The 51,174-nt window shown below is 32.6% G+C and carries 43 protein-coding genes and 1 tRNA gene; 24 read left to right on the top strand and 20 right to left on the bottom strand.

Annotated features, from left to right (window positions below; translation table 11 throughout):
* Nucleotides 1-640: LysM peptidoglycan-binding domain-containing protein (locus tag AC9UFV_RS04090; RefSeq protein ID WP_509573059.1), on the bottom strand; the 640-nt coding region annotated here is incomplete at its 3' end.
* 23 nt (nt 641-663) lie between these two features.
* A complete protein-coding gene (guaA, locus tag AC9UFV_RS04095) occupies nt 664-2,193 on the bottom strand; it encodes a glutamine-hydrolyzing GMP synthase (RefSeq protein WP_509573061.1) in 1,530 nt (509 codons plus the stop codon).
* 342 nt (nt 2,194-2,535) lie between these two features.
* Here guaA and AC9UFV_RS04100 point away from each other — a divergent pair, with 342 nt between their 5' ends.
* From AC9UFV_RS04100 to AC9UFV_RS04130, 7 genes are all read left to right on the top strand, one after another.
* Nucleotides 2,536-3,243, top strand: coding sequence for a MotA/TolQ/ExbB proton channel family protein (locus AC9UFV_RS04100; protein WP_509573063.1), 708 nt, complete (start codon nt 2,536-2,538; stop codon nt 3,241-3,243).
* 1 nt (nt 3,244) lies between these two features.
* A complete protein-coding gene (locus tag AC9UFV_RS04105; RefSeq protein WP_509547172.1) occupies nt 3,245-3,637 on the top strand; it encodes an ExbD/TolR family protein in 393 nt (130 codons plus the stop codon).
* 6 nt (nt 3,638-3,643) lie between these two features.
* Entirely contained in the window at nt 3,644-4,015 is a 372-nt protein-coding gene (gene crcB / locus AC9UFV_RS04110) for a fluoride efflux transporter CrcB (protein WP_509573065.1), read from the top strand.
* 60 nt (nt 4,016-4,075) lie between these two features.
* Nucleotides 4,076-5,095, top strand: a complete 1,020-nt coding sequence (locus AC9UFV_RS04115; RefSeq protein ID WP_509573067.1) for a DHH family phosphoesterase — start codon at nt 4,076-4,078, stop codon at nt 5,093-5,095.
* Nucleotides 5,082-5,654: a gliding motility-associated peptidyl-prolyl isomerase GldI gene (gene gldI, locus AC9UFV_RS04120; protein WP_509573070.1), complete on the top strand. Its 573-nt coding sequence runs from the start codon at nt 5,082-5,084 to the stop codon at nt 5,652-5,654. The genes AC9UFV_RS04115 and gldI overlap by 14 nt, the downstream gene beginning before the upstream one ends.
* A 6-nt stretch (nt 5,655-5,660) precedes the next feature.
* Nucleotides 5,661-6,785: a peptidylprolyl isomerase gene (locus AC9UFV_RS04125; RefSeq protein ID WP_509573072.1), complete on the top strand. Its 1,125-nt coding sequence runs from the start codon at nt 5,661-5,663 to the stop codon at nt 6,783-6,785.
* Nucleotides 6,786-6,851: 66 nt separating this feature from the next.
* A complete protein-coding gene (locus tag AC9UFV_RS04130) occupies nt 6,852-8,048 on the top strand; it encodes a peptidylprolyl isomerase (RefSeq protein ID WP_509573074.1) in 1,197 nt (398 codons plus the stop codon).
* A 65-nt stretch (nt 8,049-8,113) separates the two neighbouring features.
* Here AC9UFV_RS04130 and AC9UFV_RS04135 read toward each other — a convergent pair whose 3' ends face one another.
* The 5 genes from AC9UFV_RS04135 to AC9UFV_RS04155 form a co-directional block, all read right to left on the bottom strand.
* Nucleotides 8,114-8,551 carry a hypothetical protein gene (locus tag AC9UFV_RS04135; protein ID WP_509573076.1) on the bottom strand — a complete coding sequence of 146 codons (438 nt, stop codon included), beginning with the start codon at nt 8,549-8,551 and terminating at the stop codon, nt 8,114-8,116.
* 18 nt (nt 8,552-8,569) lie between these two features.
* Nucleotides 8,570-8,923, bottom strand: a complete 354-nt coding sequence (locus tag AC9UFV_RS04140) for a hypothetical protein (RefSeq protein ID WP_509573078.1) — start codon at nt 8,921-8,923, stop codon at nt 8,570-8,572.
* Nucleotides 8,924-8,973: 50 nt separating this feature from the next.
* Nucleotides 8,974-10,152, bottom strand: coding sequence for an AIR synthase related protein (locus AC9UFV_RS04145; RefSeq protein WP_509573080.1), 1,179 nt, complete (start codon nt 10,150-10,152; stop codon nt 8,974-8,976).
* Nucleotides 10,153-10,218: 66 nt separating this feature from the next.
* Nucleotides 10,219-11,013 carry an OmpA family protein gene (locus AC9UFV_RS04150; RefSeq protein ID WP_509573082.1) on the bottom strand — a complete coding sequence of 265 codons (795 nt, stop codon included), beginning with the start codon at nt 11,011-11,013 and terminating at the stop codon, nt 10,219-10,221.
* Nucleotides 11,014-11,129: 116 nt separating this feature from the next.
* Nucleotides 11,130-13,319, bottom strand: a complete 2,190-nt coding sequence (locus tag AC9UFV_RS04155) for a glutamine synthetase III family protein (protein ID WP_509573084.1) — start codon at nt 13,317-13,319, stop codon at nt 11,130-11,132.
* A 257-nt stretch (nt 13,320-13,576) separates the two neighbouring features.
* Between AC9UFV_RS04155 and AC9UFV_RS04160 the strand changes: the two genes are divergently transcribed.
* Both AC9UFV_RS04160 and AC9UFV_RS04165 read left to right on the top strand, forming a co-directional pair.
* On the top strand, nt 13,577-14,590 hold the full coding sequence (locus AC9UFV_RS04160; protein WP_509573086.1) for a glutamine synthetase beta-grasp domain-containing protein: 1,014 nt from the start codon (nt 13,577-13,579) through the stop codon (nt 14,588-14,590).
* 357 nt (nt 14,591-14,947) lie between these two features.
* Nucleotides 14,948-15,289 carry a helix-turn-helix domain-containing protein gene (locus AC9UFV_RS04165; RefSeq protein ID WP_509573088.1) on the top strand — a complete coding sequence of 114 codons (342 nt, stop codon included), beginning with the start codon at nt 14,948-14,950 and terminating at the stop codon, nt 15,287-15,289.
* A 129-nt stretch (nt 15,290-15,418) separates the two neighbouring features.
* Here AC9UFV_RS04165 and glmM read toward each other — a convergent pair whose 3' ends face one another.
* The gene (gene glmM / locus AC9UFV_RS04170; protein ID WP_509573090.1) at nt 15,419-16,804 is read right to left on the bottom strand and encodes a phosphoglucosamine mutase; all 1,386 of its coding nucleotides are present in this window, start codon (nt 16,802-16,804) and stop codon (nt 15,419-15,421) included.
* 80 nt (nt 16,805-16,884) lie between these two features.
* Between glmM and AC9UFV_RS04175 the strand changes: the two genes are divergently transcribed.
* The 6 genes from AC9UFV_RS04175 (at nt 16,885) to AC9UFV_RS04200 (ending at nt 26,437) form a co-directional block, all read left to right on the top strand.
* Nucleotides 16,885-17,469: an acyl carrier protein phosphodiesterase gene (locus AC9UFV_RS04175; RefSeq protein ID WP_509573092.1), complete on the top strand. Its 585-nt coding sequence runs from the start codon at nt 16,885-16,887 to the stop codon at nt 17,467-17,469.
* Between the two features lie 21 nt (nt 17,470-17,490).
* Nucleotides 17,491-18,159 (top strand): DNA alkylation repair protein, encoded by a 669-nt coding sequence (locus AC9UFV_RS04180; RefSeq protein ID WP_509573094.1) that lies wholly within the window; start codon nt 17,491-17,493, stop codon nt 18,157-18,159.
* Nucleotides 18,160-18,213: 54 nt separating this feature from the next.
* The gene (locus tag AC9UFV_RS04185; protein ID WP_509573097.1) at nt 18,214-19,998 is read left to right on the top strand and encodes a chloride channel protein; all 1,785 of its coding nucleotides are present in this window, start codon (nt 18,214-18,216) and stop codon (nt 19,996-19,998) included.
* Nucleotides 19,999-20,085: 87 nt separating this feature from the next.
* The gene (uvrA, locus tag AC9UFV_RS04190; RefSeq protein ID WP_509573099.1) at nt 20,086-22,917 is read left to right on the top strand and encodes an excinuclease ABC subunit UvrA; all 2,832 of its coding nucleotides are present in this window, start codon (nt 20,086-20,088) and stop codon (nt 22,915-22,917) included.
* A gap of 158 nt (nt 22,918-23,075) precedes the next feature.
* Nucleotides 23,076-23,804 carry an LOG family protein gene (locus AC9UFV_RS04195; protein WP_509573146.1) on the top strand — a complete coding sequence of 243 codons (729 nt, stop codon included), beginning with the start codon at nt 23,076-23,078 and terminating at the stop codon, nt 23,802-23,804.
* Between the two features lie 230 nt (nt 23,805-24,034).
* Nucleotides 24,035-26,437 carry an alpha-ketoacid dehydrogenase subunit alpha/beta gene (locus AC9UFV_RS04200; protein ID WP_509573101.1) on the top strand — a complete coding sequence of 801 codons (2,403 nt, stop codon included), beginning with the start codon at nt 24,035-24,037 and terminating at the stop codon, nt 26,435-26,437.
* 37 nt (nt 26,438-26,474) lie between these two features.
* On the opposite strand, the gene AC9UFV_RS04205 is transcribed toward AC9UFV_RS04200, so the two are convergent.
* From AC9UFV_RS04205 to AC9UFV_RS04240, 8 genes are all read right to left on the bottom strand, one after another.
* Nucleotides 26,475-28,010: a YifB family Mg chelatase-like AAA ATPase gene (locus AC9UFV_RS04205; RefSeq protein WP_509573103.1), complete on the bottom strand. Its 1,536-nt coding sequence runs from the start codon at nt 28,008-28,010 to the stop codon at nt 26,475-26,477.
* 86 nt (nt 28,011-28,096) lie between these two features.
* A complete protein-coding gene (locus tag AC9UFV_RS04210; protein ID WP_509573106.1) occupies nt 28,097-30,097 on the bottom strand; it encodes a protein-disulfide reductase DsbD family protein in 2,001 nt (666 codons plus the stop codon).
* Nucleotides 30,097-31,407 (bottom strand): tRNA lysidine(34) synthetase TilS, encoded by a 1,311-nt coding sequence (tilS, locus tag AC9UFV_RS04215; protein WP_509573109.1) that lies wholly within the window; start codon nt 31,405-31,407, stop codon nt 30,097-30,099. The genes AC9UFV_RS04210 and tilS overlap by 1 nt, the downstream gene beginning before the upstream one ends.
* 46 nt (nt 31,408-31,453) lie before the next feature.
* Complete coding sequence (locus AC9UFV_RS04220) at nt 31,454-32,743, bottom strand: anthranilate synthase component I family protein (protein WP_509573111.1); 1,290 nt, start codon at nt 32,741-32,743, stop codon at nt 31,454-31,456.
* A 114-nt stretch (nt 32,744-32,857) separates the two neighbouring features.
* Nucleotides 32,858-32,931, bottom strand: a tRNA-His gene (locus AC9UFV_RS04225).
* A 63-nt stretch (nt 32,932-32,994) separates the two neighbouring features.
* Complete coding sequence (gene bshB1 / locus AC9UFV_RS04230) at nt 32,995-33,711, bottom strand: bacillithiol biosynthesis deacetylase BshB1 (protein WP_509573114.1); 717 nt, start codon at nt 33,709-33,711, stop codon at nt 32,995-32,997.
* Nucleotides 33,708-34,772, bottom strand: coding sequence for an isochorismate synthase (locus tag AC9UFV_RS04235; protein ID WP_509573116.1), 1,065 nt, complete (start codon nt 34,770-34,772; stop codon nt 33,708-33,710). The genes bshB1 and AC9UFV_RS04235 overlap by 4 nt, the downstream gene beginning before the upstream one ends.
* Before the next feature lies 1 nt (nt 34,773).
* A complete protein-coding gene (locus AC9UFV_RS04240; protein WP_509573118.1) occupies nt 34,774-35,211 on the bottom strand; it encodes a PaaI family thioesterase in 438 nt (145 codons plus the stop codon).
* 150 nt (nt 35,212-35,361) lie between these two features.
* Between AC9UFV_RS04240 and AC9UFV_RS04245 the strand changes: the two genes are divergently transcribed.
* On the top strand, nt 35,362-36,915 hold the full coding sequence (locus AC9UFV_RS04245) for a hypothetical protein (protein WP_509573120.1): 1,554 nt from the start codon (nt 35,362-35,364) through the stop codon (nt 36,913-36,915).
* On the opposite strand, the gene AC9UFV_RS04250 is transcribed toward AC9UFV_RS04245, so the two are convergent.
* The gene (locus AC9UFV_RS04250; protein WP_509520546.1) at nt 36,912-37,286 is read right to left on the bottom strand and encodes an RNA-binding S4 domain-containing protein; all 375 of its coding nucleotides are present in this window, start codon (nt 37,284-37,286) and stop codon (nt 36,912-36,914) included. The two genes, AC9UFV_RS04245 and AC9UFV_RS04250, sit on opposite strands and share 4 nt — an antisense overlap.
* Nucleotides 37,287-37,365: 79 nt before the next feature.
* Between AC9UFV_RS04250 and bamM the strand changes: the two genes are divergently transcribed.
* The 5 genes from bamM (at nt 37,366) to AC9UFV_RS04275 (ending at nt 43,202) form a co-directional block, all read left to right on the top strand.
* Nucleotides 37,366-38,433: a BamM family beta-barrel-assembly machinery protein gene (gene bamM / locus AC9UFV_RS04255; RefSeq protein ID WP_509573122.1), complete on the top strand. Its 1,068-nt coding sequence runs from the start codon at nt 37,366-37,368 to the stop codon at nt 38,431-38,433.
* Between the two features lie 223 nt (nt 38,434-38,656).
* Nucleotides 38,657-40,084, top strand: a complete 1,428-nt coding sequence (locus AC9UFV_RS04260; RefSeq protein ID WP_509573124.1) for an L-serine ammonia-lyase — start codon at nt 38,657-38,659, stop codon at nt 40,082-40,084.
* Nucleotides 40,085-40,298: 214 nt separating this feature from the next.
* Complete coding sequence (panB, locus tag AC9UFV_RS04265) at nt 40,299-41,117, top strand: 3-methyl-2-oxobutanoate hydroxymethyltransferase (protein ID WP_509573126.1); 819 nt, start codon at nt 40,299-40,301, stop codon at nt 41,115-41,117.
* 29 nt (nt 41,118-41,146) lie between these two features.
* The gene (locus AC9UFV_RS04270; RefSeq protein WP_509573128.1) at nt 41,147-41,836 is read left to right on the top strand and encodes an RluA family pseudouridine synthase; all 690 of its coding nucleotides are present in this window, start codon (nt 41,147-41,149) and stop codon (nt 41,834-41,836) included.
* A 37-nt stretch (nt 41,837-41,873) separates the two neighbouring features.
* Nucleotides 41,874-43,202, top strand: coding sequence for an aldehyde dehydrogenase (locus tag AC9UFV_RS04275; RefSeq protein WP_509573130.1), 1,329 nt, complete (start codon nt 41,874-41,876; stop codon nt 43,200-43,202).
* 3 nt (nt 43,203-43,205) lie between these two features.
* Here AC9UFV_RS04275 and corA read toward each other — a convergent pair whose 3' ends face one another.
* Complete coding sequence (gene corA / locus AC9UFV_RS04280; protein WP_509573132.1) at nt 43,206-44,276, bottom strand: magnesium/cobalt transporter CorA; 1,071 nt, start codon at nt 44,274-44,276, stop codon at nt 43,206-43,208.
* A 68-nt stretch (nt 44,277-44,344) separates the two neighbouring features.
* Between corA and hutI the strand changes: the two genes are divergently transcribed.
* Nucleotides 44,345-45,583: an imidazolonepropionase gene (gene hutI, locus AC9UFV_RS04285; RefSeq protein ID WP_509573134.1), complete on the top strand. Its 1,239-nt coding sequence runs from the start codon at nt 44,345-44,347 to the stop codon at nt 45,581-45,583.
* 48 nt (nt 45,584-45,631) lie between these two features.
* Here hutI and AC9UFV_RS04290 read toward each other — a convergent pair whose 3' ends face one another.
* Nucleotides 45,632-46,507, bottom strand: coding sequence for a DUF8428 domain-containing protein (locus AC9UFV_RS04290; RefSeq protein ID WP_509573136.1), 876 nt, complete (start codon nt 46,505-46,507; stop codon nt 45,632-45,634).
* A gap of 89 nt (nt 46,508-46,596) precedes the next feature.
* On the opposite strand from AC9UFV_RS04290, the gene AC9UFV_RS04295 reads away from it, so the two are divergent.
* Nucleotides 46,597-47,634, top strand: coding sequence for a formimidoylglutamase (locus AC9UFV_RS04295; RefSeq protein ID WP_509573138.1), 1,038 nt, complete (start codon nt 46,597-46,599; stop codon nt 47,632-47,634).
* Between the two features lie 110 nt (nt 47,635-47,744).
* Nucleotides 47,745-48,998, top strand: coding sequence for a DEAD/DEAH box helicase (locus AC9UFV_RS04300; RefSeq protein ID WP_509573141.1), 1,254 nt, complete (start codon nt 47,745-47,747; stop codon nt 48,996-48,998).
* Here AC9UFV_RS04300 and AC9UFV_RS04305 read toward each other — a convergent pair.
* Nucleotides 48,995-51,174, bottom strand: a 2,180-nt coding sequence (locus AC9UFV_RS04305) for a tetratricopeptide repeat-containing hybrid sensor histidine kinase/response regulator (RefSeq protein ID WP_509573144.1), incomplete at its 5' end; no start/stop codon positions are given. The genes AC9UFV_RS04300 and AC9UFV_RS04305 overlap by 4 nt on opposite strands.

Consider the following 51,174-nt stretch of genomic DNA (forward strand, 5'->3'; position numbering starts at 1 on the left):
TAATATCGATGTTTAAACCAATGGTTTTTGCAGAATCAATAGCCATCAAAACTCCAGAATAAAAATCCAAAGTCATGTTTAGAAATTTATCTTTTTTAAGTTTGGATGGAAGTGTATTTATGGTATCATTCTCAATTTTTGAAATGTTGAAAGGCAATAAAAAAACCAGCTCTTTTTTGCTACTTGCAGTTGACTTAATAAGTGTTGAAAGTGGTTTGTCAAACAGCGGTTTATTTGCAGAAGCAACATTTATATCAGCCAAAGATTTATTAGGAATAACCAAATTTTGTCCGGCTTTCAATCCTTCGCTTATCAGTGTTGGATTGGCATTTTGTAATTCTTCAATTGAAACGGAATATAATTTTGAAATACTATAAAGTGTTTCTTTAGGCGCTACTAAATGGGAATTGTCAGTATTTGCCAGAACTGTTTTAGCATTTGGAATAATTATAATTGAATCAAGTTGAATTCCGTTTTGAGCATCCGGATTCAGACTGAAAATTTCTGATGGAGTACAATTGTATTTCTGAGCAATTTGAGTAATAGTTTCTCCTTGAACAACTTTGTGTTTTCTATAATTTTGTGCATTTAATGCAAATGAAAATAAGGTTACGAAAACTAAAATTGCTTTTTTACACATCGTTTTATTTTAAATAAATTGGATTATTCCCACTCAATTGTTGCAGGTGGTTTTGAGCTAATATCGTAAACTACTCGATTTACACCTGGTACTTTATTAATAATATCGTTGGAAACTTTCATCAAGAAATCATAAGGTAAATGAACCCAGTCAGCAGTCATTCCGTCTGTAGATTCAACGGCACGAAGCGCTACAACTTTTTCATAAGTACGCTCATCTCCCATAACACCCACACTATTTACGGGAAGTAAAATTGCGCCAGCTTGCCAAACTTTATCATACAATCCCCAAGATTTCAAACCGTCAATAAACACAGCATCAACCTCTTGCAAGATACGAACTTTTTCTGAGGTGATGTCTCCTAAAATACGTATTGACAATCCTGGCCCAGGAAAAGGATGACGTCCTAGTAACGCTTGATCAATTCCTAATGTTGCCCCTACTCGTCTTACTTCATCCTTGAAAAGCATTCTCAGTGGTTCTACAATTTTTAATTTCATATAATCGGGTAAACCACCCACATTATGGTGTGATTTTATAGTCGCAGAGGGCCCTTTTACAGAAACGGATTCAATTACATCAGGATAAATTGTTCCTTGAGCCAACCATTTTACGTCTTCAATTTGGTTCGATTCATCATCAAAAACTTCAATAAAAACTCTACCAATGGCTTTTCTTTTAAGTTCAGGATCTTCAATTCCAGCTAATGCATTTAAAAATCGTTTTGAAGCATCTACGCCTTTAACATTTAATCCCATTCCTTTGTATTGATCCAATACATTTTCAAACTCGTTTTTACGTAACAAACCATTATTTACGAAAATACAATATAAGTTTTTTCCAATAGCTTGATGCAATAAAACCGCTGCAACAGTAGAATCTACACCGCCAGAAAGCCCCAAAACTACTTTGTCATTTTGCAACTTCGTTTTCAATTCAGAAACCATTTCACCAACAAATGCGTTTGGAGTAAATGTTTGAGGAACATCGGCAATTTTAACTAAGAAATTCTCCAACATTAATTTCCCATCTGCAGAATGAAAAACCTCTGGATGGTATTGAATTGCATAGGTAGTTTCGCCTTCAATTTTGTAAGCAGCAAATTCAACATCATTGGTACTAGCCAACTTTACTCCGTTTTTTGGAAGAGCTTTGATACTATCGCTATGACTCATCCAAACTTGAGAATTTTCAGAAACGCCATCAAAGAAAAGTTCATTTTCTTTAATAAAAGTTAAATTTGCTCTTCCGTATTCTCTAGTATTTGACGAAGCTACTTCTCCACCACTAAAATGAGCTAAATATTGTGCTCCATAACACACCGCAAGCATCGGTAATTTTCCTCTAATTTGAGATAAATCTGGGTGTGGCGCATCTTCAGAACGAACTGAAAATGGGCTTCCACCAAGAATTACCGCTTTATAACTTGATAAATCGCTAGGAAAATTATTGTATGGAAATATTTCGCAAAAGATATTTAATTCGCGAACTCTTCTTGCAATAAGTTGTGTGTATTGCGATCCGAAATCTAAAATAAGTACGTTGTGTTGCATGTGCAAAAGTAAAGTTGTGTGTTATGTTGTTGTTTAATGAATAGTTATCGAAAAGCAACTATCATTTTAAAGGGCAAATTTAGGAAAATAATATTAGAAAATTAGAATAAACTTATAGCTTAAAATAGAAACTTCTTCGATTATATGAATATCAATATCATTATTTAGTATATCGAATTATTTTAAAATAAAATTAAAGTTATATTGCTTTAGTGATACTATTAATAAAAAAATATCGTTATTAAAATTAAAGAATTATCACTGTAAAAAATTAATTATTTTTATAGCTACTTTAGAAAAAAATATTGAAATTTGTAAACTTACTAAACCTAAACAAAAACTATGTTTTTAAATTTTTTCCTACAATCTACAACTGTCGCTTCAGACACTCTTGCTATCGCTGCTGCAAATGCAAATACGGTTCCTGTTACTACAGATTCAGTATCTTATTTAGATTTTCTTCTTAAAGGTGGAATAATGATTATTCCAATTATCTTATTGCTATTCTTTTGTATTTATGTAATTGTTGAAAGATATTTATCCATTAAAAAAGCTACAAAACAGGACGAAAACATGATTAATGATGTTAGAATCCAACTAAAATCGGGTAAAATCGATAACGCCATAATGATGTGTGGTCGCGGAAATACTGCTTCGGGAAATATTATTAAAAGTGGAATTTCAATTATTGGAAGACCAATTAGCGAAATTGAATCGGTGATGGAAAAAACTGCCAATGTCGAAATTGCAGAAATGGAAAAAGGGTTGGGATATTTAGGATTGATTTCAGGAATTGCTCCAATTTTAGGTTTTATTGGAACCATTTCAGGGGTTATCAAAATATTTCATACCATTTCAAACACTGGAAATTTAAATATACAAACCATTTCGGGTGGTTTATATGAAAAAATGATTAGTAGCGGCGCTGGACTTGTGGTGGGTGTTATCGCCTATTCGGCTTACCACTTATTCAACATGATGATTGATCACTTTTCATTGAAAGTTCAAAAACAAACATTAGAAATTATTAACGTAATTCAACAACCATAATATGGCAATTAAAAGAAATAAGCGATTTCACGCGGAAATTCCTACGTCTTCACTGAGTGATATTATGTTCTTTTTGTTTTTGTTTTTTCTAATTATATCAACATTAGCAAATCCAAACGTTATTAAATTGACGTTGCCAAAAGCAGCATCAAATGAAAGTACGAACAAAGACCATATTAGTTTATCAGTAACAGAGGATAAATTATACTACATTGACAAACAGGAAGTTGCTTTTGAAAATTTAGAACAGATGTTACTTGAAAAAACTTCAATTTCTGGTGATAAAACGGTAGTTCTTAGAGTTCCAGCCGATAACAAAGTGCAAGATTTAGTTGATTTAATGCAAATTGGCGTTAAATTAAAACTGAATTTTGTTATAGCCACCTCAAAGTAATTTTCTATGTTTAGAACTTTATTATTAATTGCAATCGGAGGAGGAATTGGGAGCGTTTTTAGATATTTGACGGCAATTATTGTTCAAAAATATTACGCATCCGTTTTTCCATTAGCAACTTTAATATCCAATGTTCTAGGTTGTTTTTTAATTGGAATTGCTATTGCTTTATTAGAAAAAAACGATTTGGTAAACTCCAATATTAAATGGTTTTTCATAACTGGATTTTGTGGTGGATATACTACTTTCTCCACATTTGGTATAGAAAACATTAACTTACTTCAAAATAACCAAACTGGATTAGCTTTACTTTATATCGGTTTAAGCATTACTACTGGATTATTTGCTGTTTGGTTAGGGCTAAATATTGCAAAATAAATTTGGTAAGAACTTGTTAAATTGTTTCTATTTTGTCAAAAAAATGTAACTTCGCAACCTATGAAAAATTTTGACATCAATAAGATAAAATCGCTTTTATCAAAACCTAAAAAAATAGTAATTGTTCCTCATCGAAATCCAGACGGAGACGCGATGGGATCAACACTAGGTTTGTATCACTTTTTGTTAAAATTAAACCACGAAGTTGTAGTAATTTCTCCTAATGAATTTCCGGATTCTTTAAATTGGCTTCCTGCCTCGGAAAAAGTATTGATTTTTGAAAAACAAAAAGTAGATGCGACTAGAATTATCAATGAAGCCGATATAATTTTTACTTTAGATTTTAATGCGCTTCATCGCGTGGGAGAAATGGAAATTGCTTTACAATCAGCTGATTGTCCTTTTGTAATGATTGATCATCACCAAAAACCCGATGATTATGCCGAATTTACCTATTCAAATACCGATTTTGGTTCAACCTGTGAAATGGTTTATAATTTCATAGAATTTTTAGAACAAACATCACTAATCGATAAAACTATTGGAACTTGCTTGTACACAGGAATATTAACCGACTCCGGTTCGTTCAGATATCCTAAAACTACAGGCAGAACCCATAGAATTGTGGCTGAATTAATCGATTTAGGCGTTGAAAATACAAATATTCCAAATCTGCTTTTCGATAATAATTCTTATAATCGTCTTCAATTACTTGGTAGAGCTTTGCAAAATATGAAAGTGATGGAAAAATACCATACTTCTTATATAACTTTGTCGCAATCAGAATTGGATGAATTCCAACATGTTAAAGGCGACACTGAGGGAATTGTAAATTATGGATTAACAATAAAAGGCATTGTGTTTACCGCAATTTTCATTGAAAATAAAGAAGAAAATATCATTAAAATATCTTTCCGATCTCAAGGTAATTTTGATGTGAATCAGTTTGCGAGAGATCACTTTAGTGGTGGGGGACACATCAATGCTGCTGGTGGAAAATCAGATTTGTCATTACAAGAAACTATCAATAAATTTGAAGAATTAATAACTCAAAATATAAATTTAAATGAAACTAATTAAGAATATAATTCCTTTATTTATTACTGTTTTATTCGTTTTGAGTTGTAGTCAACAAAAAGCGAGAAGACCAATATCTGAATCATCAGGGACTTTTATGAGAGAATCTGCAGATAGAAATAAAAAACTAATTGCTTCGGAGGAATCAAAAATAGATTCTATTATAAAGAGTAACCCTGAAGCTAATTATATCTCTTCAAAAAAAGGATATTGGTATGTTTATGAGAGTAAAAATGACCAAGATACATTACGACCTCGAAAAGGAGATATTGCTTACTATAATTATGAAATTAAAGATTTAAGAGGAAATATTATTTATTCTGAAATGGAATTAAAACCACAAGAATACCATGTGGACAAAGAACAAAAAATAATGATTGGTTTGCGCCATGGAATTAAGTTAATGCACAAAAAAGAGAAAATCACTTTCCTATTCCCATCTCATGTTGCCTTCGGATACCACGGTGATGAAAATAGAATTGGAGCAAATCAACCTATTATTTGTACGGTAACCTTAAACGATTTTAAACCCGAAGATAGTAAACCCGCACAACAAAAATAGAATAAAATGAAAAAGAGAATTGGCTTATTATTTATACTTATTTTATCTTTTATTTCATGTAAAGATGAACACAGCAATTTAAAAGATGGATTGTATGCAGAAATTGAAACCAATAAAGGAAATATTTTGGTTCAACTAGAATATGAAAAAACTCCAGTAACTGTTGCAAATTTTGTTACCCTAGCCGAAGGAAATAATAGCTTTGTTAGCGAGGAATTTAAGGGAAAGCCATTTTATAATAATGTGAAATTTCACCGTGTAATTGCAGATTTCATGATTCAAGGTGGAGATCCATTGGGCGACGGAAGTGGAGATACTGGTTACAAATTTAAAGATGAAATTACCGACCTAGTATTTGACAAAGGTGGTTTATTGGCAATGGCCAACTCTGGACCAGGAACCAATAGTAGTCAGTTTTTTATTACCCATAAAGAAACTCCCTGGTTAAATGGCTTACATACTATTTTTGGTCATGTCGTTGAAAACGGTATGGAAACCGTAAACGCAATTGTTCAAAATGACGACATAAAATCAATTACAATTATCAGAAAAGGAGAAGCTGCTAAAAAGTTTGATGCTGTAAAAGTTTTCAGTAATTTCTTTGCAAATGAAGAGCAAACTCTGAAAAAGCAAGCACAAATTGATGCTCAAAATAAAAAAATATATCTAGAAAAATATAAACCTATTATTGAAGCTAAAATTGCCTATTTCAACAAATTAAAAGAAACATGCTACACAACCAGAAGCGGATTGCAATTTGCGATAATTAAAAAAGGTAATGGAAAAAAACCAGTTGAAGGAGCTGATATTTTTATTAATTATGCTGGTTTTTTAGAGGACGGAACTTTATTCGATACAAGTATAGAAAAAGTGGCTAACGAATTCGGAAAACTCGACAAACAAAGATCGCTAGCAAAACAATACATCCCAATTCCTTTTCAAGCCGGTAAAAAAGAAGGAATGATTCCAGGATTTATTGAAGGAATTGAAAATATCTCTTACGGTGACAAAGCTGTATTGTTTATTCCTGCAAACTTGGGATATGGCGAAGCTGGAGCAGGAACTGTGATCCCACCAAATGCGAATATCATATTCGAAATTGAATTATTAGAAAATAAGCCTAAAAATTAAATTGGGAATAAACCTGAAATCCCAGCAGAAAGCAAAAAAGTAAGGATATTATTAAAATAAGATAAAATGAAATTTAAAGTATTATTTTTAATGTTATTTGGAATTACAACTTCCATCTATGCACAAAAAGTAGCGAAAGTGGTTGGAACAAAATCACCTTCAACTTCAGTTCAAAAACCAAAAACAAATTCTAATGAAGGAATCTTTGTAAACTTTGAAACTTCAAAAGGTAAAATTGTATTACTACTAGAACACAAAAAAGCGCCTGTAACAGTTGCTAACTTTATTTCATTGGTAGAAGGAACAAATACTTTCGTTTCTGATGAGAAATTAAAAGGAAAGCCATTTTACAACGGATTAAAATTCCATAGAGTAATTAAAGATTTCATGATTCAAGGTGGGGACCCTGCCGGAAATGGTTCGGGTGGTTCAGGATATAGCTTTAAAGATGAATGTCTTCCTGAATTGATTTTTGATAAAGGCGGAATTCTTGCAATGGCAAATTCTGGCCCTGCAACTAATAGCAGTCAATTTTTTATTACTCACAAAGACACACCTTGGTTGAATGGAAAGCACACTATTTTTGGTCATGTTGTGAGCGGAATGGATGTGGTAAACGCAATTGTTCAAGACGACGTAATGCAAAAAGTAACTATTACAAGAGTAGGCGCTGATGCAAAAAAATTCGATGCCCCTAGTGTATTTGCAAATTACTATTCAAATAAAGCTAGTGACGATGCTAAACAAGCAGCAATTCAAGCTGAAGCAAAACGTGTTTACAATGAAAAATATGCTCCTGTAAAAGCAGCTAGAGTTGCTGAATTAGCAGCAATTAGAGCGACAGCAATCAAAACCGAATCCGGTTTAGAATACAACATCATCAAAAAAGGGGCTGGAGTAAAACCTACCGATGGAGCTAATATTTATATCCATTATGCTGGTTATCTTGAAGATGGATCTCTTTTTGACAGTAGCTATGAGGAAGTGAATAAAATTTATGGCAAATTTGATAAAAACAGAGCCGATCAAAATGGATACCAACCATTCCCTTTTCAATATGGTAAAAAAGAGGGTTTAATACCTGGATTTATTGAAGGTTTGTACAAATTATCTTTTGGAGATAAAGCAGTAGTTTTCATACCCTCAAAATTAGGTTACGGGGAAAGAGGTGCTGGAAATGTTATTCCGCCAAGTGCAAATATTATTTTTGAAATTGAAATGTTAGAGGGAATTCCTCCTCCAGTTCCAAACGAAAATAAATAATATAACTTATTTCAAATAAAAAAGGTGTTCGATTAGAACACCTTTTTTATTAAATCTATTTTGCATTATCCTTTAAATTTCCAGTCAAATTCATCTTTATCATTGATGATGGCACCAATTTCAAATTTTACAACCTCATCAAATTCCGTTTGAAAAATGATCCAATTGTCTTCATTAAAATAGTTCTCAAAAGTATCAAATTCTTCCTGAGTGAATTTTGTAATTCCTTTAGTAACCAATTGCGATTTTACTTCACTAATTTTTTTACCAATGAATTTATTTTCAAACAGTTCCATTTCAGGACTTGAAGCAACAATATAACCCAATTTAAAGTCTTCTTCCATATAAAATGTAAGTCGCATTTTTAGTGAATTATAAGAAAAAATAACATTATCATCTTCGTCTTTATAGTCTCTATTGGGTTTCCCATAAATAGCAATTATATCGTTTTGTTTCATTCCGAAAACGAGTTGATCTATTCCGTGTTTTAAATTAATTTTCATAGTTTATTTTTTTATACACTACTCTACTCCATCATACCGCTCTGGCACTTGGGGATCGTATAAAGGGCATTTGAATTCTTCTAAAGCTCCAACCAAAATATCCATATCTGAACCTTGGGTACCATAGCAATCTATTTTAATACTTTGCGAGGTAGCGCGAACATGGAAAGCACCTGGACCTTTGTTATTTTTCCAACTATTCTCATCCACACGCTCCCATTTTGAAAAAAGAGAATTGATTCTGTTGACGATTACCGTTGTGGGAAGTTCTTCTAATCCTTCGAGATATTGTTCTTCAGAAATAGCTTCGTATACCAAATGATTATTAAGATAAATTCCTTCTTTATAATTCCAAAAAACGAGTTCGTACATAGAAAGGGTATAAAGTTTAAGGTTTAATAGTTCTGAAAATAGTTAATTTATTAATATTCAAAAACACCGTATTCGCTGGTGATGGTGAGTTTTTTTACCTCGGACGATTCTACTCTTCCTACAATTTGCGCCTCTACGTTAAACGACTTGGAGATAGCAATTACATCATTTGCAACAGCTTCAGGAACATACAATTCCATGCGGTGACCGCAGTTAAATACTTGATACATTTCTTTCCAATCGGTTCCTGATTGCTCCTGAATTAATTTAAATAATGGTGGTACCGGAAATAAATTGTCTTTTATCACGTGAACATTATCAACAAAATGAAGCACTTTAGTTTGCGCTCCACCACTACAATGAACCATTCCATGAATTGTATCTGAGTTGTACTTTTCTAATAGCTTTTTGATAATTGGAGCATAAGTACGCGTAGGCGAAAGCACTAATTTTCCTGCATCTATAGGGGAATTTTCGACGGCATCGGTTAATTTAACTTTACCTGAATAAACCAATTCGTTTGGCACAGCAGCATCAAAACTCTCAGGATATTTATTGGCTAAATAATGATCAAAAACGTCATGCCTTGCAGAGGTTAGTCCATTACTTCCCATTCCGCCATTGTAACCATTTTCATAGCTTGACTGACCAAAAGAAGCCAATCCAACAATAACATCTCCTGCCTGAATATTGGCATTATTAATTACATTACTGCGCTTCATTCTAGCCGTAACTGTTGAATCTACAATGATTGTTCTCACAATATCACCCACATCGGCAGTCTCACCACCAGTAGAATGTATGGTAACTCCATAGGTTTTTAATTCGGAAATTAATTCTTCTGTACCGTTGATAATTGCTGAAATTACTTCTGAAGGAATTAGGTTTTTATTTCTTCCAATGGTTGAGGACAGCAAAATATTATCGGTTGCTCCTACACACAACAAATCGTCAATATTCATAATTAATGCGTCCTGAGCGATGCCCTTCCAAACAGAAATATCTCCTGTTTCTTTCCAATACAGGTATGCCAAAGATGATTTTGTACCCGCTCCGTCAGCATGCATTATCAAACAATATTCTTCGTCTTGGGTTAAATAATCAGGGACAATTTTACAAAAGGCTTTAGGGAACAAACCTTTATCAATATTTTTAATAGCATTATGAACGTCTTCTTTTGATGCGGAAACACCACGAAGAGCATATCTTTTACTTGTATCTGAGCTCATTTTTTGTTGTGTAGTTGTTTGCAAAGATAATCGGAATTTTTGGAAGTGAAATTACGATTGGAAAATTTATTTACTCAAAATCATAATCTCTACTCGACGATTATCTTCTTCTTCTTGTGCCGATTTCTCAGGTATAGGGTGAATTGGTCTTGTAGTTCCAAATCCTTTGAAAGACATTCTGTTTTTATTGATTCCGTTTTTAATTAAAAACAACCATACCGCTCTTGCTCTGGAAGGAGATACATCATAAACCCCTGGACTAGTTTGACAACAAATGTGACCTTGGATTTCAATTTTCAATTTTGGATTGTCGTTCATAACACAAAGTAATTCATACAATACCGGCTCTGAATTAGGTAACAACCTAGCTGAATTATTGAAAAAATAAATATTATTAAGTTTAATATGATCTCCTACATTAGAAGTTTTCAAGGAATTATTTAACTCTTCTAACTGTAGTTGTTCTTTCGTTTTTGGTTCTGGGACTTTGATTATTTCATAAATAACAGTAACTTTTCTATTCTCCGATTGAATTTTCGATTGCTCAAAATCTTTACCAAAACCTTTAATTTCATAATCTGGTTTAATTTTTACATTTCTCTCTTTTAAAAAATCATGAACTGTTTTAACCCTCTTCCACGATAAGGAATCATTATAAACACTAGTCCCCTTCCAATCGCAAAAACCATATATTTTTTTAACCTCAATATTTTTTGAAGAAGCCACCCAATCAATTAATTTTTGATTGGCACCCATGTTGATGTCATATTTATCAAAATCAAAGAAGACCTCCAATTTTTCTTGTGCTGCTATATTACAAAAACAAAAAAGCAGCATTACATATAATAGTTTCAACTTCATTATTCTAAATTGATGTTTAAATACAATCAAAGTTATGATATTTTTTGTTTAAATAAAAACCTGATCTTTATGATTGAACTAAGTTCATTTGTAATAACTTCAAAAATCGATTTTTATTATTTAGTAAATAACAACTCTCTGTATTTTGTTAATGTCCAAATTTCATCATCAACTAGTAACTCCAACTTATCACAGTGCTCTCTAATTACCTCGAAGTAAGGTTTTACTTTATTACAATATGCATAGGCCATTTCTTGAGCATCACTAAGGGTGTTGGCCTTTTTTCTGGCGTTGGTCATTTCTTCAACTTTAGAATTAATTCCCTCAATGTGCTTGGAAATTTCTTTAATCAATCGAATTTGCTCTTTGGCAATTTTCTCAAATTCCGAACCGAAAATTTCTTTTAAACCTTTAACATTTTCAATCAAAGTATTTTGGTATCTAATAGCTGTTGGAATTACGTGATTTAAAGAAATATCTCCTAATACACGCCCTTCAATTTGGATTTTCTTAGTATATTCTTCTAATTCTATTTCGTAACGAGCTTCAACCTCAACGTGATTCATGATTTTCATTTCTGAAAATAAATCCAAGGCTTGTTTTGATGCTCTTGCTTTTAGGGCCTCAGGGGTGGTTTTAAAATTACTCAATCCGCGTTTTGCCGCTTCTTTTTCCCAAGCATCGCTGTATCCGTCTCCTTCAAATAATATGTTTTTCGAAACCTTAATATATTCTCTTAATACATTAAAAATAGCATCGTCTTTTTTCATGCCTTTTGAGTCAATCAATTGGTCAACTTCGACTTTGAAATCTTTCAATTGTTTCGCCACTATCGTATTTAAAGTTGTCATCGCGTTAGAACAATTTGCTGATGATCCAACCGCTCTAAACTCAAATTTATTTCCTGTAAACGCAAATGGAGAGGTTCTGTTTCTATCTGTATTATCCAAAAGTACATCTGGAATTTTTCCTACTACATTCAATTTCAGTTCGGTTTTTTCCTCTGGTGATAATTTCCCAGTGGTTACGCCTTCTAACTCTGCTAATACTTTCGTTAATTGATCTCCAATAAATACCGAAATAATTGCTGGCGGTGCTTCATTGGCTCCTAACCTATGATCATTACTAGCTGTAGCAATCGATCCTCGTAATAACGCTTCATAATCATTAACGGCCTTAATCGTATTAATAAAGAAAGTTAAAAACTGCAAATTACTCATCGGAGTTTTACTCGGACTCAATAAATTCACACCTGTATCTGTTGCTAGTGACCAGTTGTTGTGTTTCCCAGAACCGTTAACTCCCTTGAATGGTTTTTCATGAAATAATACTTTTAAATCGTGACGCTCACTCACTTTATTCATAACATCCATCAACAAACAGTTGTGATCTACGGCAAGGTTAGTTTCTTCAAATATTGGTGCTAATTCAAATTGGTTGGGTGCAACTTCATTATGACGGGTTTTTACAGGGATTCCAAGCAACATACATTCTTGCTCTAAATCTCTCATGAAGGTCAAAGCACGCGTTGGTATGGAACCAAAATAATGATCGTCTAATTGTTGTCCTTTTGCAGAAGTATGTCCTATTAGTGTTCTACCGGTCATCATTAAATCAGGGCGTGAATTAAATAAAGATTTGTCAATCAAGAAATATTCTTGCTCCCATCCCAATGTTGCAGTTACCTTTTTTACATTTTTATCGAAATACTTACATACATCGGTTGCAGCCTCATCCATCGCAGATAAAGCACGTAATAAAGGAATTTTATTATCTAATGCTTCTCCAGTGTAGGAAATAAATACCGTTGGAATACATAAAGTTGTACCGTATATAAAAGCTGGAGAAGTAGGATCCCAAGCAGTGTAACCTCTAGCTTCAAATGTATTTCTGATTCCTCCATTAGGAAAACTTGAAGCATCCGGTTCTTGCTGTACCAACTGTGCTCCACCAAATTTTTCTACTGGATCACTTCCATCATAAGAAGTTTCAAAAAACGCATCGTGTTTCTCCGCAGTTGTTCCTGTTAATGGTTGAAACCAATGAGTGTAATGAGTTACGCCTTTGGTCAATGCCCATTCTTTCATTCCCATGGCAATATAATCGGCTAATTTTCGGTCAATTTTCGAACCAAATTGAATAGCATCTTTAACGGCCTTATAAGCATCGGAAGTTAAAAACTGCTTCATCGCTTTGTCGTTAAAAACATTCGAACCAAAAATGGTCGACTTTTTATTGGTTTCTTCAAACTTAATACTCGTTCTATTCGATGCTTCTTTAAGAGCCTGAAAACGTAAATTTGCCATACAATTTGGTATTTAAATTAATAAATCAGTTCATTTCTTTACAAATATATAAAATGTTGGAATTAAAAATGCCTGGAAATATCAATTAACATTAATTTTACATAAAAATACTCTTTTTTTAACTACACCCCCCCTATATAATAGTTTTTAACCGAAAAAATATCATTGTTAATAAATTACACCCCCTAAATTTTAGGAGTATTGAAAATATTATTTATTTTTGCATCATAATTAATAACTTAATTACTAAAAAAACCATGGCAAAAATTAAATTAGAGTACATTTGGTTGGATGGATACGTGCCAACGCAAAATTTAAGAAGCAAAACTAAAGTAGAAGAACATGAAAATTTTCAAGGTACTTTAGCTGAAATCGGAAATTGGTCATTTGACGGTTCCTCTACAAAACAAGCTGAAGGTGGTTCATCTGACTGTTTGTTGGTTCCTGTTGCTATTTATCCAGATCCTGCAAGAAAAGATGGTTGGTTAGTAATGACTGAAGTTATGAATCCTGATGGTACTCCTCACCCTTCAAACGGTAGAGCTACTATTGATGATGATGGTGATTTTTGGTTTGGATTCGAGCAAGAATACTTTATCATGGACCCTAAAACTTTATTACCATTAGGTTTTCCTATTGGTGGTTATCCTGCTCCTCAAGGAATGTACTACTGCTCTGTAGGTGGGAAAAACACTCACGGAAGAGCACTTGTTGAAGAACATGCTGATTTATGTATTGCTGCAGGTATCAACTTTGAAGGAATTAACCAAGAGGTTGCATGTGGACAATGGGAATTCCAATTGTTTGCAAAAGGAGCTAAAAAAGCAGGTGATGAAATTTGGGTTGCCCGATATTTATTAGATCGATTAACAGAAAAATACGGTTACTATATTGAATACCACCCTAAACCACTTGGTGATACTGACTGGAATGGTTCTGGTATGCATGCTAACTTCTCTAACGAGGTATTAAGAACTTGTGGAGATCAAGCAACTTACGAAAGAATTTGCGAGGCATTCCGTCCAGTAACTAAAGAACACATTGCAGTTTATGGCGCATTCAACGAACAGCGTTTAACTGGTAAACACGAAACAGCATCAATTAATGATTTCTCTTATGGAGTGTCAGACAGAGGTTGCTCTATTCGTATTCCTTTAATGACCGTTCAAAAAGGATGGAAAGGTTGGTTGGAAGATCGTCGTCCAGCTTCAAACGGTGATCCTTACAAAATTGCTGCAAGAATTATCAAAACAGTTAAATCTGCTTTATAATATAACTTGAACAACTACAACAATTAAAAGTGCTTTCAGAAATGAGGGCACTTTTTTTTTTATTTTACCATATAAGACATATAAGCTAAAGGCTTTAAGCCGTAGGCTATATACTAAAAGCTAAATACTACTAACTAAATCTTTCAATCTTTCTATCTTTTAATCTTTCAATTTATTTTTCAATTGTATTAAAAAACGCGCAATTTTTAATACCTCGGTAATAAATATAATTACTACGTTTACCAAAATTACAAACCATAAAATCAATTCTATGCAGATATCCTATTTCCAAAATTGCAAAATTGCAATCCATACTTACATTATTCCTAGTCTATCCAATCGTAATTCCTTACTATTATGATTGATATAAAACGATATAACGGACAAGAAGAATTTAAAAAAACATTAATGCTACTTCCAAACGTTCCAACCAACAATGAAATGTCGGAAAAAACAGGTATGTCTAAAGGAAGTATTTCCAATATAATGAATGGGAAAATTTCTCCCTCTAAAAAATTTATAGACAAATTCAAAAACGGATTCAATTTAGTGGATTGCGATATAAAATACAATCCAACTGAAAACCCAGATGAGTTAAAAGACAAATTGATAGCGGTTTATGAAATTTCATTAAAATCAGCAGAATCAACCATTCAACTGTTACGCGATAAAATTGATCGTTTAGAAAAAGACAGCTGAAATAATCAACCATATAAGATATAAAAGGACATTTGAATTTCTAGAATATTTGTCATGCTGAACTCATTCTGCATCTAAATTGCAAATCCTTCACCGCTCCTACTACATTGGTATAGGTGTGGTGAGGATTTACCCCACAATGCCTTTTATTTCTGCGATAATTCTTAATGCCAAAGCATCGGCTTCGTCTTGAGTTTTGGCCTCAGTATAAATCCGAATTATAGGTTCAGTATTCGACTTACGAAGGTGGACCCAGTTTTCTGCAAAATCAATTTTCACTCCATCAATTGTGGTGATATCCTCTGATTTGTATTTTTCGGTCATAGCAACCAAAATCGCGTCAACGTCGATTTGTGGAGTAAGCTCAATTTTGTTTTTACTCATGAAATATTGTGGATAACTCGCACGTAACTCCGCAACGGTTTTCTCTTGGTTTGCTAAATACGTTAGGAATAACGCTACACCTACCAGACTATCGCGACCATAATGTAACTCAGGATAAATAATTCCACCGTTGCCCTCGCCACCAATAATAGCTTTGGTCGCTTTCATTAATTCTACCACATTCACTTCACCCACGGCACTTGCTTGGTAAGAACCATTGTGTTTATTGGTTATATCTCGTAAAGCTCTTGAAGATGACATATTAGAAACGGTATTCCCAGGAGTTTTACTCAATACATAATCCGCACAAGCCACCAAAGTATATTCTTCACCAAACATTTCACCATCATTAGATATAAAAGCCAAACGATCCACATCAGGATCAACAACAATTCCGAAGTCAGCTTTTTCTTCTAAAACCAATTTGCAAATGTCACCCAAATGTTCCTTAAGCGGTTCAGGATTGTGAGGAAAATGCCCGTTGGGTTCACAATATAATTTCACCACTTCAACCCCCATTTGTTCCAGCAATTTAGGAATAATGATTCCCCCAGAGGAGTTTACAGCATCAACAACGACTTTATATTTGCGTTTAGCGACAATTTCAGCATCTACCAAAGGCAGGTTTAAGACTTCGTCAACGTGAATATCCATGTAGGCTTCGTTTTCAGAAATTGTTCCTAAATCATCCACTTCAGAAAAAACAAACGATTCGTCTTCAGCGATTTTTAAGATCAATTCACCTTCGGCGGCACTTAGAAATTCCCCTTTATTATTCAATAATTTCAGGGCGTTCCATTGCTTCGGATTGTGAGAAGCAGTTAGGATAATTCCTCCATCGGCTTTCTCCAAAGGAACTGCGATTTCAACCGTGGGAGTAGTTGACAAACCCAAATCGATGATGTCAATTCCCAAACCAATTAAAGTATTGGTAATTAAATTGTGAATCATAGGGCCCGAAATTCTAGCATCTCGACCCACAACCACGGTTAATTTATCTTTATTACTATTATTTTTAAGGAATGTTCCATAGGCCGAAGCAAATTTCACCGCATCAACTGGTGTTAAATTATCACCTACTACCCCACCGATAGTGCCACGAATTCCTGATATTGATTTTATTAAAGTCATGATTAAATATATTTATGCAAATATAATAATTTGATATAGGTTTACAGATTCATTTGGAATAAAATTCATACTTTCGTGGAATGAATTTTCTTGCGCACATTTACCTTTCGGGATCCTCGGATTTGATAAAAATTGGCAACTTTATGGCCGATGGAGTTCGTGGTAGCCAATACCTAGCTTATGATTCTGAAATTCAAAAAGGGATTATCCTACACCGCGCCATAGATACTTTTACAGATGCTCATCCAATATTTCGAAAATGCACCAAACGATTGCATTCTGAATACAACCATTATTCTGGAGTTATTGTCGATTTATTTTTCGATCACTTTTTGGCTAAATATTGGAACACCTATTCTGAGGAACCTCTTGAAAGTTATGTGGAAAATTTCTATACATCGTTGACCGCTTATGAAAACCATTTAACCGAAAAAACGAAGATGATGCAACCCTACATGATTGAGCAAAATTGGTTATTAAATTACAGATCTATTGATGGAATTGAAAAAATACTTACGCAAATGGACCGACGTACCAAAAACATTTCGATGATGCGAAATTCTGTAACCGAATTAAAACTTTATTATTCGGAATTTGAAGAAGATTTCATCTATTTCTTTGAAGAACTAAGAGCATTTTCTTCAAAAAAATTACTTACTTTGTAAATCGAACTTTTTAATAACACAATGAGTTTTATTTCCCAACTAGAAGCTGCTTTCAAACAAAAAAGAAACGAAGAAAATGCATTTCAAATGAAAAAGTACATGAAAAACTTGTTTTCATTTTATGGTATAAAAACAGATGAAAGAAGAGTAATTTTTCACGATTTACTAAAATCAAACCAACAAGAAATTTCTGAAAATTTTAGAGAAATCGCTTTGACATTATTGAAAAAAGAATTTCGTGAATTGCATTATTGCGGGATTGAAATTCTGGTTAAAAATTTGAAAAAAAACTACCAAAAAGACGATATTAAATTGATAAAAACCTTTTTGATAACGAATTCTTGGTGGGACAGCGTGGATACTATTTCGAAATATCTATTGGGGCCGTATTTAATTGAATTTCCAAATGAAACTGAAAACGTGATAGAACGCTTTTCAAATTCCGAAAATATGTGGCTGAATCGAAGTGCTATACTTTTCCAATTGGGCTATAAAAAGAAAACCAATTACGAATTGCTATTTTCAGAATGTGTAAAACACGCTCAATCAAATGAGTTTTTTATACAAAAGGCAATCGGCTGGGCATTAAGAGAATACGGAAGCGTAAATCCAGGTTTGGTATTAAATTTTGTAAACAATACCGATTTGAAACCGTTGAGTAGAAAAGAAGCCATAAGAAAATTGATATAATAATTTAATAATATAATAATATAATAAAAGTAATTTCGAAAATTACAAAACATAATGCTGAAAAAAATCTTATTTAAATTGGAATCTGCTGTGGGCTGGGCACAATCAAAACTGACAGAAAAACAGTTTATTTTCATGTCGAGTGTATTGGTTGGAATCTCATCGGCTGTAGCTGTAATTATTTTAAAGAGTTTTGCGCATTCGGTATTTTCATTTGCAACAGAAATCAACGGAATTTTAAAATTGAGTTTCATTAATAGTATTTTACCAATTATAGGAATACTCTTGACATTATTTGTTGTAAAACGACTTTTAGGCGGAACAATTGAAAAAGGAACTTCTCAAATTTTATATGCTGTAGCAAAAAAATCGAGTATTATTCCGAAAAAACAAATGTACGCACAAATTGTAACCAGCTCGTTAACAGTTGGTTTAGGAGGTTCTGCTGGTTTGGAAAGTCCCATAGTAATTACAGGCGCTGCTTTTGGATCTAATTATTCACAACGGTATAAATTAAGCTATAAAGACCGAACTTTATTAATTGGTTGCGGAGTTGCGGCAGGAATTGCATCGGCATTTAACGCCCCAATTGCAGGTGTATTATTTGCAATAGAAGTGCTTTTAGTAGATGTAAGTATTTCAGCATTTACGCCTATAATGATTTCCGCTGCAACTGGAGCTTTAATATCAAAAATGATATTAGACGAAAGCATCTTATTGAATTTTGATCAAAAGCAAACTTTCAATTACCATTTTACCCCATACTACATTGTACTAGGAATATTTACTGGGTTTATTGCGGTTTACTATTCTAGAAATTTTCAAAGGGTGGAACACTTTTTCGGAAGATTGAAATTGAGTCCGTATAAAAAAGGAATTATTGGTGCGTCTTTACTAGCAATAATCATTTTTGTATTTCCAACATTATTTGGTGAAGGTTATGAAAGTATTCGAACTTTATCAGAAAATGATCCTGGACAATTATTGGAAAATACGCTTTTTAGCGATTTCAGAGACAATAGCTGGGCGTTATTAATTTTCGTTGGCGCTACAATGTTGCTGAAGGTATTTGCAACAGGAATTACAATTGGGAGTGGAGGAAATGGAGGAAATTTTGCTCCTTCCCTATTTTTAGGTTCGTATACCGGATTTTTCTTTTCGAAATTGATCAATTTAACTGGGTTTACCAAGTTACCAATAAGTAATTTTACAATGGTGGGAATGGCAGGAATATTAAGCGGATTGTTTCATGCACCCTTAACTGCCATTTTCTTAATTGCGGAAATTACAGGTGGTTACGACTTGATGATACCGCTTATGATAGTTTCTTCGATAAGTTTTGCTATTTCAAAAAGATTTGAAAAACACTCTTTGGATGTAAAAAATTTAGCGAGAAAAGGAAATGTATTTACAAGTAATAAAGACACCAATATTTTAGCCACTTTGGATATAAATACAATTATTCAAACTGATTATTTGACCGTAAAATTGGAAAATAATTTATTGGCTTTGGTTCAAATGATATCCAACTCCAATCAAGTGGTTTTTGCGGTCGTTAATGACGAAGAGGAATTAATTGGTGTGATTTATTTTAATGAAATTCGTGACATCATATTCAGCGATTTCAAGGTAAAATACACTCCGATAAACGAAGTTATGCATCCTCCGAAAGAAATTATCTACCCAACAGATAGCATGGAAACGGTAATGGATAAATTTGAAAAATCCGAAGTTGTTTTCCTTCCTGTATTAAAAAATGGAAAATACCACGGATTTATCTCTAAATCTAATGCGCTTGAAGCCTATCGAAGTATGTTAAAAACAATGACAATTGAGTAAATTGATGTTCAAGTATTAACAAAATCTTGATAAGCGTTGTATCGAAAGTTAAAATCAAAATGATAACTTTGCGTTTTGATGAAAAATATGCTAGAGAAAGATACTACTATTGAAGTTTTAGGAGCGCGAGTTCACAATCTAAAAAATATTGACGTTTCCATTCCAAGAGAAAAATTGGTTGTTATCACTGGACTTTCGGGATCTGGTAAATCTTCATTAGCATTTGATACCATTTATGCTGAAGGACAACGAAGATATGTAGAGACTTTTTCGGCGTATGCACGTCAATTTCTTGGAGGTTTAGAACGACCTGATGTTGATAAAATTGATGGCCTTTCCCCTGTTATTGCAATAGAACAAAAAACAACTAGTAAAAGTCCCCGATCAACTGTGGGAACAATCACTGAAATTTATGATTTTCTACGTTTGCTTTATGCTCGTGGTGGCGATGCCTACAGTTATAATACTGGAGAAAAAATGGTTTCCTATAATGACGAGCAAATTAAAGATTTGATCATTAAAGATTTTAATGGAAAACGGATAAATATTCTTGCACCAGTAATAAAAGCTCGAAAAGGGCATTATGGTGAATTATTCCAACAAATTGCCAAACAAGGATTTCTAAAAGTTCGTGTGAACGGAGAAATAAAAGACATCACCGTTGGAATGAAATTAGACCGCTACAAAACACACGATATTGAAATTGTTATTGATCGAGTGCTAATAGATTCAACGGAAGACAATGAAAAGAGAGTTTTAGAAAGCATTAAAACTGCTATGCATCACGGTGAAAATGTGATCATGGTTTTGGATCAAGATTCTGATATTGTTCGTTATTTTAGTCGAAATTTAATGTGCCCTACCTCTGGGATTTCGTATCAAAATCCAGAGCCAAATTTGTTTTCATTCAATTCCCCAAAAGGAGCTTGCGATCACTGTAATGGTTTAGGAACTGTCAATGAAATTAACGTGAAAAAGATCATTCCAAATCCTAAATTATCGATTAAAAGTGGTGGTTTTGCGCCATTAGGCGAATACAAATCGACTTGGATTTTCAAGCAATTGGAGATTATCGGAGAGAAATACAATTTCAAAATTACCGATCCAATTGAAAAAATTTCTGAAGAAGCCATGGAAATCATTCTGAATGGTGGAAAAGATAAATTCTCGGTAGAGTCAAAAACATTGGGAATTACCAAAGAATATAAAATTGATTTTGAAGGAATTTCTCACTTTATTAAAAACCAACATGATGAAAGTGGTTCGGCAACAATAAAGCGATGGGCATCTGGATTTATGGATGAAGTAAAATGTCCCGTTTGTGAAGGTTCGAGATTAAAAAAAGAATCTTTATATTTCAAAATAAACGAAAAAAACATCGTTGAATTAAGCGATTTAGATATTTCTGATTTAACAAATTGGTTTAATAATTTAGATATATATTTATCTGACAAACAAAAACTTATAGCCTCTGAAGTAATTAAAGAGATTAAGGATAGATTGAACTTTTTAATGAATGTAGGTTTGGATTATTTGGCTTTAAGCCGAAGTTCAAAATCTTTATCTGGTGGTGAGGCGCAACGCATCCGATTGGCAACTCAAATTGGTTCGCAATTGGTTGGCGTTTTATATATTTTGGATGAGCCAAGTATTGGTTTACACCAAAGAGACAACGACAAATTGATTCATTCTTTAGAACAATTACGCGATATTGGGAACTCTGTGATTGTGGTTGAACACGATAAAGATATGATTGAACGTGCCGATTATGTGATTGATATCGGTCCGAAAGCTGGAAAATTTGGTGGTCAAATAATCAGTAAAGGAACTCCAGCAGAAATCCTGAAAGAGCATACAATTACTGCGATGTACCTGAATGGTGAGATGAAAATTGAAGTTCCAAAAAAGAGACGCTCAGGAAATGGAAAAACCTTGAAATTAACTGGCGCCTCAGGAAATAACTTAAAGAATGTGACAATAGAAATACCGCTTGGTCAACTTACTTGCGTAACGGGAGTTTCGGGAAGCGGAAAATCAACTTTGATCAACGAGACACTTTATCCTATATTGAATGCGTATTATTTTAATGGGGTGAAAAAGCCAAAACCGTATAAGAAAATTGAAGGTTTAGAGCACATAGATAAAGTAATTGATATTGATCAAAGTCCAATTGGAAGAACACCTAGATCAAATCCTGCAACCTATACAGAAGTTTTTACAGAAATTCGAAATTTATTTACGATGACTTCTGAAAGTATGATTCGTGGTTATAAAGCGGGGAGATTTAGTTTTAATGTAGCTGGTGGAAGATGCGAAACTTGTGAGGGATCAGGAGTTAGAACAATTGAAATGAACTTTTTACCTGATGTTTATGTAGAATGCGAAACATGTCAAGGTAAGAGATTCAACAGAGAAACACTTGAGATTCGATACAAGGGAAAATCAATTTCCGATGTGTTGAATATGACTGTTGACGAAGCAGTTCCGTTTTTTGAAATGATACCAAAAATTCATAGGAAAATTAAAACCATTCAGGATGTTGGATTGGGTTACATTACTCTAGGTCAGCAAAGTACTACCCTTTCTGGTGGCGAAGCACAACGAATTAAATTAGCTGGAGAATTGTCAAAAAAAGATACAGGAAACACTTTTTACATTCTTGATGAGCCAACTACTGGACTTCATTTTGAAGACATTCGAGTATTAATGGAAGTCATCAATAAATTAGTTGACAAAGGAAATACCATATTAATTATTGAACATAATATGGACGTAATTAAATTGGCTGATTATATTATTGATATTGGTCCAGAAGGTGGAAAAGGCGGCGGAGAAGTTGTTGCCAAGGGAACCCCAGAAGAAATTGTAAAAAATAAAAAAAGCTATACTGCACAATTTTTAAAAAAAGAGTTACTTTAGTAGGCTGATATTTTTTTTAAATTTATTAATTTTAAATAATTAACGGAAAAAAACTATAAACACTAGCCCCGATGGCAGAGAAAATCCTTTGTAATTGCTTGCTAAAGCAAATTCAAGGATTGCAACGTACAGCGGGAATAGCTCCAAAAAAGAATGATATGAAATTAGAAGATTTTAATAATGATGAGGATAAAGTAATTCAGGACAAACTGAAGCAAAAGACGTGGAATGAGATCCGCGCCAATGATTCTTGGGGAATTTTCAAAATCATGTCGGAGTTTGTGAATGGTTATGAAATCATGAGTAGAATTGGGCCTTGCGTTACGATTTTTGGGTCTGCGAGAACTAAAACTGACGATCCGTTTTATTTATTAGCGGAAAAAATTGCTTTTAAAATTGGAAAAGCAGGCTACGGAGTAATTACTGGTGGTGGGCCTGGAATTATGGAAGCGGGAAATAAAGGCGCGAGTTTAGGAGGTGGTGCATCGGTAGGATTGAATATCGATTTACCTTTTGAACAGCATTTCAACCCTTATATTGATCGTGATAAAAACTTGAATTTCGATTATTTCTTTGTTAGAAAAGTGATGTTTGTGAAATATTCACAAGGTTTTGTAATTATGCCTGGAGGGTTTGGAACCTTAGACGAAATGTTTGAAGCAATTACTTTAATTCAGACAAAGAAAATAGGTAAATTTCCAATTATATTGGTTGGGAAATCCTTTTGGTCGGGATTGATGGAATGGATTAAAACGGTATTAATTGAGCAATATAAAAATGTAAGTCCAGAGGATTTAAATTTGATAAAAATTGTAGATACCGAAGATGAAGTGATTGAGGTATTGGATAATTTTTATAAGAAATACAATTTATCGCCGAATTTCTAGGATAAATATAGATTAGTAAATTAGATTAAACACCCAATTAAATTGATTGAAAAATACAATTTTATTGGGTTTTATTTAGAATAAATATATAAAACTTGAATAATTAATAATTAAAGGTCTTTATATTAAGCTATCGTTAAAGATAATTTAATTGTATTTTATTCTAAGTATTATGTAAATCAATCAAATTTGTATATTTTTGTTACGATTTCAATTTAAAGAAATAAAATATGAAGCAATCAGAAACTGCAACGATGACTTTTGAAGATTTTAAAATCGAGGTTTTAAACGATTATAAAATTGCCTGTATAAGCAGAGAATGCAGTTTATTAGGGAGACGCGAGGTGCTGACTGGGAAAGCCAAGTTTGGTATTTTTGGTGATGGAAAAGAAGTGCCGCAATTGGCTATGGCTAAAGCGTTTCGTGAAGGTGACTTTAGATCGGGATATTATCGCGATCAAACATTTATGATGGCGATTGGTCAATTATCAATTCAACAATTTTTTGCTGGTTTGTATGGCCACACCGACATTGATCACGATCCTATGAGTGCTGGACGCCAAATGGGTGGTCACTTTGCAACACATTCATTGGACAAAAATGGAAATTGGAATGATCTAACTAAAATAAAAAATTCAAGTGCTGATATCTCACCTACTGCTGGGCAAATGCCGAGGCTTTTGGGATTAGCACAAGCGTCAAAAATATATAGAAACGTAGATGGATTAGAACAGAAAACTACCTTTTCTAATAAGGGAAATGAGGTTGCATGGGGAACAATTGGTAATGCATCCACTTCCGAAGGTTTGTTTTTTGAGACTATAAATGCCGCTGGAGTGCTACAGGTTCCAATGGTTATGAGTGTTTGGGATGATGAATATGGAATTTCCGTACATGCAAAACACCAAACAACTAAAGAAAATATATCTGAGATTTTAAAAGGATTTCAGCGTGATGAAAATAATAATGGTTATGAAATAATAACTGTTAACGGATGGGATTATGCTAGTTTAGTGTCAGTATATAAGAGAGCAGCTGAAATTGCAAGAGAAGAACATGTTCCGGTTTTAATTCACGTAACAGAATTGACTCAGCCTCAAGGACACTCGACTTCTGGTTCTCACGAACGATATAAAAATGAAGAGCGTTTGGCTTGGGAAGCTGAATTTGATTGCTTGAAGCAAATGACAAAATGGTTAATTACTAACGGTTTTGCTACTGAAGAAGAACTTGATGCAATTTCTGATCAAGCTAAAAATGAAGTTTTAGAAGGTAAAAAAGCTGCTTGGAATGCTTTTATTTCACCATTAAAAGCCGAACAAACCCAATTGGTTTCACTATTACGAGAAATTGCAAAAACTTCTCAAAGTAGCAGTTATATTGAAGAATTGACAAATGAATTGGCTTCTATAAAAGAGCCTATTCGAAAAGACCTACTTTCTACAGCTAGAAAAATACTTAGAAAATTAGTTTCAGAATCTGAGAAAATTACTTTATCAAAATGGATAAAAGACGCTACGGCAACTATCCAACCTAAGTTTAGTTCGCACTTATATTCAGTTTCAGAAAACAATATCCATACCGTTAATGAAGTGTTACCTGAAGTAGATGAAAACGCTGCTGATGTTGACGCGAGATTAGTTTTAAGAGACAATTTTGATGCGTTATTTGCAAAATTTCCTGAGGTTTTAGTTTTTGGTGAGGATGCTGGAAATATTGGTGATGTGAACCAGGGACTAGAAGGAATGCAAGAGAAGTATGGTGAATTGCGTGTTGCCGATGTTGGTATTCGTGAAGCTACTATAATTGGTCAAGGAATTGGAATGGCAATGCGTGGCTTGAGACCAATTGCGGAAATTCAATATTTGGATTACCTGTTGTATGGAATTCAAATTATGAGTGACGATTTGGCTACACTTCATTATAGAACTTCGGGACGTCAAAAAGCACCATTAATTATTAGAACTCGTGGTCACCGTTTAGAAGGAATTTGGCATGCAGGCTCCCCAATGGGAATGATTATCAATGCGATTCGTGGAATTCACGTTTTAGTTCCTAGAAACATGACCAAAGCGGCAGGATTTTACAATACTTTGCTCACTACTGACGAACCGGCATTAGTAATTGAATGTTTAAATGGTTACCGATTGAAAGAAAAAATGCCATTGAATTTAGGTGAATTTAAAACTCCAATTGGTGTGGTGGAAACCATAAAATCTGGGAATGACATTACGGTAGTTTCTTACGGATCTACATTGAGATTAGTGGAACAAGCTGCAAAGGAATTGATGGAAGTTGGAATTGATGTTGAAATTATTGATGTTCAGTCTTTATTGCCATTTGATATTAATCACGATATTCTAAAGAGTATCTCTAAAACAAATCGTTTATTAGTAATCGACGAAGATGTTCCAGGTGGAGCTTCGGCTTATATTTTACAACAAATATTAGAAGTTCAAAAAGGGTATTTCCAATTGGATAGCCAGCCGAAAACACTTACATCGCAAGAACACCGCCCGTCCTACGGAACTGATGGTGATTATTTCTCTAAACCTTCAACTGAAGATATTTATGAAAAAATATACGAAATGATGCACGAAGACAATCCGGCAAAATTTCCGAGTTTGTATTAAGTTATTATTCAAAAGCCGCTGATTATAGCGGTTTTTTTTATCCCAGCCAACCATCGCGATCCAAACTTCTGTACTGAATAGCCTCAGCTATATGCGATGAAACTACGGTTTCTGCTGCTTCTAAATCGGCAATGGTTCGAGCTACTTTCAAAATTCTATCGTAGGCTCTTGCAGACAAATTCAAGCGTTCCATTGCGGTTTTTAATAATTGCTTTGAAACTTCATCAAGGGCGCAAAATTCACGAATTTGCTTGGAACTCATTTGGGCATTATAATGTACCTTTTCCATTAATTCGAATCTTGAAGTTTGAATTTCACGAGCTGCGGTCACTCTTTTTCGAATATCAATACTGCATTCTGATTTTCTATCGTCTGATAATTTTTCAAATGGAACGGGTGTGACTTCAATATGAATGTCGATTCGATCTAATAATGGTCCTGAAATCTTACTCAAATAGCGTTGCATTTCATGAGGCGAAGAAGTTTGTGGCGAATCCGGATCATTGAAAAAACCACTCGGACTTGGATTCATACTTGCGACAAGCATAAATGAAGAAGGATAGGTAACGGTAAATTTTGCTCTAGATATAGTAACTTCTCGGTCTTCTAGAGGCTGGCGCATTACTTCCAAAACATCCCTTTTAAATTCAGGTAATTCATCTAAAAATAAAACGCCATTGTGTGCCATCGAAATTTCTCCGGGTTGAGGATAACTACCGCCTCCGACAAGGGCAACATTTGAGATCGTATGATGGGGACTTCTAAACGGGCGTTGATTCATTAATCCCACTTCTTTTAATTTCCCTGCCACACTATGAATTTTGGTGGTTTCCAATGCTTCTCGCAATGTCATTGGAGGCAAAATACTTGGTAATCTTTTGGCAAGCATTGTTTTTCCTGCACCTGGAGGGCCAATTAAAATGATATTATGACCGCCGGCAGCAGCAATTTCCATGCATCTTTTAATACTTTCTTGACCACGAACATCGCTGAAATCGAACTCTGGGAAATCTAACGATTTATTAAATTCGGCGCGAGTGTCAATAATTGTGGGTTGTAATTTTCCCTTCCCTTCCAAGAAATCAATAACTTCTTGCAAATTCTCGACTCCATAAACATCCAATCCCGAAACGATTGCGGCTTCTTTTACATTTTGAATAGGAAGAAAAAAACCTGTAAACCCTTCTTCTTTGGCTTTTATGGCAATAGGCAAAGCGCCACGAATGGGTTGTAATCCGCCATCAAGAGAAAGCTCTCCCATGATTATGTATTTATCGGATTCGGTAGTTTGTATTTGTGAGGAAGCGACTAGAATTCCAATAGCCAAAGTCAAATCGTAAGCAGATCCTTCTTTGCGTAAATCGGCGGGAGCCATATTTATTGTGATTTTTTTGCCGGGCATAGCGTAACCATTATTTTTTAAGGCGGCTGCAATTCGGTAGCTACTTTCTTTAATGGCATTATCGGGCAAACCTACGAGGTGGTATCCAATCCCTTTATCGATATTAACTTCTACAGTTATTGTGGTGGCTTCAACGCCAAAAACGGCACTTCCAAATACTTTTACTAACATGGCGCATACTTTATATTTGTCTAAAGTAAGCCAATTTTAGATATAAATTGGAATAATTTTAATTTAATAAAAAGAGGTTAGTAAAATCACTTTTTGAAATTAGAAATTCCTTCTTTCAACCAAGCGCCATAAGCGGCCACATCTGGTGTGTAACTGATTGTTGGGATTGTTGAATTTAAATTATTTCCTTCCAAATCGGTAATTACATACAAAGGTTGTGTGTTGGTTTTGTATTTAGAAATCATTAAATCGGTCCACTTGTCCCCTATTGTTTCCATTATCTCCCCTGTTGATGACTTAACTTGCTGGTCTTTTGGTAATTCTCTTTTGTCGTCAACGTACAATGAAATTAAAACTACCTCATTTTTTAAAATGGGTAAAATTGGTGCTTCACCCCAAACGGTATTTTCCATTTTTCTGCAATTCACACATGCAAAACCAGTAAAATCAAGCATGATTGGTTTGTTTACCGACTTAGCGTAAGCCAAACCGGCATCATAATCATCAAAAACTATAATTCCTTGAGGCCCGTATTTTCCACCTTCTGGTAAAGGTTCTTTGGTAGTTGTAACTGAATTTTGACCTATTCCAAATGGGCTTTCACTGTATTCCATTGGGGGCGGAAAAGCGTTGATCAATTTCAATGGAGCACCCCAAAGTCCGGGGATTAAGTAAACTGTAAAAGATAATGCTAATAATCCTAATGATAATCTTCCAACAGAAATATGTGTTAATGGGCTATCATGTGGCAAAGTGATTTTGCCAAATAAATAAAGTGCTAAGGTTCCAAATATAGCAATCCAAATGGCTATAAATACCTCGCGTTCTAGCAAATGTAATTGTAAAACTAAATCAGCATTGGATAAAAATTTAAAGGCTAAAGCCAATTCTAAAAAGCCTAAAACTACTTTAACGGTATTCAACCAACCACCTGATTTTGGTAGAGAATTCAACCATCCTGGGAACATTGCAAAAAGCATAAAGGGTAAAGCTAAAGCCAATGAAAATCCGAACATTCCTATTACTGGAGCAATTCCGCCTTTTGAAGCAGCATCAACTAGTAAAGTTCCGACAATTGGGCCAGTGCAAGAAAAAGAAACAATAGCTAAAGCCAATGCCATGAATAATATACCAATTATTCCTCCTCTATCCGCTTGTTGATCTACTTTATTTGCCCAAGAATTTGGTAACATGATTTCAAAAGCGCCTAAAAATGAAGCAGCAAAAAACACCAATAATCCGAAGAAAATTAGGTTGAACCAAACATTTGTCGATAAAGCATTTAAAGCATCGGCACCAAAGATCCAGGTTACTAATAATCCTAAAACTACGTAAATTAATATGATGGAAATTCCATAAATAATGGCATTTCTAATACCTTGTACTTTGTTTTTACTTTGCTTAGTAAAAAAGCTAACAGTCATTGGGATCATTGGAAAAACACAAGGCGTTAATAGCGCTGCAAAACCTGAAAAAAAGGCAATAAAAAAGATAGAAATAAGTCCTTTTTCATCTTCTTTATTTGGCTTTTTTGGTGTTGGTATTTGAGTTTTAACATCCATTTTTACGGAAGCAACATTAGAATTTGTATCAACAATTGCGGTATCTTTAACTTTTGGAGTAATTAAAGACTCCTTTATTTTAGGGATTTCAAAAACAAATTTCTTATTTTGGTTAATACAAACCTCCTTACAAGTTTGATAATCAATAACTACTTTTATTGACTTAATTTTTGAGTTTATTATCTTGATTTTTTGTGTTAAAACCACTTTGTTTTCAAAGAAAATTTCATCCACTTCAAAAACAGTATTGAATTCTTTTTTGGTTTTACTCTCTTTAGTTTTTCCAACCAATTGATAATTTCCAGCATTTTCTTCATATTGAATTCCAAGTGGAATTGGGCCTCCGTCAGGAGTGAATTGAGAATATAGGTGCCACCCAGCATCAATTTTACCTTCAAGAATTAAATAAAATTCAGTTTCTGATATTTTTTCAGTTTTGGATTTCCATTTTACTGGATCTAAAATTTGTGAAAATCCATTGGTGAAAATCAATATAGCAAGTAGTGTAAAAAGTAATTTCTTCATTATTTTATGGCTATTTGAATGCTGTTTTTTGTATTAGTATCAATTTTAAATCTTTCATCTTGGCGAATTCCAATTACCCAAACAATATCCTCATTTGAATATAAAATCCACGTATTTTCTTTTTGCAAAAGCGACAATTTCTCATCTTTGAAAAGTTTGCTCACTTTTTTTGTCTTTCCATTCATTCCGAAAGGCTGAAAAACTGCACCTTCTTGGTATTTTTTTAATGATAATGGAAATTTCAACTTATCAGCATCTACAAATATAAAGGAATTATCAGTAATCGAATGGAAATTTTGATTTGAAATAGTAAGTTTTATAGGATAATTAACTTCTTTTTGATTTTCCTCAATGTAATAAATTTCTGAGGATTCCTTTTCAACTATTGGTGCTAAAATCAAAGTGTTTCTGTTTTTTAAGAGTCTGAAATGAGTTGAAAACACTTGTTTTCCTGTTTGAGAGTCAACTAATTCATAAATATCATCCCAAGCAGAAAATCCATATTCTTTTAACCATTGGTACAAATAGGATTTAAAATTAGGTAAAATTTTTAGTTTATCGATGTTGTAATGAATCTCATCATTCACTTCAGTTGCCACTTGCTGATAAATCATAATCGTTGCATCATCAACCATTGCTTGCGCTTCATTCAAATATTTTTGTGTGTTTTGAAAAGAGGTAAAAAAACTAGGATTCAATTCCTTTAAAAGAGGAACCAAATCGTGGCGAATTTTATTTCGCAAATATTTATCAGATGAATTACTACTGTCTTCACGCCACTGAATAGCATTTGCAGCAGCATAATTTAAAATTTCCTCGCGGCTAAAAGCCAATAAAGGACGAATAACGGATTCATTTTGAGCAGGAATTCCAGAAAAACCATCCAATCCTGAACCACGAATAAGATGAATAAGGAACGTTTCAATATTGTCATCGGCGTGATGGGCGGTTAAAATATAATCGAAATTCTCATTTTCAAGTAATTCGTAAAACCAGTTATACCTTAATTCTCGCGCTGCAACTTGGGTTGAAAGTTTATAGTCGTCGGCAAAAGATTGAGTATCAAATTGGGTTATAAAAACGGGAATATCATTTGCTTCAGCATAATTTTGAACAAAAAACTGATCTTCAAGACTCTCCTTTCCCCGCAATTGAAAATTACAATGTGCTAAGGCAAATTCAAAATTCAATGACTTGAATAAATGAGCCATCACCATACTGTCCAATCCACCACTTGTAGCCAATAATAGCTTTTTTCCGAATAAAAACGGAAAATTATTGGTAAGATTGTATTGGAATTTTTCAATCATATTCAAAAATAGTTATTTTAAATAGAGGAATAAAGTAAAATTGAAACTAATTGCAATTCAAAACTTTAATCATAGCATTGGCTTTCAAAAGACATTCTTCGTATTCTAATTCTGGAATTGATAACGCGGTGATTGCACTTCCAACCGAAAAAGAAACGTAATTGTTGCTACTATTATATAAAATACTTCGGATAACAACATTAAAATCGAAATCGCTATTTGGAGTAAAATAACCTACACTTCCACTATACAATCCGCGTTTAGTTTCTTCTAATTCTTCAATGATATTCATAGCTGAAATTTTAGGAGCTCCTGTCATACTTCCCATTGGAAATGAATTCTTAATCACATCTAATGCAGAATATTGATCGTCTAAAATTGAAGTAATAGTTGAAATCATTTGGTTGACTTGTAGGAAGGAATATATACCACATAACTCTTCTACTTTTACCGAACCTTTTTTGGCAGTTCGAGATAAATCGTTTCTAACCAAATCGGTAATCATAATATTTTCGGAACGTTCTTTTGGATCTGAAGCTAGATTGTTTTTTGAAATTTCATCTTCATTATTATCTGAAAAACGCTTTGAAGTTCCTTTAATTGGCTGAGAAATAATTTTATTTCCTTCCTTTTTCAAATATCGTTCTGGAGTTGCAGAAAGTAAAAAATGGTTGTTGTTCTTTAAAAAAGTAGCAAAAGGAGGTTTTGAAATGTCATTTAATAAAAAATATTTATCCAGCGGATTTATGTTTGTTTCGGCATAAAATTCCATACAAAAATTAGCTTCATAAATATCACCTTTATTAATGTAATCCAGCATTTTGGTTACTTTTTCAAGATAAAAATCTTTAGAAATACGTTGTTGAATTTCAATTGAATTTGAATTTCTAATTGTTGGAATATCAGTTTCAAGAATGAATTCAAAGTCTTCTTCCACTTCATCATCACACATATTTAGATATTGAATTTCAAGCTGATTATTTTTTAATAAAAACAACTTCTTGGGCTGAAAGAAAAACAAATCAGGGAATTGCAATCCGTCAAAATTGGATGAAATTAATTCTTCGGTATCGTTTTTTAAATCGTATGACAAATAACCAAAAATCCAATCTTTTGATGTTTGTTGGTATTGCTTTAAATCTTCAAAACCGTTGTGATAATCAGTGTTTATTGAGGTAAACGCATCAACAGCGAGTATACAATCGTAATTCGAATATTTCTGAGGATAATCGTTACTATCTAAATAAACAACTTCTCGGAATTGTTGCGCCCAAGTTAAAAGTTGTGATTTAAACAACGAAGTATCCGAAATTTCCTTTTGGATTGAAGTTCTCAAATTATTAATTTATTTGTACAAAAATAGTTAAATTAAGGCAATTAAAATTAGACTATTTGATTGATATTGGATACAAAAAAAGCTCCGAATTTCTTCGAAGCTTTTGCATTTCTGGGTGGCTGACCGGGTTCGAACCGGCGACCCTCGGCACCACAAACCAATACTCTAACCAGCTGAGCTACAACCACCATTTTTAACGAGTGCAAATATAAGTCAAAGTTTTTTGTTTTGCAAAGTAAAAAAATAAATAATTATATCAAATCACCTAAGCTATTGACAGCCAAATACCTTTCAACAGTAAAACCTTCTGCATATTCTGTTCCAACTAACCTTCCCAATTCGCGTGAACGATTATGGATGCTTTCTAAAAAGTTTTTGGTTGCAATTGGCGTAACAGGTTCGTTTGAATTTGGGTTGTAAAACTGAGAACTATAAGCTAAAATAGCCGCTTCTTTTTTATCAATAAAATTAGAAATATCAACCACAAAATCAGGCTCTATATTTTTCCATTGGATATAATGATAAACTAATTTTGGTCGCCAAGCCTCTTGCGGAAGATTGTTGCTCAATGTTTTTATTTTAACTAAACCAGATAAAAAACAGGCGTCAGAAACTAACTTACTCCCTTTTGCATGATCAATATGACGATCGTCAATAGCATTACAAATCACAATTTCTGGTTGGTATTTTCTAATCATTTCAATGACTTTCAGTTGGTGGTTTTCATCATTTATAAAAAAACCATCGCGCATGTCTAAGTTTTCACGAACAGTGATTCCAAGTATTTTAGAAGCTGCTTCCGATTCCTTATTTCTAATTTCAACTGAACCTCGTGTTCCTAATTCACCTCGAGTTAAATCGATAATTCCAACTTTTTTTCCAAGAGAAATTTCTTTAGCCAAAGTTCCTGAACAACCTAATTCAACATCGTCAGGATGAGCGCCAAAGGCAAGTATATCTAATTTCATTGTAGTACATTTTTTAAAGTCATTGCTTTATTTACTGTTTCAAACCATTCCTTTTCAGGGATGCTATCTTTTGTAATTCCGCATCCAATATATAAATGAGCGGTTTTGAGCTCAGTATTCATTTGAATTTTCATACAACGTAAATTTACATATAAATCCGATTCAGAATGGTCATTATAATTAATTTCACCTAAGAAACCAGCGTAAAATTCACGATTATAACCTTCATTATTAATAATAAAATCAAATGCATTATGCTTAGGCAAACCACAAACTGCAGGCGTAGGATGTAAAAGTAACACTAAATCATTTAGATTGGTGTTTTTATCAATTATTCCTTGAATAGTTGTTTTAAGATGTAATAAATTTCCTGCTTTAATGGTTTCTGGTTTTGAAATTTGAACTTCAGAAACAGAATTACTTAGGCTATCAACTATGTAATCGGTTACAAATTGCTGTTCGTCTTTTTCTTTTTTTGGCCAATGTACCTCTTCAGAATCATTAAACAATTGAGTACCTGCCAAGGCTACTGTCTGAAATTTATTTTCAATTACTTTTAATAATGTTTCAGGTGTGGCTCCCATCCACAGGCCAATTTCTGGGTGAAACCAGCAATAGGTAAAAGCAGCAGGATATGAATTTGCTAATTTAAGAAAAAACGAATTGATATCGAAATTAGGCAAATCAATTACTTCTTTTCGAGATAATACGACTTTAGAAAAAGTACCTTTTTCAATTTCTTGAATCGCTTTTGAAACTAATAATTCAAAATTATTCTTAGCGGTTTCGTTAATTTGGGATTCTATTTTCGGAAATGAAGGAACAGTTTCAGATATAAAGTCAATAGTGATTTCTTGAGAATTATTTTTAGGAATTAATATCTTAAGATTTTCATCAAATGAAGTAAACACAAAACCAGTTTCGGATAAATTATCACTAAAATTAAGTTTTCTGTCATTTTGAAAAAGTCCTTTAATTATTTGTTTGTTGGGCTTTTTATAAATAACAAAGGGTAAATTCTGCTGAAAATACTGTTTTACTTTATTTAAAAATTCATCCATTTTATTTACCGTTTCTTACTTTTTTTGGCAAAACCATATTAGTAAGCTTACAAATAGAGATCATTTTTCCAGCTTCATCAGTAATTTTAATTTCCCATAAATGAATGGAACGTCCTTGGTGAATGATTCTAGCAGTTCCGTAAACTAGGCCTTCTTTTTTACTTTTTAGATGATTTGCAGAAATTTCTATACCTCGAACTTCACTCAATTCAGGATTAATAAACATCATGGAAGCTGCAGATCCTACACTTTCTGCTAATGCTACAGTTGCGCCACCATGTAATAATCCCATTGGTTGATGAACTCTAGGATTTACAGGCATTTTGGCTACAAGAAAACCTTCACCAGCATCTATATACTCAATTTCCAAGGTTTCCATCAATGTGTTTTTTGAAAAATTATTACACATTGAAATTATTCTATCTTTATCGAAAGTCATTTTTTTTGTAAAAATAACACATTATTAGTAGACAATAAAATAATTATGAATTAGAAGTTTAAACTAAAATCAATGTTTTTACGTTTTTAATATCTGAATCAAATTAATATTTATAAAATTAATCCCTATTTTTACAAAAATTATTACGAGATGCGCAAACTCCTATTTTTACTTTTATCGGGAATTTTATTATCGATGACATCGTGTAGAAAGGATTTTGTATTTGAGCCAAGTAATGGAGAATTGCGATTTTCAAAAGACACTATTTATTTGGATACTGTTTTTACTAACATAGGATCAAGCACTTACACATTAAAAGTATATAATAAAAGTAACAAAGACCTACTTATCCCAAATATCCAATTTGCCAAAGGAGCACAATCGAAGTACCGAATGACTGTTGACGGAATGCGAGGAGATAATGGAAAAATATTTAAAAATGTAGAATTATTAGCAAAAGACAGCATGTATGTTTTTATTGAAACAACCGCTGGAATTGCAGATGCCAACCCTACCGATTTTTTATATACCGATCAAATTCAGTTTGGCTCAGGAACTGAAATTCAAAAAGTAGAATTGGTCACACTAATTCAAGATGCTATATTTTTATACCCTCAAAAATATGTTGATGCTACAACTGGCGCGGTGACCTACGAATCATTAACTTTTGGACAAGACCAAATTTACGGGTTTGTTCTAGATCACAATACAAATAATGATGAATACCGTTGGACCAGAAACAAACCTTATGTAATATATGGTTATGCCGGAATTCCGAATGGAGAAACGCTCAATATTGATCCGGGAGCGCGAATTCATTTTCATGCCAATTCTGGAATAATTGTGGGAAATGGCGGAACGATAAAAATTAATGGCGAACAATCAACTACGGCAGCGCTTGAAAACGAAGTTGTTTTTGAAGGGGATCGATTAGAACCAGGTTTCTCAGATGTTCCGGGTCAATGGGGTCTAATTTGGTTGAGCCAAGGAAGTGTGAACAATCAAATTAATCACCTAACCTTAAAAAATGCAACCGTCGGAATATTTGTTGGTGATGTTTTAAACGCTACGAATCCTACCTTAAAAATTGATAATACACAAATTTATAATTGTTCAAATATTGGACTATTTTCAAGAAGTGCTAAAATTGAGGGGACCAATTTAGTAATCAATTCTGCTGGTCAAGCGAGTTTGGCATGTACTGAAGGAGGGTCCTATTCATTTAAACATTGTACATTTAATAATAACTGGCAAAGCTCAAAACAGTTGGCGGTATTGCTGAGTAACTATCAAAATATTAATAATGTAATCACTCCAAAGGCATTGAATCAAGCGGAATTTTATAATTGTATAATTTATGGTTCAAACCAAATAGAGCTTTTATTGGACAAAAAAGAAGGGGCAGCTTTTAATTACAAATTCAATAATTGTTTGATAAAATTCAATAATTCGAATAATCAATATACTACAAATCCTTTGTATTTATTTGATACTGATGCAACTCATTATTCGAATATCATTAGAAATCAAGATCCTAAATTTCAAAATGCAAATAAGAATAAGTTAAATATAAATAACACTTCCCCTGCTTTCGCAAATGGTAATGCTGCTTATTTAATTGTAAAAGATATTTTAGGGAATACCAGAAGTTTGCCACCCGATTTAGGAGCTTATAAAAACGCACCGTTTCCAATAGTACCTTAAATTTCTATTTCATTACCAAAATCTTCTAGGTCTCTTCGGTCCTTTTTTGTAGGACGACCGTCACCCGTTTTTCGGTAATGTTCTTTAGATAATTTCAATAATTCTAGATGTTGGAAAGCTTCAATTGGTGTTTCATTTTTTCTATAAATATCAACCAGTTTAGCAGCAACTCGATTTGCAGGAATATCTAAAACAACAATTATTTGGGTAATTTGATCTTTTCTGAAAGTAATTTTATCGGTTGGAAACACTTCCTTTGAAGGTTTTGCGATAATTCCATTAACCGTAATATGATTTTTTTTACAAGCTTCTGTAACCATATTTCTGGTTTTATAATACCTCACACACCATAAAAATTTATCTACTCTCATAATTTTTTTCTAAAATAGAAGTTAAATTGAATGCAAAAATAAATCAATATTGTATCTTGCGCTCTTAAAATTAATAAAAATGAATAAATATTTAAAATTAGCTTTAATTTTTGTTTTTGGACTAACATTAATTGGGTTAACTATGATTTCATGTAGTAAAAATGAAACACCTGATTATAATGTTGAACTAAGAGAATATCCTGTTCAATATCGTGCAGATTTAGATTCCATTGATAAATATTTGAATACTCATTATATAGCGTCTGTTGATGCTGATTTCAACATTACATTCGCTAAAATACCAACTGGGGGAACACAACTTTCCATCAGGGCTCAACAAAATTATCCTTTACAGTTTATCAATGTTCAAAATGATAATCATGGAGTTAACTATAAAATTTATTATTTAAAATTAAGAGAAGGAACTAATGAAAGTACAACTTCTGTAGATTCAATTTATGTTTCGTATAAAGGTACCTTATTAAAAAATACACAATTTGACTATTCTGAAACACCAGTTTGGTTTCAATTAGAAAATGTAGTTGCTGGTTGGGGTGAAATTGTACCGTTATTCAAAACTGGAACCTATGATACTGCACCTGGGCCAAACCCAAGTACTTTTTCAAATTTTGGTGCAGGAGTTATGTTTTTACCTTCAGGAATGGCCTATTATAATCAAATGCCATCTTCTTTAATTCCACCGTATTCCCCTTTAATTTTTAGCTTTAAATTAAAGAGCCAAAAAAGCAGAGACCATGACAGAGATGGAATATTGTCAAAGTACGAAGTAAATCCTGCAATTGCAAACCAGAAACCTAAAGATTACGATAGTGATGGTGACGGAACAGCAAATTATTTAGATATTGATGATGATGGAGACCGCTATATGACTAAAGTTGAATTATTAAGACCTTATTTGCGAGGAGCAAATAATGTTTTGACACCAAATGGTTATTTCCCTTTTAATGGAGCAGCAGTTGACAATCCTTTAACTCCAAATATTGATGAAAGACAAGGTGTTCCTAGAAAATTTACTGGACCTAATAATCCCGCTAATAATTTACCAACACCATTACCTTCAGATTACACGGATCCAACAAGGTTAAGAAGATATTTAGATCCAACTTCTTTCCCACCATTCGAATAAAAAATATAATTTTTTGATTAAAAAGCCCGTAATTTTTTCGGGCTTTTTAATTTTTATTAAACCTAGGAAATAGTGGTCAGGCAAATAAAATCCAATTTAGTAATTCAATAATTATTTGTTTTAATTTATACTGAATTCTATTAAATTCATAAATTATACTATTAAAATTTATTATATGATTACTTTATTTATATTTGTATTTAAATAATATACCAAATAAATTATGGAAGAATGTATATCGGTATTTGATATGCTTAAAATCGGTGTTGGCCCATCAAGTTCTCACACTTTAGGACCTTGGAGAGCAGCCGAGAGTTTTCTAAATGAATTGAAAGACAACGATTTATTTCAAAATACAAATCGTGTTCAGGTCGATTTATATGGTTCATTATCATTAACCGGGAAAGGCCACGCTACTGATTTTGCTATAATGCTGGGTTTAAGCGGTCAAGATCCAGAGTACATTCCAATCGAAAATATCTCTAAAATATTCAAATTAATCACTGAAAATAATTCGATTATTTTGGGAAATGAAATAAATATCCCTTTCAAATTAAATCAAGATATTGTTTTTAATAAGGACTTTCTTCCTTTTCATGCCAATGGACTGAAATTTACTGCCTACTTAAATAACAATTCGAATTACTCCTCAACATTTTATTCAATAGGCGGAGGTTTCGTGGTTAAAGAAGAGCGCATCAATGCAAAGAAAAAATTGGAAATTAAATGTGCATTTCCATATCAAGTTTCAAATGCGGCTGAATTACTAGAATTTTGTATTGCTGAAAATAAGAAAATTTCAGAAATAGTTTTTGAAAATGAAAAATCAATGCGTTCCGAAGAAAAAATCAATAGTGAATTACTTCGAATTTGGGAAACCATGTTAGAATGTATGTATATTGGTTGTCATTCTGAAGGGATTTTACCTGGAGGTTTAAATGTTCGGAGAAGAGCTTTTGACATGCATCAAAATTTGATTGGCTTAGCCAATTACGATTCGCCACAATCATGGCTTGAAACCATTCGAAAAACGGAAGTTAAATTCCGACAAATTTTAAAATGGGTTAGTTGTTTTGCACTTTCAGTAAATGAAGTAAATGCCTCTTTAGGTCGAGTAGTTACCGCTCCTACTAATGGAAGTGCCGGAGTTGTTCCTGCAGTATTAATGTACTATTTAGTGATCGAAAATCACCACGCAGGTGAAAAAGAAATAAAACAATTCTTAATGGTTGCTGGAGAAATTGGCAGTCTTTTCAAAAAAGGATCTACCATTTCAGCTGCAATGGGAGGATGTCAGGCAGAAATTGGAGTTTCTTCAGCAATGGCTGCTGCTGCTTTGTGCGAATTAATGGGAGGAAGTCCGGAACAAGTCTTAATGGCAGCAGAAATTGCTATGGAGCACCATTTAGGAATGACATGTGATCCTGTGGGAGGTTTAGTTCAAATCCCATGTATTGAGAGAAACACAATGGGGGCTATTAAAGCGATAAATGCAGCCGAATTAGCATTGGAAACCGATCCGAAAAACGCTAAAGTTCCACTTGACAAAGTTATTGATACCATGTGGCAAACGGCACAGGATATGAATAATAAATACAAAGAAACCTCAGAAGGCGGATTAGCTATTGCAGTTAATTTTGCTGATTGTTAAACGAGTGTTTGTATAAGGAAACGTGTAATCGTTTAATCGGGAAATTGTTTAATCTAATGTATTATAATTATTTTTTTGATTTATAACTTTATAACATATAAGTTTGAAAATTCAGACATCTTAAACCTAAAATCTTAAATAAACTAATTCGAAATAATCATAAAATCTAACAAATTTGATTATTTTTGCTCCAATCACTTAAACCAAAATCATAATGTCAGTAGCCAAAAAAGATTACAAAAGAATAACCACAAAATCACTTATAGAAATGAAATCTAATGGTGAGAAAATTTCTATGCTTACTGCTTATGATTTCACCATGGCAAAAATTGTTGATACTGCAGGAATTGACGTGATTCTTGTGGGTGATTCTGCATCAAATGTTATGGCGGGTCACGAAACTACATTGCCAATTACTTTGGACCAAATGATTTATCATGCCTCTAGTGTTGTTCGAGCTATCGAAAGAGCACTGGTAGTGGTCGATTTACCTTTTGGTAGCTATCAATCGGATCCAAAAGAAGCGCTTCGATCTTCAATTAGAATAATGAAAGAAAGTGGAAGCCATGCTGTAAAATTGGAAGGTGGTCACGAAATAAAAGATTCAATTAAGAAAATATTGAATGCCGGAATTCCTGTAATGGGACATTTGGGATTAACTCCTCAATCTATCTATAAATTTGGAAGTTATACCGTTCGAGCTAAAGAAGAACAAGAAGCTGAAAAATTATTAGAAGATGCAAAAATGCTAGAAAAACTAGGGTGTTTTGCATTAGTATTAGAAAAAATACCGGCTCATTTAGCAGCAAAAGTTGCTAAAAGCATTTCTATACCGGTTATTGGTATTGGTGCAGGTGGAGATGTTGATGGTCAAGTTCTTGTAATTCATGATATGCTTGGAATGAACAATGAATTTAGCCCTAGATTTCTACGTCGTTATTTGAATTTGTATGAAGAAATGACTTCAGCAATTGGACAATATGTAAAAGATGTAAAATCGTGTGATTTTCCGAATGCTAATGAACAATATTAACCTAAATTCCAACTGTTTAGGTATTCCAAATGAAAATAATTTCTGATAAAAACAACCTTCAAATACTTCATGAAGACAATCATATAATTGTGATTAACAAACGTGTGGGCGATATTGTTCAAGGAGATAAAACTGGGGACAAACCACTTTCAGAAGTTGTAAAAGAGTATATCAAAGTAAAATACAACAAGCCGGGAGAAGTTTTTTTAGGAGTGATTCATCGTTTGGATCGACCTACATCTGGAATTGTAATTTTTGCAAGAACAAGTAAAGCTTTGACCCGAATGAATGAGCTTTTCAGTAATCGAGAGACGCAAAAAACCTATTGGGCAATAGTAAAAAACAAACCCCAAAATTCTGAAGATAAATTAGTTCATTACTTAAAAAGAAATGAAAAAAACAACACTTCAAAAGCACATTTAAATGAAGTTCCCGAAAGTAAAATCGCAAGTTTAGATTACAAAATAATTGCTTCTTTACAAAACTATTACGCCCTAGAAATAAACCTTCACACCGGGAGACATCATCAAATTAGAGCACAATTATCTGCCATTGGTTCACCAATAAAAGGAGATTTAAAATATGGATTTGATAGAAGTAATCCCGATGGTGGAATTCATCTTCATGCAAGAAAATTAGTTTTCACTCATCCTGTGACCAAAGAAAATATTGAAATTATTGCTCCTACTCCAAATGATGTAATTTGGAACGCAATTTAAAATAAAATTATTAATTTTATAAAGTTAAATTAAACCAATGGACTTTAAATCAAATATTGAATATAGAAAAGAAACATTAACCAGGTTATTGTATTCTATAGAAGAAAACGAAAGTAGAATTATTGAAGCTTTATACAAAGATTTTAAAAAGCCTGAATTTGAAGCGGTATTAACCGAAACAAATTATGTAATTGGTGATTTAAAACAAACTTTAAAAAATATAAAATGTTGGGCTAAACCCAAAAGAGTTCTTCCTTCGATATTGAATTTTCCTTCTAGTGATTATATTTACAGTGAACCATATGGGAAAGTCTTAGTGATTTCTCCATGGAATTATCCGTTCCAACTCGCATTATGCCCAATGATTGCAGCTGTTGCGGCCGGAAATTCTGTTGTTTTAAAACCTTCAGAATTAACACCAAACACATCAAGCATTATTGCAGAAATTATTTCAAAAGTTTTTACAAAAAATCATGTTGAAGTGATAGAAGGTGGAGTTGAAGTTTCTCAAAATCTATTAGCTCAAAAATGGGATTATATCTTTTTTACTGGAAGTGTAGCTGTTGGGAAAATTGTTGCAAAAGCTGCTGCAGAATTTATGACGCCAGTAACCTTAGAATTAGGCGGAAAAAATCCATGTATTATTGACGAAACTGCCAATATTAAGCTGGCAGCCAAAAGGATCGTTTGGGGTAAATTCATTAATGCTGGTCAAACTTGTATTGCACCTGATTATTTGTTGGTTCAAGAAAAAGTAAAATCAGAATTGATTGAGCATTTAAAAATAGAAATCACAAATGCCTATTCCGATAATCCAGAATTATCACCAGATTATACACGAATCGTAAATACTAGAAATTGGGAACGATTGAATGCATTAATTGAACCTGAAAAAGTACTTTTTGGTGGCCAAAAAAACTCTGAAGATTGTTACCTAGCTCCTACTCTAATAGACGAAACATCATTTGAAAGCGCGGTTATGAAAGAGGAAATATTTGGACCTATTTTACCAATATTATCTTACGAAAACGATTCGGAATTGGATGAAATCATTTCAAAATATGATAAACCACTTTCACTTTATGTATTTACTACAAGAAACAAATTTGCAGAAAAAATAATTCAAAAATTCTCTTTTGGTGGTGGCTGTATCAATGATACTGTGATTCATTTTTCAAATAATAGATTACCATTTGGAGGTGTTGGACATTCAGGAATTGGTGCCTATCATGGTAAAATGAGTTTCGATACTTTTTCTCATAAAAAAGCAATAGTTAAAAAGGCAAATTGGCTCGATTTACCAATGAGATATGCCCCTTACAAAGGTAAACTTACATTAATTAGGAAAATATTAAAATGGATGTAACTATTAAAACCAATTGCGTTTCTTAAAATAATAAACCATTCCTATTACAATTGTTAACATTGCTGCAATAACAATGTAATAGCCATAAGTGTATTTCAATTCTGGCATATTTTCGAAATTCATTCCATAAACACCAACTATAAAAGTTAAGGGTATAAATATTGCCGAAATCACTGTTAGTGTTTTCATAACCTCATTCATTTTATGGTTTTGTGAGGAAAAGTAGAAATTAGATGCGCTATCTAATGTAACCATATCATCATCAATTTGATCTAAAAGTTCAAAACTTTTTTGATGTAAACGAGAAAAAAAACTAAAATTTTCGTGAGCTATAGCATTAAAAACATCGTCGTCTTTAATACTTTTTATAGAATACAAAGAATCTCTAAGAGGAATGATTGAGCGTTTTAAAAAGTTAAAATTATCTCGGTGTTTCTCAATTTGAACTAAAATTGATGGATCAGTACTCGTTTTTGATAAATTTATAAGTGCTTCAACCTTATTTTCCTCTGCTTCTATGGTAATATAAAAATTCTCCATAATTGCATCCAAAAGTAAATACAGCAAATAATCGGCTTTTTTTGTTCTAACTATTCCAGAATGAGTTCTAATTCTTTCTCGAATATGCGAAAAAAAGTCACTTCTTTTTTCTTGAAATGAAACAATAATCCCATCTTTAATTAAAAAACTAATCTGTTCAACTGAAATGTTATCAGAGTTTTCTGTGGGAAGTAAAGATTTTAAATTGAAAAAAAGCAAATCATGAAGCTCATCTAATTTTGTTCTTTGCGTGGTATTTAAAATGTCACCTAAAATATAATTATCAACATCTAAATAAGTCCCAATAGATTTAATCAATTCAATATCATTTAAACCATGTATATTCAACCAATTTACCTTATCTAAATCAAGCGTTTCAGGGATCTTATCAATATTTAAATTCGGATATTCAGTCAAATCATTATCGTCATAAACAAACAATTGAATTTGAGTTTCAAAACTTTTATGATTGCCTGTATATTCTAAAATCGAGGGTTGAACTTTTCTTCCTTTTTTATATTTAATTTTTCTCACAATGTCTAATTTTGTCTAAATTTAAGAAATATTCCAAAATTCAGAGTATTTTTACTAAAAATCATTTTATGAAATTATTAATCATCAATATAAAAGAACTAATACAAGTTCGTGAAAACGGCATTTTAAAAGTTGCAGGAGCAGAAATGAATAAACTGCCAACAATTAAAAATGCCTATATATTGATTGAAAATAATATTATTTCAAACTATGGGGAAATGAAAAATTGCCCTTCAATTTCTGTGAATTCAACTATTGATGCAACAGGAAAAATGGTGCTTCCCACCTGGTGTGACAGCCATACACACATAGTTTATGCAGGAAATAGGGAACAAGAATTTGTTGATAGAATCAATGGAATGACCTATGAGGAAATTGCAAACCGAGGTGGAGGAATACTAAATTCTGCAAAAAAATTAAATGAAACTTCCGAAGAAGAACTTTACAATCAATCCAAAAACCGATTGGAAGAAATCATGAAAATGGGAACTGGAGCGGTAGAAATAAAATCTGGCTACGGACTTTCTGTTCAAGGAGAATTAAAAATGTTGAGAGTAATTCAAAAATTAAAAGAAAATTATCCAATTGAATTAAAAGCAACTTTTCTTGGAGCACATGCTTTTCCAACTGAATTTAAGGAAAATCATCAAGGATATATTGATATTATAATTAATGAAATGCTTCCTGCTATTGCAAATGAAAACCTTGCCGATTTTATTGATGTTTTTTGTGAATCAGGCTATTTTTCTGTTTCAGAAACGGAAGAAATTATGGAAGCGGGAAAAAAATTCGGACTTGTTTCAAAAATTCATGTCAATCAATTTAATGCATTTGGTGGAGTAAAAGCAGCGGTAAATAAAAAGGCGCTTTCTGTTGATCATTTGGAAGTTATGAATATGGAGGATATTGAGGTTATGAAAAATTCAGATACTATGCCTGTTGCACTTCCAAGTTGTTCTTACTTTTTGGGGATTCCATATACACCAGCAAGAAATATTATTGAAGCTGGACTACCGTTGGCATTAGCCACTGATTATAACCCAGGTTCAAGTCCATCAGGAAATATGAATTTTGTGGTTGCAACGGCCTGCATAAAAATGAAAATGACTCCAGAAGAAGCTATAAATGCAGCGACAATAAACGGAGCTTACGCAATGGATATTTCTAAAACTCACGGAAGTATAACTATTGGAAAAAAAGCAAATATAATTATCACAAAACCCATAAATACAATTTACGAATTGCCTTATGCTTTTGGTAGCAACCTAATAGATTCAGTATTTATTGAAGGAAATCTTGTTAAATAAAAAAAGGGACTTGTATAAACAAATCCCTTTAAATCATAAAAAAATAAATTATTTCAAAGTGAAAATGGCATTTGAAATCAATTGCCCATTATCGAAAATATTTACATAAAATGTACCCTTTTCTAATTTGTCAGCTTTAATATTATTTACTACATCAATTGTTTTATTATCATATTTTACATTAGCAATGTAACTGTATGTTAATGTTTTATCTGCAAAGCGCTCTGTTTGACGCTCTCCCATTACATTATTTTTACTGTCAATAACTTGAACGTAGTATTTTCTTTCTCCAGATTTAGCGATAGAATTTTCTGCGATTGTAAAACTTACTTTAAGGACATCAGCACGACTTGCTTTGTCTGTTGCGATTTCTTTACCAGAACTTCTAACAATAAAAGCAGAAGATTTTAAATTCACAATTGCTAATTTTGAACCTTTTTCAACAGTTTTAGTTAAGTTTTCATTTTGACCTGCCAATTCTTTATTTGACTTTTTTGATTCGTCAAGTACTACAATTGTGCTATCTCTTTGAACTTTTAATACCGTATTATCTTTCTTTAAGATTTCATTTTCGGCAACTAAACCTTTCATTTTTGATTCTAAAACTAAATATTGCTTTTTATATTTACTTACATCGCCATTTGAATTTTTCAATTTTTCCATTAGAGCAACCACTTTGTCTCTTTCAGCTATTAATTCATCTGACATGGAAGTATTTTCGGCAATTGCAGCGTCATAAGTTGTTTTAAGGTCTTTTAAATCTTTCATTACTTGATCTTTTTCAGACAAAGTAGTAGTTAATTTGGCTTCTGTAGAATTAACATCAGTAGTCAATTTGTAAATGTAAACTAAGCTTAAAGCAAAAAGTACTGACAATACAATAACTAATGATTTAAGCCCTGAATTGTTGTTTTGATTTTCCATAATGAATATAATTTTTTACGAAAATAATAATTAATATTCTAACAACGTAAGTAATTAAAATATATTATTTTTGATAAAACTATTATTGTATGGAAAAATTGGTTCCCTTCACAGTTAATGACCTTGCAAAAGTGACCAACTTCAGATCTGGAGAGGTAAAATTTGGTGAGAAAATGTTAACTGTACCAAAAAATACTAATGCAAGTGAATACTTAAATTCTTGCGAAGCAAAATATGTTTTATTCGGAATCCCAGAAGACATTGGAGTAAGAGCCAATTATGGTCGTACCGGCGCTGCATCTGCATGGGAAAGTGCCATAAAAAATATTGCAAATATTCAACACAATCGTTTTTGTAAAGGAAGCCAACTATTAGTATTAGGCCAACTAAATGTGAGTGAAGAAATGGCTGAAAGTCAGCAATTAGATTATAATTCTGATAATGACAGAAAACGATTAAACCAATTGGTTCATAAAATAGATAAAGATGTTTCACACATCGTTTGTAAAATTATCAAAGCTGGAAAGATTCCAATAATCATTGGTGGTGGCCACAATAACGCCTATGGAAATATTAAGGGTTCTGCCTTAGCATTTGGAAAACCTATGAACGCAATCAATTTTGATGCCCATTCCGATTTTAGAATTTTGGAAGGCAGACACAGTGGAAATGGTTTTTCTTATGCCTATGAAGAAGGTTTTTTAAATCGATATTTTATTTTTGGTTTACACGAAAACTATACTTCAAAAAGTGTTTTGGATTCCTTAAAAAAAATTGACGATCGAGTAAAATTCAATACTTACGATGAAATTCAAATCAGAAAACAAAAAAAGTTTGAACCTGAAATGAATTTTGCTTTAGATTTCATAAAAGACGACCGTTTTGGAATAGAAATTGACCTAGATGCTATTCCAAACATAGCCAGTAGCGCAATGACTTTAAGTGGATTTTCTATTGAAAAATTACGCCAATTTATTTACTTTTTTGGGAATAATCAAAATGCTGCATATTTACACATTTGCGAAGGCGCCCCAGAATTAGGTGAAGAAAAAAACAATCATTTAATTGGTAAACTTATTGGATATCTTGTTACCGACTTTATAAAAGCTAATTTTGAAAACCAATAAAAAAATCAATAGGATTCCAAGATTTATTTCTTAAAAACAAGGTTTCATTAATATAACCTATCTTTGCCTTGAATTTAAGTAATTAATACTGAATTCTAAACATCAAAAATATGTTATTCGAAGATTTATCACTTTCAAAAAGTATCCAAAAAGCTGTATTTGAATTAGGCTATATAGAAGCAACTCCCATCCAAAAACAAGCAATTCCAATAGTTTTATCGGGAAAAGATATTATCGGTTGCGCGCAAACTGGCACAGGTAAAACTGCAGCTTTTGCAATTCCAATTATTCATCAATTGCACCGAATTGTAGGTTCGTCAAAAAAAGCAAAACAAATTAGAGCTTTAGTGGTTACTCCTACCAGAGAACTGGCAGTTCAAATTGGTCAAAGTTTCGACGCTTACGCAAAATATACTAACATCACTCAATTGACCATATTTGGTGGTGTTTCGCAAAATCCGCAAGTCGATACTTTGAAATCTGGAATTGATATTTTAATTGCAACACCTGGACGATTATTGGATTTGCACAAGCAAGGTTTTATAGATTTAGATCATTTACACACTTTGGTACTTGATGAAGCCGATCAAATGTTGGACATGGGGTTTGTAAACGATGTAAAGAAAATTGTAAAACTTACTCCAAAAAATAGACAAACTCTTTTATTTTCGGCAACAATGCCAATAGCGATTCGGGAACTAGCAGAAATGTTCCTTCAAGATCCAGCTAAGGTTTCTGTTTCACCTGTTTCTTCAACCGCTGAAAATGTTGAACAACGAATTTATTTTGTTGAGAAAACGGAAAAAAGAAACTTGTTATATCATTTAATAAAAAATGAAAATTTATCTGATGTATTGGTTTTTTCTAGAACAAAACACGGAGCAGATAATGTGGTAAAAGCACTGAGAAAAAATAATATTGCTGCTGAGGCAATTCACGGTGACAAATCTCAAAATGCTCGACAACGGGTTTTGGATGCTTTTAAAAATAAGGAAGTTGGCGTTCTTGTAGCTACCGATATTGCAGCAAGAGGAATTGATATCGACCAATTACCGTTTGTAATCAATTTCGATTTACCTAACATTCCTGAGACTTATGTTCACAGAATTGGAAGAACAGGAAGAGCTGGAAACGGCGGAATTGCAATTTCATTTTGTGGAAAAGACGAACACCCTTATTGGAAAGACATCATGAAATTGATAAAAGTTGATGTCAAAACAATTTCAGATCATCCTTATCCTTGGCACAGTGGAAGTCCAGAAACGGCTCCTGCAAACTCTCAGAAAAATTCTAACAGAAGTCGGGAGGCTAATAAATCTAGAAAATCATCCAACTCAAAGCAAAATAAAAAACGCTGGTACTAATTATCATTGTTATCATAAATATATTCTCTGATTTTTGCTGATAATTCTTCTGATTTAAAGGGCTTAACAAAAATCTCGTCTATTCCTGACTCAATTGCTTGAAGTTTTATTTCATCGTAAGAGTATGCTGTTACCGCAAATACAGGAGTTTTAATGTTATTGTCTCTGATTTTTTTAGTTATTTCAAAACCCGAAATATCCGGTAGATTGATATCTGTAATTATTAAATCAAATACATCCTGAGTAATAAGTCTTAATGCATCTGAGCCTTTTTCCACAATTTCAACGTTGCAATTCAATTTCAACAACGACTTTTTGGTAACCAATTGATTTATCTTATTGTCTTCAATTAACAAAACATTAATTGGTTCTAATTCGTTTTGATTATTACTACTATTTTGTAATAAATATTCGTTATTACATCTGTTTTTGAATTTAATTGTAAAATTAAAAGCACAACCTTTTCCCAATTCACTTTCAATTTCAATTGTACTTTCAAACATTTCAATTAAATATTGCACTATCGAAAGACCAATTCCTGTTCCTTGGTATGGTGAATTTATGTTTTTTATCTGAGTGAAATTTTCGAAAATTAATTTTTGATTTTCAGGCGCAATACCAATTCCTGTATCTTTAACTTCAAATTTTAAATAAGAAAAATCATCTTCATTTTTAATTAAATTAATGGTCAATGAAACTTCCCCTTGATTGGTAAATTTTAATGAATTATCCAATAAATTAATCAATATTTGAGCTAATCTACTATTGTCACCAATTAATCTATTTGGAATATTTGGATCAATATCAAAAGTTACTTTATTGTTGTTTTTATTATAAATCATATTTGAAGATCCAAAAATAGCACTTACTTCATCAAAAATATTGAATTCATTATCTTCTAATTTTATGACTCTACTTTCAAATTTACTTAGCTGAAGTACATCATTAACCAATGATAACAGGTAATTTGCTGAAAAAGAAAGTGATTTCATATAATCGCTTTTTGCCAATCTTGGATTTTCATCTTTTATTATATCAATTATTCCCACTACCCCGTACAATGGTGTTCTTAGTTCATGGCTTATCGTGGAAATAAATTGAGATTTTAAGGTTAGTAGTTCCTCCGCATTTTCTTTGGCTTTTTGAATTTCTTGGTTGCTCTTAACTAATAATAAATTTGTATTTTTCTTGAATAAGTAATTTTTATATAATGATAGTAATAGTAAAACTAGTATTATGGATAGAATAAATAATAAAATGGTAACCTTTTTATTTTGATTAATCAGCTCTAATTGTTGTTGCTTTTCAAATTCAATATGACTTATTTGTTTTTTATATTCATTTAATACCGAAGACATTCCAGATTGTTTTTCTACTTGAGAATGTTCTTCTTCATACAATTTATCTTTTAATTGATTGTATTTTTCCATGTATTCATAGGCACTTGAAAAATCTTTTTTCTTTGCATACATTCTAGAAATATCATCATAAACCTCTGCAGCATTACTTTCTAAAAATTCTTTAGTGTTTTCATTACAAAATTTCAATGCAGTCTTGTAATATTTTTCTGATTTATCAAAATCATTTTTATAAGAATAATAACCCCCTAAAAGTGAATTATACATGATTTTAGCCTCCAAATCATCCTGACTAACTATTAATTTTTCAGCAAGTTTTAAATATTCAAATCCATTATTGTAATCTTCAACGGCAAAATAAGCTGAAGTAATATTTAGATTAGCATACATTATCATGTAATCATCATTTAATAAATTGATAAAATATAAAGCTCTTTTATAATGATAAATTCCTTTTTTAAAATCTATTTTTCTAAAACAATAGCAATTTGCAATATTGGTGTGCAAGGAAGAAATGACAAAATTATTTGAGATTTCATCTACATAAGTCAAACCTTTTTGGTAGAAAAAAATGGCTTTTTTATAGTCGGAATATTGCTCAAGATTTAATCCAATTAAGTTATAGGCTCTGGCTGTTTGTTCAGGATTGTCAATTTTTATGGCTTTTTGGAGCGCTGTTTTTGCCAATAACATCGATTTATCACATTCAAGTTTGTTTAGATATTCCCCTGATTTAGAAAGGATATCTTTAATCTCTTTTACCTGAGGAGTATCAGATTGAGCAAAAAATATATTTGAAATAAATAAAAAAAAAAGGA

The organism is Flavobacterium sp. (assembly GCF_044349645.1).
Lineage (GTDB): Bacteria > Bacteroidota > Bacteroidia > Flavobacteriales > Flavobacteriaceae > Flavobacterium.

Coding starts and splice junctions, on each gene's coding strand:
- glmM (WP_509573090.1), bottom strand. CDS start 16,804: ATGACTTTAATAAAATCAATATCAGGAATTCGTGGCACTATCGGTGGG.
- AC9UFV_RS04270 (WP_509573128.1), top strand. CDS start 41,147: ATGAAAATAATTTCTGATAAAAACAACCTTCAAATACTTCATGAAGAC.
- AC9UFV_RS04105 (WP_509547172.1), top strand. CDS start 3,245: ATGGCAATTAAAAGAAATAAGCGATTTCACGCGGAAATTCCTACGTCT.
- AC9UFV_RS04260 (WP_509573124.1), top strand. CDS start 38,657: ATGGAAGAATGTATATCGGTATTTGATATGCTTAAAATCGGTGTTGGC.
- gldI (WP_509573070.1), top strand. CDS start 5,082: ATGAAACTAATTAAGAATATAATTCCTTTATTTATTACTGTTTTATTC.
- panB (WP_509573126.1), top strand. CDS start 40,299: ATGTCAGTAGCCAAAAAAGATTACAAAAGAATAACCACAAAATCACTT.
- AC9UFV_RS04300 (WP_509573141.1), top strand. CDS start 47,745: ATGTTATTCGAAGATTTATCACTTTCAAAAAGTATCCAAAAAGCTGTA.
- AC9UFV_RS04180 (WP_509573094.1), top strand. CDS start 17,491: ATGAGTTTTATTTCCCAACTAGAAGCTGCTTTCAAACAAAAAAGAAAC.
- AC9UFV_RS04235 (WP_509573116.1), bottom strand. CDS start 34,772: ATGGATGAATTTTTAAATAAAGTAAAACAGTATTTTCAGCAGAATTTA.
- AC9UFV_RS04275 (WP_509573130.1), top strand. CDS start 41,874: ATGGACTTTAAATCAAATATTGAATATAGAAAAGAAACATTAACCAGG.
- AC9UFV_RS04115 (WP_509573067.1), top strand. CDS start 4,076: ATGAAAAATTTTGACATCAATAAGATAAAATCGCTTTTATCAAAACCT.
- AC9UFV_RS04165 (WP_509573088.1), top strand. CDS start 14,948: ATGATTGATATAAAACGATATAACGGACAAGAAGAATTTAAAAAAACA.
- AC9UFV_RS04205 (WP_509573103.1), bottom strand. CDS start 28,010: ATGTTAGTAAAAGTATTTGGAAGTGCCGTTTTTGGCGTTGAAGCCACC.
- AC9UFV_RS04245 (WP_509573120.1), top strand. CDS start 35,362: ATGCGCAAACTCCTATTTTTACTTTTATCGGGAATTTTATTATCGATG.
- tilS (WP_509573109.1), bottom strand. CDS start 31,407: ATGATTGAAAAATTCCAATACAATCTTACCAATAATTTTCCGTTTTTA.
- AC9UFV_RS04195 (WP_509573146.1), top strand. CDS start 23,076: ATGAAATTAGAAGATTTTAATAATGATGAGGATAAAGTAATTCAGGAC.
- AC9UFV_RS04185 (WP_509573097.1), top strand. CDS start 18,214: ATGCTGAAAAAAATCTTATTTAAATTGGAATCTGCTGTGGGCTGGGCA.
- AC9UFV_RS04145 (WP_509573080.1), bottom strand. CDS start 10,152: ATGAGCTCAGATACAAGTAAAAGATATGCTCTTCGTGGTGTTTCCGCA.
- guaA (WP_509573061.1), bottom strand. CDS start 2,193: ATGCAACACAACGTACTTATTTTAGATTTCGGATCGCAATACACACAA.
- AC9UFV_RS04200 (WP_509573101.1), top strand. CDS start 24,035: ATGAAGCAATCAGAAACTGCAACGATGACTTTTGAAGATTTTAAAATC.
- AC9UFV_RS04135 (WP_509573076.1), bottom strand. CDS start 8,551: ATGAAAATTAATTTAAAACACGGAATAGATCAACTCGTTTTCGGAATG.
- AC9UFV_RS04175 (WP_509573092.1), top strand. CDS start 16,885: ATGAATTTTCTTGCGCACATTTACCTTTCGGGATCCTCGGATTTGATA.
- AC9UFV_RS04140 (WP_509573078.1), bottom strand. CDS start 8,923: ATGTACGAACTCGTTTTTTGGAATTATAAAGAAGGAATTTATCTTAAT.
- AC9UFV_RS04150 (WP_509573082.1), bottom strand. CDS start 11,013: ATGAAGTTGAAACTATTATATGTAATGCTGCTTTTTTGTTTTTGTAAT.
- bamM (WP_509573122.1), top strand. CDS start 37,366: ATGAATAAATATTTAAAATTAGCTTTAATTTTTGTTTTTGGACTAACA.
- AC9UFV_RS04290 (WP_509573136.1), bottom strand. CDS start 46,507: ATGGAAAATCAAAACAACAATTCAGGGCTTAAATCATTAGTTATTGTA.
- AC9UFV_RS04130 (WP_509573074.1), top strand. CDS start 6,852: ATGAAATTTAAAGTATTATTTTTAATGTTATTTGGAATTACAACTTCC.
- crcB (WP_509573065.1), top strand. CDS start 3,644: ATGTTTAGAACTTTATTATTAATTGCAATCGGAGGAGGAATTGGGAGC.
- AC9UFV_RS04100 (WP_509573063.1), top strand. CDS start 2,536: ATGTTTTTAAATTTTTTCCTACAATCTACAACTGTCGCTTCAGACACT.
- AC9UFV_RS04125 (WP_509573072.1), top strand. CDS start 5,661: ATGAAAAAGAGAATTGGCTTATTATTTATACTTATTTTATCTTTTATT.
- uvrA (WP_509573099.1), top strand. CDS start 20,086: ATGCTAGAGAAAGATACTACTATTGAAGTTTTAGGAGCGCGAGTTCAC.
- hutI (WP_509573134.1), top strand. CDS start 44,345: ATGAAATTATTAATCATCAATATAAAAGAACTAATACAAGTTCGTGAA.
- AC9UFV_RS04295 (WP_509573138.1), top strand. CDS start 46,597: ATGGAAAAATTGGTTCCCTTCACAGTTAATGACCTTGCAAAAGTGACC.
- AC9UFV_RS04160 (WP_509573086.1), top strand. CDS start 13,577: ATGGCAAAAATTAAATTAGAGTACATTTGGTTGGATGGATACGTGCCA.
- AC9UFV_RS04240 (WP_509573118.1), bottom strand. CDS start 35,211: ATGACTTTCGATAAAGATAGAATAATTTCAATGTGTAATAATTTTTCA.
- AC9UFV_RS04210 (WP_509573106.1), bottom strand. CDS start 30,097: ATGAAGAAATTACTTTTTACACTACTTGCTATATTGATTTTCACCAAT.
- bshB1 (WP_509573114.1), bottom strand. CDS start 33,711: ATGAAATTAGATATACTTGCCTTTGGCGCTCATCCTGACGATGTTGAA.
- AC9UFV_RS04155 (WP_509573084.1), bottom strand. CDS start 13,319: ATGGCAAATTTACGTTTTCAGGCTCTTAAAGAAGCATCGAATAGAACG.
- AC9UFV_RS04250 (WP_509520546.1), bottom strand. CDS start 37,286: ATGAGAGTAGATAAATTTTTATGGTGTGTGAGGTATTATAAAACCAGA.